The 57,671-nt window shown below is 60.8% G+C and carries 43 protein-coding genes and 2 tRNA genes (2 of these 45 only partly in view); 10 read left to right on the plus strand and 35 right to left on the minus strand.

What is annotated here, in order from left to right:
- From DWY05_RS01460 to DWY05_RS01500, 9 genes are all read right to left on the minus strand, one after another.
- Positions 1-469 carry the start of an ATP-binding cassette domain-containing protein gene (locus tag DWY05_RS01460; RefSeq protein ID WP_158558673.1) on the minus strand. 875 nt of this gene lie to the left of the window's left edge, so 469 of the gene's 1,344 nt are visible here — the first part of the coding sequence; its start codon is at positions 467-469; its stop codon lies off the left edge, out of view.
- Between the two features lie 36 nt (positions 470-505).
- Positions 506-1,564, minus strand: coding sequence for an ABC transporter substrate-binding protein (locus tag DWY05_RS01465; RefSeq protein WP_117820436.1), 1,059 nt, complete (start codon positions 1,562-1,564; stop codon positions 506-508).
- Positions 1,565-1,566: 2 nt separating this feature from the next.
- Positions 1,567-3,321 carry an NADH-dependent [FeFe] hydrogenase, group A6 gene (locus DWY05_RS01470; protein WP_117820522.1) on the minus strand — a complete coding sequence of 585 codons (1,755 nt, stop codon included), beginning with the start codon at positions 3,319-3,321 and terminating at the stop codon, positions 1,567-1,569.
- 50 nt (positions 3,322-3,371) lie between these two features.
- Entirely contained in the window at positions 3,372-5,204 is a 1,833-nt protein-coding gene (locus DWY05_RS01475) for an NAD(P)-binding protein (RefSeq protein ID WP_117820435.1), read from the minus strand.
- A gap of 256 nt (positions 5,205-5,460) precedes the next feature.
- Entirely contained in the window at positions 5,461-6,843 is a 1,383-nt protein-coding gene (locus DWY05_RS01480) for a 6-phospho-alpha-glucosidase (protein WP_055252559.1), read from the minus strand.
- Between the two features lie 3 nt (positions 6,844-6,846).
- Positions 6,847-8,463, minus strand: a complete 1,617-nt coding sequence (locus DWY05_RS01485; protein WP_117820434.1) for a PTS transporter subunit EIIC — start codon at positions 8,461-8,463, stop codon at positions 6,847-6,849.
- A 99-nt stretch (positions 8,464-8,562) separates the two neighbouring features.
- A complete protein-coding gene (locus DWY05_RS01490) occupies positions 8,563-9,417 on the minus strand; it encodes a PRD domain-containing protein (RefSeq protein WP_117820521.1) in 855 nt (284 codons plus the stop codon).
- 18 nt (positions 9,418-9,435) lie between these two features.
- Positions 9,436-9,948 carry a PTS glucose transporter subunit IIA gene (locus DWY05_RS01495; RefSeq protein ID WP_158558672.1) on the minus strand — a complete coding sequence of 171 codons (513 nt, stop codon included), beginning with the start codon at positions 9,946-9,948 and terminating at the stop codon, positions 9,436-9,438.
- A gap of 448 nt (positions 9,949-10,396) precedes the next feature.
- Complete coding sequence (locus DWY05_RS01500; RefSeq protein ID WP_117820432.1) at positions 10,397-12,646, minus strand: DEAD/DEAH box helicase; 2,250 nt, start codon at positions 12,644-12,646, stop codon at positions 10,397-10,399.
- A 507-nt stretch (positions 12,647-13,153) separates the two neighbouring features.
- On the opposite strand from DWY05_RS01500, the gene DWY05_RS01505 reads away from it, so the two are divergent.
- The 7 genes from DWY05_RS01505 to DWY05_RS01545 all read left to right on the plus strand — a co-directional run bounded on the left by DWY05_RS01505 (position 13,154) and on the right by DWY05_RS01545 (position 24,173).
- The gene (locus tag DWY05_RS01505) at positions 13,154-13,930 is read left to right on the plus strand and encodes a hypothetical protein (RefSeq protein ID WP_117820431.1); all 777 of its coding nucleotides are present in this window, start codon (positions 13,154-13,156) and stop codon (positions 13,928-13,930) included.
- A 357-nt stretch (positions 13,931-14,287) separates the two neighbouring features.
- A complete protein-coding gene (locus DWY05_RS01510; protein ID WP_158558671.1) occupies positions 14,288-16,372 on the plus strand; it encodes a DUF6273 domain-containing protein in 2,085 nt (694 codons plus the stop codon).
- A gap of 402 nt (positions 16,373-16,774) precedes the next feature.
- Positions 16,775-20,110 carry a CAP domain-containing protein gene (locus tag DWY05_RS01525; protein ID WP_117820429.1) on the plus strand — a complete coding sequence of 1,112 codons (3,336 nt, stop codon included), beginning with the start codon at positions 16,775-16,777 and terminating at the stop codon, positions 20,108-20,110.
- 417 nt (positions 20,111-20,527) lie between these two features.
- Positions 20,528-22,864: a cation-translocating P-type ATPase gene (locus DWY05_RS01530; RefSeq protein WP_117820428.1), complete on the plus strand. Its 2,337-nt coding sequence runs from the start codon at positions 20,528-20,530 to the stop codon at positions 22,862-22,864.
- 152 nt (positions 22,865-23,016) lie between these two features.
- Positions 23,017-23,238: a heavy-metal-associated domain-containing protein gene (locus tag DWY05_RS01535; protein ID WP_117794748.1), complete on the plus strand. Its 222-nt coding sequence runs from the start codon at positions 23,017-23,019 to the stop codon at positions 23,236-23,238.
- Positions 23,239-23,280: 42 nt separating this feature from the next.
- Positions 23,281-23,553 carry a metal-sensing transcriptional repressor gene (locus DWY05_RS01540; protein ID WP_006235337.1) on the plus strand — a complete coding sequence of 91 codons (273 nt, stop codon included), beginning with the start codon at positions 23,281-23,283 and terminating at the stop codon, positions 23,551-23,553.
- Between the two features lie 146 nt (positions 23,554-23,699).
- Positions 23,700-24,173, plus strand: a complete 474-nt coding sequence (locus tag DWY05_RS01545; RefSeq protein WP_117820427.1) for a hypothetical protein — start codon at positions 23,700-23,702, stop codon at positions 24,171-24,173.
- 133 nt (positions 24,174-24,306) lie between these two features.
- Here the strand turns inward: DWY05_RS01545 and DWY05_RS01550 are convergent, their stop codons facing one another.
- The 5 genes from DWY05_RS01550 to gltB all read right to left on the minus strand — a co-directional run bounded on the left by DWY05_RS01550 (position 24,307) and on the right by gltB (position 34,723).
- Entirely contained in the window at positions 24,307-25,677 is a 1,371-nt protein-coding gene (locus DWY05_RS01550; RefSeq protein WP_233503969.1) for an amidohydrolase family protein, read from the minus strand.
- A 295-nt stretch (positions 25,678-25,972) separates the two neighbouring features.
- A complete protein-coding gene (locus DWY05_RS01555) occupies positions 25,973-27,049 on the minus strand; it encodes a hypothetical protein (RefSeq protein ID WP_158563731.1) in 1,077 nt (358 codons plus the stop codon).
- A 357-nt stretch (positions 27,050-27,406) separates the two neighbouring features.
- Complete coding sequence (locus DWY05_RS01560; RefSeq protein ID WP_117820424.1) at positions 27,407-28,114, minus strand: hypothetical protein; 708 nt, start codon at positions 28,112-28,114, stop codon at positions 27,407-27,409.
- Between the two features lie 424 nt (positions 28,115-28,538).
- Entirely contained in the window at positions 28,539-30,020 is a 1,482-nt protein-coding gene (locus DWY05_RS01565; protein ID WP_117820423.1) for a glutamate synthase subunit beta, read from the minus strand.
- A 5-nt stretch (positions 30,021-30,025) separates the two neighbouring features.
- The gene (gltB, locus tag DWY05_RS01570) at positions 30,026-34,723 is read right to left on the minus strand and encodes a glutamate synthase large subunit (RefSeq protein WP_117820422.1); all 4,698 of its coding nucleotides are present in this window, start codon (positions 34,721-34,723) and stop codon (positions 30,026-30,028) included.
- 441 nt (positions 34,724-35,164) lie between these two features.
- Between gltB and DWY05_RS01575 the strand changes: the two genes are divergently transcribed.
- On the plus strand, positions 35,165-36,421 hold the full coding sequence (locus DWY05_RS01575) for an Nramp family divalent metal transporter (protein WP_117820421.1): 1,257 nt from the start codon (positions 35,165-35,167) through the stop codon (positions 36,419-36,421).
- 228 nt (positions 36,422-36,649) lie between these two features.
- Here the strand turns inward: DWY05_RS01575 and DWY05_RS01580 are convergent, their stop codons facing one another.
- From DWY05_RS01580 to DWY05_RS01605, 6 genes are all read right to left on the minus strand, one after another.
- The gene (locus DWY05_RS01580) at positions 36,650-36,793 is read right to left on the minus strand and encodes a rubredoxin-like domain-containing protein (protein WP_117638060.1); all 144 of its coding nucleotides are present in this window, start codon (positions 36,791-36,793) and stop codon (positions 36,650-36,652) included.
- A gap of 89 nt (positions 36,794-36,882) precedes the next feature.
- Positions 36,883-37,386 (minus strand): flavin reductase family protein, encoded by a 504-nt coding sequence (locus DWY05_RS01585; protein ID WP_117820420.1) that lies wholly within the window; start codon positions 37,384-37,386, stop codon positions 36,883-36,885.
- A 206-nt stretch (positions 37,387-37,592) separates the two neighbouring features.
- Positions 37,593-38,063 (minus strand): SsrA-binding protein SmpB, encoded by a 471-nt coding sequence (smpB, locus tag DWY05_RS01590; RefSeq protein WP_006235325.1) that lies wholly within the window; start codon positions 38,061-38,063, stop codon positions 37,593-37,595.
- Positions 38,053-38,970, minus strand: coding sequence for a hypothetical protein (locus DWY05_RS01595; RefSeq protein WP_117820419.1), 918 nt, complete (start codon positions 38,968-38,970; stop codon positions 38,053-38,055). The genes smpB and DWY05_RS01595 overlap by 11 nt, the downstream gene beginning before the upstream one ends.
- Positions 38,971-39,067: 97 nt before the next feature.
- Positions 39,068-39,144, minus strand: a tRNA-Glu gene (locus tag DWY05_RS01600).
- Between the two features lie 17 nt (positions 39,145-39,161).
- Positions 39,162-39,235: transfer RNA gene (locus DWY05_RS01605), tRNA-Gln, on the minus strand.
- A gap of 265 nt (positions 39,236-39,500) precedes the next feature.
- Here DWY05_RS01605 and DWY05_RS01610 point away from each other — a divergent pair.
- Positions 39,501-39,911 (plus strand): hypothetical protein, encoded by a 411-nt coding sequence (locus tag DWY05_RS01610; RefSeq protein ID WP_117820418.1) that lies wholly within the window; start codon positions 39,501-39,503, stop codon positions 39,909-39,911.
- 72 nt (positions 39,912-39,983) lie between these two features.
- Here the strand turns inward: DWY05_RS01610 and DWY05_RS01615 are convergent, their stop codons facing one another.
- From DWY05_RS01615 to ftsE, 10 genes are all read right to left on the minus strand, one after another.
- A complete protein-coding gene (locus DWY05_RS01615; RefSeq protein ID WP_117820417.1) occupies positions 39,984-40,343 on the minus strand; it encodes an arsenate reductase family protein in 360 nt (119 codons plus the stop codon).
- Positions 40,344-40,435: 92 nt separating this feature from the next.
- Positions 40,436-41,488, minus strand: coding sequence for a MupG family TIM beta-alpha barrel fold protein (locus DWY05_RS01620; protein WP_117820416.1), 1,053 nt, complete (start codon positions 41,486-41,488; stop codon positions 40,436-40,438).
- Positions 41,489-41,605: 117 nt separating this feature from the next.
- Positions 41,606-43,036, minus strand: a complete 1,431-nt coding sequence (locus DWY05_RS01625; protein WP_117634809.1) for a PTS transporter subunit EIIC — start codon at positions 43,034-43,036, stop codon at positions 41,606-41,608.
- Between the two features lie 57 nt (positions 43,037-43,093).
- A complete protein-coding gene (gene murQ / locus DWY05_RS01630; RefSeq protein WP_117820415.1) occupies positions 43,094-44,017 on the minus strand; it encodes an N-acetylmuramic acid 6-phosphate etherase in 924 nt (307 codons plus the stop codon).
- Positions 44,018-44,027: 10 nt separating this feature from the next.
- Positions 44,028-44,879, minus strand: coding sequence for a MurR/RpiR family transcriptional regulator (locus DWY05_RS01635; protein WP_055310345.1), 852 nt, complete (start codon positions 44,877-44,879; stop codon positions 44,028-44,030).
- A gap of 204 nt (positions 44,880-45,083) precedes the next feature.
- A complete protein-coding gene (locus DWY05_RS01640; RefSeq protein WP_117820414.1) occupies positions 45,084-45,665 on the minus strand; it encodes a VanZ family protein in 582 nt (193 codons plus the stop codon).
- Between the two features lie 105 nt (positions 45,666-45,770).
- Positions 45,771-46,376, minus strand: coding sequence for a recombinase family protein (locus DWY05_RS01645; RefSeq protein ID WP_117820413.1), 606 nt, complete (start codon positions 46,374-46,376; stop codon positions 45,771-45,773).
- 177 nt (positions 46,377-46,553) lie between these two features.
- Complete coding sequence (locus DWY05_RS01650) at positions 46,554-48,689, minus strand: ribonuclease R family protein (RefSeq protein ID WP_117837162.1); 2,136 nt, start codon at positions 48,687-48,689, stop codon at positions 46,554-46,556.
- Positions 48,690-48,881: 192 nt separating this feature from the next.
- Positions 48,882-49,802: a permease-like cell division protein FtsX gene (gene ftsX / locus DWY05_RS01655; RefSeq protein WP_035137414.1), complete on the minus strand. Its 921-nt coding sequence runs from the start codon at positions 49,800-49,802 to the stop codon at positions 48,882-48,884.
- Positions 49,789-51,009 carry a cell division ATP-binding protein FtsE gene (gene ftsE / locus DWY05_RS01660; protein ID WP_117820411.1) on the minus strand — a complete coding sequence of 407 codons (1,221 nt, stop codon included), beginning with the start codon at positions 51,007-51,009 and terminating at the stop codon, positions 49,789-49,791. Before ftsE ends, ftsX begins: the two co-directional genes overlap by 14 nt.
- Positions 51,010-51,520: 511 nt before the next feature.
- On the opposite strand from ftsE, the gene DWY05_RS01665 reads away from it, so the two are divergent.
- Complete coding sequence (locus tag DWY05_RS01665; RefSeq protein WP_117820410.1) at positions 51,521-52,252, plus strand: zinc ribbon domain-containing protein; 732 nt, start codon at positions 51,521-51,523, stop codon at positions 52,250-52,252.
- Between the two features lie 121 nt (positions 52,253-52,373).
- On the opposite strand, the gene DWY05_RS01670 is transcribed toward DWY05_RS01665, so the two are convergent.
- The 5 genes from DWY05_RS01670 to secA form a co-directional block, all read right to left on the minus strand.
- The gene (locus DWY05_RS01670; RefSeq protein WP_006235309.1) at positions 52,374-53,315 is read right to left on the minus strand and encodes a transketolase family protein; all 942 of its coding nucleotides are present in this window, start codon (positions 53,313-53,315) and stop codon (positions 52,374-52,376) included.
- 1 nt (position 53,316) lies between these two features.
- Positions 53,317-54,147, minus strand: coding sequence for a transketolase (locus DWY05_RS01675; protein WP_117820409.1), 831 nt, complete (start codon positions 54,145-54,147; stop codon positions 53,317-53,319).
- 208 nt (positions 54,148-54,355) lie between these two features.
- Entirely contained in the window at positions 54,356-55,246 is an 891-nt protein-coding gene (locus tag DWY05_RS01680) for a YitT family protein (RefSeq protein WP_117820408.1), read from the minus strand.
- A 167-nt stretch (positions 55,247-55,413) separates the two neighbouring features.
- The gene (gene prfB / locus DWY05_RS01685) at positions 55,414-56,562 is read right to left on the minus strand and encodes a peptide chain release factor 2 (RefSeq protein WP_117817199.1); all 1,149 of its coding nucleotides are present in this window, start codon (positions 56,560-56,562) and stop codon (positions 55,414-55,416) included.
- Positions 56,562-57,671, minus strand: partial view of a preprotein translocase subunit SecA gene (gene secA / locus DWY05_RS01690; protein WP_117820407.1) — the 3' portion only. 1,698 nt of this gene lie beyond the right edge of the window; 1,110 of the gene's 2,808 nt are visible here — the last part of the coding sequence; its start codon lies off the right edge, out of view; it ends in the stop codon at positions 56,562-56,564. The genes prfB and secA overlap by 1 nt, the downstream gene beginning before the upstream one ends.

Below are 57,671 nucleotides of genomic sequence, written 5' to 3' on the forward strand. Positions count from 1 at the left end.
AGCTCCGCACGCCATGCAGGCGAAACATCTGCTCCAGCGGCTTATCCACTTGTGCCAAGCCCTCGACCAGCGAGAAATATACGCCCGGCAGCGCCATCAATAAGACCGCGGCGATGCTCACGCGCGCCGACCCCAACCAAATGAGCAGCAGGACCACCACGCAGGCAACCGGCGTCGCCTTAACAAACGAAAGCGCCGGAGCCACCAAGCGGGCAAACGCCCGCGAGCGCGACGAAATTCCGGCCAGCAAACCACCGCACACCGCGGCAAGCGCCAGCCCGCCCAGTATCCGCGTGCCCGAGCCCGCCAAAATCGCCCAGGTACCGCCATCGCACACCAGGCGCAGCAACGCCACCACGACAGCGGCCGGCCCCGGCAAAATCAACGGCTGCGCCACCAGCGCCGCCACCAGCACCCACACGGCAAGCCAAAAGGCGGCAACGGCACCTGCTGCCGTCACCGCCTTCATACGCTCTGTCATTTGTCGAGCAAACGCACGCACGGGCTACTCCACGTAGTAGAAATCATCGGCCGGGAGCTTGCCGCCCACGGCGCTCGCGTCCGCATCGGCCAGCACCTGCAGGTACCCACCGAGCGCCGCCTTCATATTCTTCCCCGTCTGGCACACGAGCATGCACCCGGGAATCGCCTTTTCGGCAATCGTGGCGTTATCCACGATGCCCGCATCGACCACGGCCTGAGCCCAGTCCGCCGGCGCCGCGTTGACGGCCTTAACGCTCGCCGCATGGCAGCTCAAGAACTCCGCCACGGCCTCGGGATGTTCCTCGGCAAAGGCACGGCGCACCACGGTCACGCCCGTCAGCAAACGGGAGCCCGTGTCGCCCGCCAGCTCGTCCCACACACCGGTCAGGCTCACCGGTGCCGACAGTTTGCCCTCGCTCTTGGCGATGGCAGCGGTCTTGAACGGCTCCGGCAGCACGCCCACGGCGGACGGGTCGGCAAGCAGCGCCGACAGCACCTCGGTGGGCTCGCTCTTAAACTCAAGCGCCACCTGGCCGGTCAGGCCCGCGCGCTCCAGCAGGTAGTTCATGACGTACTCCGGCGTGGTGCCCTTGCCCGTCATATAGACGGTATGGCCCGCCAAATCGCCAAACGAGGCCACACTCGCGTCGCCCGTCAACACGTTCAGCACGCCCAGCGTGTTGATGTCGATGACCTGCACCGCACCCTCGGTCTTGTTGTAGAGCATGCTCGCCACGTTGGCGGGCACCAGGGCAATGTCGACATCGCCCTGAATCACCTTGGGCACGATCTCGTCGGCGGCAGTGTTGATCGCAAAGTCGAACTCGTTGTCCGTGGCACCGTCGGCAGCCTGGTCCATAAACTGCACCAGGCCAATCGAGGTCGGACCCTTGAGCGACGCGACGTGCACCTCAACCGGCTCGACAGCAGAACCGCCCGCAGCAGACCCGGCAGCCGAACCCGCGGCGGACCCGGCACCGGTAGCTCCGCCACCACAGCCCGCGAGCGCAAGCGACAGGGCGCCCGCGGCGAGCACCGAGGCAAACCCCCGGCGCGACATCTCAACATCAAAAGCGCGCATCGCTAGCACGTCCCCTCGTTAGGCATCGTCCATGCGTGATGATCGGTATGCAGCAGCTCCTCGGCCAGCGGCGAGAGCGGCTCGCCCAGGAACTCGCGGTAGCACGCCTGGACATCGGGATTCTCGTGCGAGAAGCGAATGTCCGCAGCGGCATCCAGGCCCCACAGCACCTGACCGCGCTCGGCTGCCAGCTCGCAGCCGTCGTGGATGGGCTGACCGCCGCCACCGACGCAGCCGCCCGGGCATGCCATGACCTCGACAAAGTCATAGCTCACGCGGCCATCGCGAATCGCGTCGAGCAGACAGGCAGCGTTGCCCAGCCCGTGTGCCACGGCGACGCGCACCTTGGTGCCATCGATATCGGCCACAGCTTCCTTCCAGCCGTCCAGGCCGCGCACATCGGTAAAGAAGTCGGCGTTGGGGTTCTTGCCCGTCACCAGGTAATAGGCCGAGCGCACGGCGGCCTCCATCACGCCGCCCGTGGCGCCAAAGATCACGCCCGCGCCCGTGCCAAAGCCCAGCGGCGTGTCGAGCGGCTCCTCGGTAAGCGTGTCCACGCTCACGTGGCTCGCTCGGATCATGCGCACCATCTCGCGCACCGTCAGCGCAACGTCCACATCGGGCGTGCCGTCCTCGCCCACCATGCTCGGCAGCGCGCACTCGGCCTTCTTGGCCGTGCACGGCATAACGGACACCACAAACAGGCGCTCGGGCTCAATGCCCAGCACCTTGGCGTAGTACGTCTTGGCAATAGCGCCGAACATCTGCTGCGGCGACTTGGACGTGGACAGGCTGTCGACAAACTCCGGATAGCGCGCCTTCGCAAAGCGCACCCAGCCCGGGCAGCAGCTCGTAAACATGGGCCAGCCGCGGCTGCCGCCTTCGCCCTTGGCGGCCTTACCCAGGCGCTCGATCAGCTCGGAGCCCTCCTCCATAATGGTGAGATCGGCCGAGAAATCGGTGTCGAACACGTACTCAAAGCCAACGCGGCGCAGCGCGCAAGCCAGGCGCTCAACGGTGGCATCCTCGCGCGGAATACCGAGCTCCTCACCCCAGGCGGTGCGCACGGCCGGCGCTATCTGCACCAGCACGATCTTATCGGGATCGGCGAGAGCATCGAACACGGTCTCGGTGTCGTCGCGCTCGCGCAGCGCGCCCGTCGGGCAATGCGTGATGCACTGGCCGCACGCGACGCAATCGGTCTTGCCGATCGGTGCACGCCCGCGGGTACCCACGGCGGTATGTGTGGCGCGGTTGGTCAGGTCCCAAATCCCTAGGCCCTGCACGCTCTCGCACACCTTGATGCAGCGCATGCATTTAATGCACTTGTCGTTTTCGCGGATGATGGGGAAATCGAAATCCCAGCCCTCGCCCGCCAAATGCCTTTGATACGGCAGATAGAAAATGCCCAGGTCGTTGGCGATGGTCTGCAGGTTGCAGTTGCCGCTGCGCACGCAGCTCGTGCACTGCGAATCGTGCTGGGACAGCAGCAGCTGCACGTTGGTGCGGCGCGCCTCGCGGGCCTTGGGGCTGTTGGTGCGGACCACCATGCCGTCGAGCACGTAGTTGTTGCAGGCGGCAACCAGCTGGTCGCAGCCCTCAACCTCGACCACGCACACGCGGCAGCCGCCGATCTCGTTCAGATCGCGCAGGTAGCACAGGGTGGGAATCTGGATACCGACGGACTTGGCCGCGTCCAGGATCGTGGTGTGCTCGGGTACCACGACCTCGCAATTATCGATAGTGAGCTTGACCATATTGAGTGCTCCGCTTTCGGTGTTGTCGCTGACAGTGGGGTTGTTGGGCTCTACCATTCCAGGTTCCTCCCGCCGCGGAACGCGCCAAAGCCAAAGTGGTCGCAACGCAGGCAGCGGCTTGCCTCCTGGCGCGCCTCCTGCTCGGTGAGACCCTGCTCGACCAGATTCCAATCGTGAATACGCTCGCCGGCCTCGCGCTCACCCAGCTCGCAGCGGCCGCACTCGTGCTTGCCCTTAAACTGGACGGTCGGCAGCTCGACCTCGAGCTTAATCTTGTGGTCGAAGCCCAGATAGCGGTCGATATTTGCCGAAGCCACGCGGCCGGCGTTGATGGCACGGATGACGGTGGCGGGGCCGGTCTGGCAGTCGCCGCCGCTAAAGAGGCCATCGAAACTGGGCACGGCGCCGTCCGAATCAGTGACGACGCGACCCCACTTGCAGGCGATGCACATGTCCTCAAATGGCTTGGAGTCGATGTCCTGGCCAATGGCGACAAACACGCGCTCACAGGGGATGACGCGCTCGGGCGTGGCGGCGGCACGCGGAGCCGGACGCCCGCGGCGGGGCTCGCCGATAATCTGCGGTTGCACGCGCAGGCCGCTCACGCGACCGTCCTCGCCCGTCTCTATACCGAGTGGGGCCGTCAGCTCCAGAACCTCGCAGCCCTCGGCCTGGGCGCCGGCAATCTCGGCGTCCTGAGCCGTCATATCGCAGATGCGACGGCGGTAGACGATGCTTACCTTTTCGGCACCGCAGCGCACGGCAGAGCGCGCCACGTCCATGGCCACGTTGCCGCCGCCGATGACGCACACGCGCTGGCCGCTCAGGTCTGGCAGCTCGTCGTCTCCAATGGCACGCAGCATCTTGACGGCCGACTCCACGCCGGACGCCTCTTCGCCCGGAAGGCCGAGCTTCTTGTCGCTATGGGCACCGATGGCCAGGTAGACGGCATCGAACTCGTCGCGCAGGCGGACAAGCTCCTCGCCGTTGACGGAGTGGTCGAGCTCAACGTCGATACCGGCGCTCAAGATCCAGTCGATCTCGGCCTGCAGGCGCTCGCGCGGCAGACGGTAGCTGGAAATGCCATAGCGCAGCATGCCGCCCAGGTGGTGGCGCTGCTCAAAGATGGTCACCTTGTGGCCCATCACGGCCAGGTAGTAGGCGCAGGAAAGGCCGGCCGGGCCGCCGCCGATCACGGCGATGCGTTTGCCGGTGTTGTCCACTACATGCGGCTTGTGGTCGTTGAGGTCACTGTGCTCAACGGCAAAACGCTTGAGGGCGAGGATGTTCATGGGGTCGTCGACCATGCCACGGCGACAGTGCATCTCGCAGGGATGCTCGCACACCAGGCCGCAGACGAGCGGCAGCGGGTTGTTCTTGCGGATGACCTTGACGGCATCAGCATAGCGGCCGGCCTCGACGAGCGAAATGTAACCGGGAATGTCGACGTGCGCCGGGCAGCCCGAGACACACGGAACGCGGGCCTCGCGATCAAAGCCGCAGGAATGTTCACGGATGTGGTGCTCAAAGTCATCACGGAAGCCACGAATAGCCGTGAGCGCCATGGCGCTGGCTTCGTAACCGATGGCGCAGTCGCTCGAAAGATAGATGGTGCGGGCCGTGCGCTCAATCAAGTTGAGCGTGGACTCGTCGGCGCGGCCCTCGAGCACATCGGCGAGCAGATCGCTCAGCGCGCTCAGGCCCACGCGGCAGGGCGTGCACTTGCCGCAGCTCTGCGTCGAACACAGGTTGACGAGCGCTGCCGTAAACTCAACGGGACACGGGGCGAGCGAACTCACCGCCAGACGGCGTCCGAGCGCATCGTGCAGGTCGTCCATGACGGCCTGAGCGTGGCTGCGTTCCATTACATGCAGTCGAGCCATAAGATCCCCTCTCACATGGCAGCCCGGAGGCGAGGCCGGGCGAAATTGCTACACGCACAACACTGACCTAAAAAGTTGTTAGGTCTCAACGCAGTTCGGCAGGCGGCATGAAATGTCACCCTCAGCGGTGAAATAGAACATTACCGCAGATAAATGCCATATTTGATAAAACGCGTTACCAAATGACAATGCCCCGTCCACGCAATCACGTGGACGGGGCATTACTCTAGGTATGCGGCCAGCGACCCTGTTGCTTCTACTTAAGCTCGGGCCAGTAACCCTTGTTGGCCTCGATCATGTCGTCGAGAACTTCCTTGGCAACCTTCATCGAAGGCACGGTCTTGTTGAGCGTAAAGGCCTTGAGCGCCTTCTCGTACGAACCCTCGATCGTAGCCTCGACCACGAGCTTCTCGGAGTTCAGCTGCTGCATCATGAGGCCCTGCTGGAACAGAGGAATGTTGTCGCGGCTGATGACCTCAGGGCCGTTCTTGCCAATGTAGGCAGGCAGTTCGACCATAGCGTCGTAGGGCATGTTGGGGATAGCGCCCTTGTTCTCGCAAATGACCAGGAAGCGCTGCTTGGTGTCGTTCTTCAGAGCGATAGCCAGATCGGCAATCCAGTCGCCGTGGCTGCCCGCATAGAACGTGCTCTCGTCAATCTCGCCCGTCTTCTCGTAGTGGTCGATGCCGTCGAAGAGGTTCTTCTCGCGCGTCTCCTCGACCTCATTCGCACGGGTGCGCTCGGGGTTGGAATGCTCGACGAACTCCTTCTGCTGCAGGTAGTAGTTCAGATACGTGTTGGGCAGGTACTCCGGGAAGCACTCCATGATCTCGTACTCGCCCTTCCAGACGTAGTACCAGCTGCCCTTGGTGTGGCGATTCTGCTCGGGGTGCTCGTCAGTGGCCTCCTCGGGCTTCTTTGCCATGAGCGAGCCCATGCCCTTGAGGTAGGAGTCGGGCAGCAGGATCTGGTGCTCCTTGATGTACTCGCGCAGCTGCGGGAGCACCTCCTCGCCCTTGTGGCGGATCGAGGTGAACCAACCAAAGTGGTTGAGGCCAAAGTAATCGTACTCGACATCCTTCTTGTCGATATCGAGCGCGGCGCAAACCACGTCGATGATCGCGATCGGCATGTCGCAGATGTTGATGATGCGAGCGTTGGGACGCAGCACGCGGCAGCCCTCGGAGACGATGGCGGCAGGGTTGGAGTAGTTGAGAATCCAGTAGTCCTTCTTGGCGTACTTCTCAACGTCGTCAATCAGCTCAACCATAGGGAAGATGGTGCGCATGCCGTAGGCAAGGCCGCCGCAACCGCAGGTCTCCTGACCCACGCAGCCGTGACGCAGCGGAATCTTCTCGTCCTGCTCGCGCATGGCATAGCCGCCCACGCGCATCTGGGCAAACACGAAGCTCGCGTCCGTAAAGGCGGTCTCCTTGTCGGTGGTCACCGTGAGCTTGATGTCCAGGCCAAGGTCCTCGTGCAAAATCCAGTCCACGAGCACGCCGATCTTGCGCTGGCGCTCCTCGTTGATGTCGTACAGACGAATCTCGTCAACGTCGAGCTCGTCCTTGCGCAGAGCGATGGACTTGACGATGCCGGGGGTAAAGGTGGATCCGCCACCACACAGAGTAATGATCATTGTTTACTGCTCCTTCTCAATTGCGTTTTCGACCTTGTCACGCATCTCGGCGACCTTCATGCCAAAGATGATCTGGATATTGTTGCCGTTGCGGTTGATGCCGCTGTTGGGCACGTGGTTAATGAGGTTCTCATCGATGAGGTCCGGGTTCTTAACGTTCACGCGGAGACGCGTAAAGCAGTTCTCGAGCTCCTCGATGTTGTCCTTGCCGCCAAGACCTGCGACCAGGTCGGCAATGCCCGCATCGACGCCCTCTGCGGGAGCCGCGGCAACGGCGCCCTGCTTCACCGCGACAGACGCGGCGGCCTCGCCCTCGGCAACGGACTCGGCGAGCTCGGACTCTTCCTCGCGACCAGGGGTGTGAAGGTTGAGCTTCTTAATAAGGAAGGTAAAGAGGAAGAAGTACAGAGCGGCGTTGACGACTCCAAGCACCAGCATAACCGGCCAGTTGGTCTTATCGACACCGAGGACCAGGTTGGAGACCACGATGTTGATGATGCCGCCTGCAGTCGAAGCGGGCACGGAGAGGACCTTGAGCAGGACCAGGAAGATGCCGGAAAGAACCGAGTGAACGACAAAGAGCACGGGAGCGGCAAAGACAAAGAGGAAGTCCATGGGCTCGGTGACACAGGAGAGCACGGCGGTGATGATCAGCGGGATGATAACGGCCTTGGTCTTATCCTTGTTCCCCTTGTAAGCGGTGAAGATAAAGGCGAGACCGATACCGATGTAGGGCCACAGGTTGTTGAAGGTGTAGCTGTTGAAGTAGGTGCTATCGGAGAAGGGCTGGCCCGTCATTGCCATCTCGGCAACACGGATGGGATAAGCGCCGGCGATAACCTGATCACCCAGCGTAAGGGTGCCGCCCACATCGGAGAACTGGAACGGGGTGTAGATGAGGTGGTGCAGACCGGTGGGAACGAGCAGCTTGTTGAGCATGCCGTAGATAAACAGACCGATGTTGCCCGACTCCTTAATGATGCCGGCGACGGAGGAGATGGCACCCTGAACCGGAGGCCAAACGATGCAGAAGCCAGCGCCCATGATCCAGGAAATGATAATCATGATCAGGAACGGGAAGCGAACGCCCGAGAACATCGAAAGGGCAATGGGGAACTGCTTGTTCGAGTACTTGTTGAACACGGCACCGGTGATGCAACCGAGGATGATGCCGCCAAACACGCCGGTATCGAGCACCTGAATGCCCATAACGGTGGCCTGGCCGGTTCCGGTAAGGCCGAGCATGCCGCTCGCATCGGCAAGAGAGCCGGTGGCGTTGAGCACGATGTTGTTAGCCTGCAGGAACAGGAAGAACGACATCAGGGCGATCAGCGAAGCATGGCCCTTGTTCTTCTTTGCCATGGCGCCGGCGATGCCCACGCAGAACAGAATCGAGAGGTTGTTGATGATAAACATCAGCGACTGATAGACAACGGCGCCCACAAGCTGGAACGGACCGGAGCCCAGTACGGGGACCAAAGCGCAGATGGTCTTGTTGGTCAGAATGATGCCCACGATGAGCAGGATGCCGGCAACCGAGAGATACATCATCGGCTGGACGATCGACTTCGCGAACACCTCCAACGGCGCTTTGAAATTGAACTTCTTTTTTGCGGTCATAGCGGTACTCCCCTTCCTTTTCCGCAAATTAAGACAGATGTGCCCTGGGCAAGACCGTGAGCCTTGCCTTATATCGATCGATGTGTGGGCACGTTATGCCTAGAGACCAGGTTCTCCAAGCAGGTTAACAATGTGATATGCGAGATAACTCTTCTCGGCATCGGTAACGACAACGTTATAGGTAGACGACAAGTGAGCGGCTATGGCGTCCGCGCACGAGAATGCGCACGGATACGCCGTTTCATCGATTCGGAACAGCGCGTCGCCATTGATTTGCCCAGCCGCAGGATCGAGCGCTCGCTGTGCGAAAAACTGCAGGTGACGAACAAAGCGTTCGTAAGGCAGCGAGGTGTCATCGAGGGTCGTAGCATAGCGCTCGGAAACAATCGCGAGCACGTCGCGAACAAGCTGGACCGAGATGATGAGGCGGTCGGAGCGTTGCGGCATGGTGGCGTTGACGATATGCAGCGTAATAAAACCCTGCTCTTCTTCGCTCATCTGGATGCCCATATACTCCTTGATAATCTGCAGCGCACGGCCCGCAAGCGCATACTCCTTGCGATAGAACTGCTGGATCTCGAGCAGCAACGGATTCTCACAGGGAACGCCCTTGCGCTCGCGCTCGAGGGCGAGGCTGATATGGTCTGCGAGAGCGATGAGAATCTTGTCGTTGATATCAACATTGAGCTCTCGACGGAGCATCTGAACAATGTCCTCGGCAATCACGAGGTTGACGGTGGGGATGGACTCCAAAAGATGTGCCAAGCGGTCAATCGTGCGCGAATCCTGAGAAGTGCCCTCCTGCAGCGCATAGGTCTTTTCGACCGATGCCTCATCGATAGCGTCGCCGGCATGGCGGCCAAAGCAGAGGCCTCGACCGATGACGATGAGCTCGGAGCCATCGTCCGAAGTGACCATTGCGACGTTATTGTTGAAAACTCGCTTGATAACCACGGTACCCACCACAAGAATTTACTCGGAAAGCCAGACGACAGGCTCTTTAACAGCAACAGGGCCGGAAGCATGCTCACGAAGAGTCGAGTTCTCCGAACGCTCGCACACGATAACGAAGACCGTGGGGTCGAAGCCAGCGGCGCGAACCGCGTCGAAATCGACCTCGACGAGGGGCTGGCCCGCATCGACATGGTCACCCTGAGCAACAAGCGCATGGAAGCCCTTGCCCTCAAGTTTAACAGTGTCGATTCCGATATGCAGCATCACCTGAGCAGAGCTGTCGTCGGACATGATGCCCAGCGCGTGCTCAGTCGGAAACAACGCCGCGACGGTGCCGGAAACAGGAGCGCACACCGTTCCCTCTTGGGGAACCACAGCAATGCCATCGCCCACGGCACGGCTGCTAAAAGCGGGGTCATTGGTATTTTCTAGATGAACAAGCTCGCCGGAAACGGGAGCGAGGATTTCGAACTCGGAGGTTGCAGTCTTCTGCTCATCCGAACCGCCCATCAGGCGAGAAAAGAAACCCATGGTGGCATGTCCCTTCATAAATATAGCCCAACCAAAATCAAGCGAATGCATCCATAGAGACACACCCGTTCAAAGACTTTGGTTAGGCCCACGTCCGAGGGACTCGGTAACCTTCCGCATTTCTTTTTACGGGGGTTATTGTAGGCAACAGCAAAGCCAGAATAGTCATTATGACCGGTGAGCGGTATTTATTCTTCGATAAACGGTATTTAGGCGGCACTTAGGGACGTTCCTTGTTTGGTGCATTGGGGACAGGTTACCTTGCACCAATCATGAGTTGCGGTGAAATAGGGACTGAAAAGCCGCTCAAAAGGCTAAAACAGTCCGTATTCCACCGCAACTTCAAGACGTTGGTGCAGATCAACCTGACCTCTTTGCACTAAAAAGGGCCCCGAGCATAGTCTGCTCGAGGCCCAAACTCATCTCGCCTCACCGCGCGACGTGGGTGTTACTTGCGCTTGCCGCCGCCGTCGCCGGGACGACGGGAGCTGCCGCCGCGATTGCCGCCACGATTGTTACCATAGCTGCCACGGTTATCGCGACCGCCGGCACGGCCGCCACGGGAGCCGGCCTGGTTGCCGCCACGCCCGCCACGATAGCCACCACGACGCTCATCGCGGGTATCGTCGTAGTTGCGCCAGTCATCGCGACGATCGCGGCTGGCACGCGGGTCACGACGATCACGCGACTCGTTAGAACGACCAGCGCCGCCGCGGCCGCCATTGCCGCGAGCACCCTCGCGACGCTCGCCGCCGCGGCTACCGCGCTCTTCAAAGCGCTTGCCGCCACGGGACTCACCGCCACGGGCACCTCGCTCACCGCGACCCTCGCCGCCGCGACGCTCATCACGGCCGCCGCGCTCGTCATCACGACCGGATCGACGGCGGTCGCCCGCGCCGCGCTTGCCACCGCGCGAACCGCGGCCCTCGTCCTCGCGCTCGACACGACGACGGCCGCCACGGTCCTCGTCCTCGCGGCGACGGCGGTGCGCCTCACCCTGGAACTGCTTGGCACGGCGCTCGGCACGGTTACCGCGCGCAGGCTGCTCAGCGGCACCAGCACCAGCACGCTCCTCGGCAGCCACCTCGCGAGCCACGCTCTCAACAGCCTCGTCCACGCGAGCCTGAACGCCCTCGCGCACGCGGGTCTTGCCGCCGCGCTTGGGACGGCTCGGACGCTCGCCGTCGCCGCGGCGCTCGTTGCGACCGCGGTTGGAACGACCGGCAACATCGCCGTAATCGTCGCCGTTGCGCTTGCCGTCGCGACGCGCCTGCTCAAGCTTCTTCTTGCTCTTGGACTTGCCGCGCTTGGTCTTCTTCTTCACCTTAAAGGCGGCAGGATCGCGCTCGGGGTCAACGGCGGGCGGGTTGGGACCCACGTGCAGGTCGCCAGCCTCGTAGATGTCGGCGGTCTTGTCCATGAGCTTCTCGATCTCGTAGAACTCGTCGACGTCCTGCTCGGTCACAAACGTGATGGCCCAGCCCAGCTCGCCGGCGCGGCCCGTACGGCCAATACGGTGGATGTAGTCGGTCGGCTCGGCCGGCACGTCAAAGTTCACGACGTAGCGCACGTCGCTAATGTCGATGCCGCGGGCGAGCACGTCGGTTGCCACCAACACGTCGACGGTACCGTCGCGGAAGGCAGAAAGCGCGCGCTCGCGCTGGGCCTGGCTGCGGTTGCCGTGAATCGCGGCGGCCTTGATGCCCTTACGCTCCAGACGACGGCAGCAGCTGTCGGCGCGATGCTTGGTGCGCATAAAGACGATGGTGCGCTCCGGGCCCTCCTTCTTGAGAAACTCGGGCAACAGGTTGTTCTTGGCCTCGATGGACACCGGGAACACAAACTGGTCGACGGTGTCGGCGGTCGACGTGGCGGGCGCGATCTCCACGCGGGCCGGATCGCTCACCAGGTCGGTGATCTCGCCCACGGCCTCCTCGTCGAGGGTCGCCGAGAACAGCAGCGTCTGGCGCTCGGCCGGCGTCTCGCGCACAATACGGCGAACGGCGGGCAAAAAGCCCATGTCGAGCATGCGATCGGCCTCGTCGAGCACCAGGACCTTAACCTCGTCCAGGTGGCAGGCACCCTGCTCGATCAGATCGACCAGACGGCCCGGCGTGGCGACCAAGATATCGCAGCCGTACTTGAGGGCAGCAGTCTGCGGCTTGTAGCTCACGCCGCCCACGACGGTCACGGCAACATGGCCCGTGACGTCGGCGATCTTGCTCGCGACCTCGTCGATTTGCTGGGCAAGCTCGCGCGTAGGGGTGATGACGAGCATCACGGGGCCGCGGCCGTTGCCCTCGGGCTTCTTGGCGCCGCGACGACGGTTGCGGCCGCCGCGCTCACGCACGGGCTTGGGCGGAGCGATGTGCTCCAGATTGTTCATGGTCGGCAGCAAGAAGGCGGCCGTCTTGCCGGTGCCGGTCTGAGCGGCGGCAAGCAGGTCGCGGCCCTCGAGCACCATGGGGATGGAGCCGGCCTGAACGGGCGTGGGCGCCGTGTAGCCCAGGTTCTCAATAGCACGAAGCATCTCGTCCGAAAGCCCCAGCTCGTCAAAGGCGGGCAGGCTCTCGGTAGCGGACTCGACGGCCTGGGCAGCATTTGCCTCGTCGGCGGCATCGAAGGCGGCCTGGGTCATGGCCTCGCGGGTCTCGTCCAGAATCTCGGCGTCGGTGACGTCGGATACAGAATTACGCATATGTTGTTGTTCCTTATCTGCACGCGCTATGGGCACGGCATGCGGCCGCGCTGGCGTGCTTGGTAGTGCGCTAATACATACAAAAACGGGTGCGCACAGAGAGGACGTTGCTCAGCACGCTGGCGATCGCTTTGGCAGCCCTATCACGCGCCGTCCAGACGCAGCAGCTCTAAGCGATGGAGCAGATTCGCCGCCGGTTAGTATACCCGTGCTTCGCATGCCCCCACGTAAACCACAGATGACAAGGCGGACGAGGTGGGCCTGGCCGATTGTCTCAATCTGTAACAGATGCAGGGCAAAACCGGGTCCTAATTGTTATAGATCAAGACAGAGGGGATTTCCGTCCAGTCCAAACCAAATCTCTCAGTCTTCCTGCAATTTCGAACATGTGGCCTATAATGTTGCTTTGGTTACGCTATATATTGCGCAGCCATTTAATACGTCGCCCACCGGGGGCCATTAATTCCTATCGCCATATTGGCTAGGAAGCAATCAAAGGAGGTATCCGTGGCAGCAGAGACGCCTTGCTCGGTCCTCTATAACGATATTCGCTCGTTCGGCGGTCTTAAACATCTCGAGATCGCCCGAATGCTTATCAATGGAGACTCTTATCTCGGCAGTACCCTGCTCGAGAAATGCTCTTCCAACCGCTCGTATCTCACCCGTTACATCGTCCATCGCAAGCCTGACCAGTGCGCGCCCGCCATCTACAGCGACTTTACCGTCACCACGCTCAACCTTTCCGCGGCAATCTGCAGCAAGCTCGGCGGCGGCGAGTCCGCCTATCAGGCAATCGCCGAGCACTATCGCGGTCCGGCCGCCAACGAAATGATGTCGGCTCTCGCCAGCTACAAGCTGGACAGCCGCCTATATGCAAATGCCCTCAATCGCATCGACAACTTTGACGGCAATGCCGTGCGCGAGAAAAGCACGCTTTACCTTATGCTCTTTGTGGCAACGGGGGCGCTCGCCGATCCCGTTCAGGGCGTGGCCACCGTCGAGCGCTTTTGCGACAGCAAGACGGGCGGGCACTTTGGCACCACCGAAACTACCGTCGGACGTGGCTTTATGAGCAGCCTGGAGCAGCCGCACACCGTCGCTCCCAACCTCGGTCTGCTCAGAACCCATGCCGACAACTGCGCCGACATGCAAATCCATCCCCTCACACGCGATCCGCGCGGCACCGTGATTGGTTCTTTGCCCAAAACCTCGCCCAGCATCACCGATGTAGGCGCCGACGCCTCGCGCGAGCATCTTCGTATTTGGCTCGAGGGTGAGCACTAGTACGCCCAGGGCCTTGGATCGACCAACGGCACAGTGCTCGAATCGGGCGCGGGCGACGGCGATATTGTGATTGAGCCGCCGCGCGACCAACGCGAACCCGGCAAAGTCTATCCCCCCGTGGAAATCGCCAACAGCGACAGGCTCCATCTGGGTCTCTACACGACATTCCTTGTCATTGTGGACTAGCACGGACAGCGATCGGAAGACGGTCGCCGTCCGTCTTTCGTCTTCTACCTTCTGCATCGTAAACGACAATACTCAACGGTATACGTGGGTAGTGCGGCTATCATGGTATTTTACCGATATCCGCACTGCCCACGTATACGCGCGGCAACCCATGCCAGACAAAGGAACGCCATGGATACTACCGATAGCGCCTATGGCGACAAACTCATCCGTCTTGACACGTTCGACACCGCCGTGGCGGTCGACCCCAGCGCCGAGGACGACGCCAAGCGTCGGTTTATGACGCTTATTCTCCAGACGGCCCACCGCGACAACGGCAACATCGGGCACGTGCTGCGCGCGACCAACACGAGCGGCGAGGTCTTTGCCGTCAAGCTACTCAAGGACAACGCCATCCTTTCCGGCCAAGCCCCCGACCGCTCCGCCGAGCAATCGGCAGCGCACCTGGCCAACACCGCTGCGCTGTTCGAGGAGTACCGTCATCTGTGTACTGTCTCGCACCTGCGCGGATTTCCGCGCGTCTATGGCTATGGATCGTGCGAGGACGACCCGCTCATCCTCATGGAGTGGGTCGAGGGCATCTCACTCAAGCAGGCGCTGCCCCTGCTTCCTCACGACGCCTCGGGCGGGCTGACCACCCAGATGGTCGCCGCCGTCGGAAACGCCGTGCTTCGCGCACTCCTGATGACCAAGGGTCTCGTTAATCCGGTCGTCCATCGCGACCTGTCGCCCGCCAATATCATGTTCCGCACCACCAGTCGAACGCTCGAGCAACAGATCGCCGATTGCTCCTTTGACCCCTGTCTCATCGACATGGGCTCCGCGACCATGGCCCTCGGTGACGATACGATCACCCGGCGCGCCGACATCTGGCGCTTCGCCACGCCCGCATACGCCGCGCCCGAGATGCTCACGCAGGATATCGAAGGCATCGCGGCCCTTCGCCGTTCGCCGGCAATCGATGTCTACGCGCTTTCGAGTGTTCTGTACCAGCTCTACAGCGGTCGCAAACCGTTTGACTTTGAGTCGACGGACGCCGCTGCAACCGGCTCGTTCTATCTCGTAAAGACCAAGACCAAGCCGGCACCGCTCGAGCCGCGCTGCGAGGGCGATGAAGCGCTCGTCCAAATCATCATGAAGGGTCTCTCAGTCGAGCAGTGCGATCGTCCCACCGAGCAGCAGATGCTCGAGGTGTTCTCGGCATACCTCACCGATTCCGAATCCGAAGGCCGCGAAGGCGCGGGCAGTGACGCCGCAATCGACATCGACTCCAGTACACACCTTAAGGTCGACGTCGCCGGCGAGCGAGCGCGAGAGATTCTGGAGCGGGCCCGGCACGATGCCATGACCCGCCGCCGCTTTATTATCGGTGGCGTTGTCGCGGCCGTTGCGGGGCTCGGCGTTATCGGGGCGGCAACCCATGGCTTTGGCATCCCCGACTACCTGGACGGCATCCGCGGTTCGCTTGACGACTACACCTGGGATCAGCTGCAGGAGATTTCGCTCAAGATCAAGGCCGCCGAGACCCGTAGCGAGGCACGCGAGATTGCCAAGCGCTACCATCTGCTCGATGACAACGGGCATATCCCCTATCCATGTACCAAGCGTGTCACGCTCACCAACGGGCTGCAGGTCGGCGCGCAGCTCGTGGGCATCCGCCACGACGAGCTTCTGGACGGGACGGGCAAGGCTGGACTGACGTTTATGTTCGATGCCGGCATTGCCGAACGCGACGCCGCGGCCCAACCGTTAAGCGCCGGCTGGGCAGATTGCGAGCTGCGGGAATGGCTCAACGGCGACGGCCTTAAGCTGCTGCCCAGCGAGTTGCGTGCACTCATTAAAGGGGTCAAGAAGGTCTCGAACAATGTGGGCGCCGCCAACAGCGCAGCGTGTCTGAGCGAGTTGCCCGCAACCCTTTGGCTGCCCGCCATGGTCGAGCTGTGCGGTACGCAACCGCCCGAGTCATTTGCCGAGGGCTTTCACTACCTGGCCGACATCTACAACGGCGAGGGCAAGGAGTACCAGCTCTTCCGCGAGCTCAAGGTGAGCCCGTATTCCACGAACGAGACGATGGTCCGCCAGTGGAAGGGCAAGGACACCTGTTGGTGGGAGCGCACGGTGAGCCCCGACACATCGGAGAGCGAAGGCACGCTCTATATGAACCGCGTGGGGCACGACGGCGACGTCTTTACGTACGCAACGCCTGCGGAAAAGCCAAACAAGCGAACCTGTGTGATCCCCGGATTTTGCATCTAAGCAGCGGGCATCTTGCCGTGACGGGACCCCTCCCCGGCAATTGTCTCGATCTGTAACATCTACTCGGCAAAACTGGGGCTAGATGTTACAGAACGAGACAAAACCCCAGCCCCGCGAGACAACATCTCAATCTGTAACAGTAAGGGGTTAAAAACCTCTCTAGATGTTACAGAACGAGACATTTGAGTTGACCGCGGACGGTCCGTCTCGATCTGTAACAGTTAGAGGTCATATTTGGTGCCAGATGTTACAGACCGAGACATTAGCTTGCCGAGAACTCCACCTCATAAATGTGACTCAAGTGCGTCGATGTTTCCTTGCCAATGTTGCGCAACAGGAGCCCTTTCGGCGGTCGTAACGTACGAATTGTCGTAGGTACCCCTTCAACGATTGGGAGAAGAAATGACAAAGTACGCACCTAAACACTCGGAAGTCTCAGGCGACGCCAAGCCTCGCCCCACATTCTCGGGCCACAAGGCAACACGACTCGCCGTCACCGCGGCAACCACCATCGCTATGACCGGCTCGTCGCTGCTCGCGCCGTTCTCGGCATTTGCCAACGATGTGAGTGATACCACGGCACAGGACGCGATCATGTCCCCGCTTGCTGTCCACGCCGGCGAGGCGGCAGGCTCCGCAATAAAGGCAGACGCCCAGAAGATTGCCGACTTGCAGGCTGCGATCGACGCCGCAAAGGCTGCCGAGGCAGACGCCAAATCCGACTACGACACGGTGGCTGCCCCCTATACCGAAAAGCAGGCGGCACGCGACAACGCACAAAGCACCTATGACGTCTCCGTCTCCGATAATTCGCAGGCAGAGGCCGCCGCGCGCGCCGAATATGCTCGCCAGCTCGATGAAAGCGTCAAGGCGGCCGACAGCGCCAGTGCCACGCTGAAGGATGCCCAGGGAAAGCTCGATGCAGCCAAGACCGACGCCGAGGACAAGTCGAAGGTCCTTGATGCCGCAAAGCTGACGGCAGCCGACGCGCAGGCCAAGCTCGAGGCAGCCCAGAAGGCAGCCGCCAACGCAACGCCGGAGGAAATCAAGGTCGCCAAGCAAGCTGCCGCAGATGCGCAGGCCGCTCTGGATCAAGCAAAGGCTGCGAAGGCCACTGCCGATTCCGCGCTCGCCGATGCCCAGCAGGCTCAGAGCGCCGCGCAGAGCGCTTACGACGAAGCGGCAGGCACGCTGGCTTCCGCTCAGCAGGAAAAGAACGCCGCGGATGGTAAGGTAGTCGCGGCACAGACAGCGTGCGACAGCGCACAAGCCGATTTGGCGGCCGCAAAGGCAGGCGCCGAGGGCCCGGAGTATGACGCCGCCCAGGCAAAGGTCGATGCTGCCCAAAGCGCACTCGACCAGGCGAAACGGCAGCAGGCGACTGCCGAAGCAGGCCTTTCTAAGGCAAATAGCGACGTTGCATCCAAGCGGGACGCCCTCACCGGCGCCGAAAGCGAGCTCGAAGCCAAGAAGCAGACAGTCGCAGCAGCCGAACATGATGTAACGGCAGCCCAGACGAAAGCCGATGCGGCGCAATCGGAGTTGACCTCGGCAAAGCAGGCACATGATGCCGAACTGGAAAAGGCAATGGCCGCTCAGAAACAAGTCGACCAGGCAAAAGCCGAGAAGGAGCAGGCAGACAAGGCGCTCGAAACTGCCAAGGCAAACCAGGCGGCCGCCGATCAAGCCGTTGTCGATGCACAGAAAGCATACGATACGTGCAAGGCGGCAACCGATAAGGCAACGACGGCGGAGGCGCAGAGCGTCATCGGCTTCTACCAGTTCATCGGCGCCAACGACGCTGCAAACATCATCTATAGGCAGAGCGATAAAAACCCGACGACCATTGGCGATAAAAAAGACGGCACGTCACTCGACAACGCCAAGCTATCGTTTAACAAGCTGCGCGAAATTAATGAATATCGCAAAAGCGTCGGCCTTAGCGAGCTTAAGGTAACGGCAGAGCAAATGGCAATCGCTCAGTCTGATTCCAATTACTCCGACGCAACGAAGGGGCACTCAGACTATGCCGGATTTGAAAATGCCGCTTGGAACTTCAGCACGAAAGAAAACATCGCGCACCAATGGGTTGATGGCGAAAAGAAAATATTTGACGATGCTGCAGCGAAAGCCGGCCTTGGCAACGTTGCCCCCAAAGATGCTTGGAAGACTTTCTGGAGTCACGGTACCGAATTCGGAGCCCAAGGCGTGGGTTTTGGCACCGTCGGCCATTATTTGAATATCGTACAACCTAACGCCAAAACCATGGGATACGGCATCAACTCGCGCGGAACCCTTTGGCCGTATGTGTTCGTCTTGGAGATCGACAACAATTACGGTTCGTACGAGAAAGAATACTCGATCGATGAACTCGAGAATCTCTTTGATCAGTATCAGCTGAGCCTCTCCAAAGTCAGCGAAAAGCTCGCCGCCGCAAAGACGGACCTTGAACAAAAGCGCAGCACAGCGGCATCGAAAGCCAATGCCGTAAAGGTAGCTGAGACCCTCGTCGCTCAAAAGCAGGAAGACGTTGATACCGCGAACAGCAACCTTGCCGCCAAGAACGACAGCGTAGCAAGTGCCGCCGCCGCTGTTGCCCTAGCAGAGCAGAATCTCGCCAAGGCAAACGGAAAAGTTACCGAAGCCGAAGACCAGGTCAAAGCCGCCCAAAGTAACGTGGCGACCGCAGAGCAGGTCGTCAACCAGAAGCGCGCCGAGCTTAAGGCATCGCAAGAGCAAGCCGCTCAGAGTCAGAAGAAGGTTGATGACGCCAAGGCAGAAACTCTCGTAAAGCAGCAGGCTCTGCAAGATGCAAAGAAGGAACTTGCCAAGTATTCTGCCGATGTTGCTGCGGCTCAGGAAAAGGCTGACAAGGCCCATCAAACGCTTGATGAAGCCACGGCAGCCCAGACGTCTGCCCAGAGTGCTCTCGAAAAGGCGGAGCGCGACGCGGCTGCCAAGAAGCAGGCCCTCGACACCGCGAAGGACAACGCCGAGGCCAAGGCGGCGACCGCGGAGCACGCTGCGAGCGATCTGACCACGGCGAAAAACGACTTTGCTTCAAAGAAGGCCCATGCCGACGCCCTGAGCAACGCGGCCAACAATCTTACCGCGGCCAAGGCGGCCAAGAAGGACGCCGACGCAGCAGTGACTGAGGCCGGAGTCGCCCTTGGTGCGGCAAATGATGCCATCGCGAACGCCGAACAGGCGATCGAGAATTCTCAGGCCGCATCGGATGCCGCTGTCGCTACCCTCGGAAAGCTAAAGTCCATCAACGTCGAAAACGGCATTGCTACTGGCTCTGATGCAAACGCGAATGATACGCTCAATGCCCTCTTTGCCAAGTGCGTCGCCGCCAAGCAGGCAGAACATAACGCAAAGGCCGCACTTGATGCCGCTCAGGCAGACCTTGATGCTGCGACGCCCGCCTACACCGCAGCGCTCAATGCCTACAACGAGGCGAAGGCAAAACGCGTAGCCGCCGAGCAAGCCCTGAAGGACGAGATCGCCCGCCAGGAGCAAGAGGCAGCGAAGGCCGAGCAGGCCAAGATCACGCAGGCTGCCGCTAAGCCGGCTGCTGGAAAGCCGTCTACCGGCAACGCCAAGACGGCCGCCAACTCGGCACTTCCCACCACAGGCGACAATGCTGCGCTCACCGGTGAGACGTTTGTCATCGGAGGTGTCGTGCTCGTAGCCGCTGGCGTTTTCCTGACCGACAAGAAGCGTCGTCAGGAGTAAGGATTTCAGGAGGACGGCTTCTCCTCCCTCCCACCGCTTCGCAAACCCTGCCCAGCATGCGCCGGGGCGCCCATCACGCGGGCGCCCCGGCGTTTTACGTTGTATGCCCGGGGCATCTGCTCCGAGATTGTCTCGATCTGTAACAAATACTCGGTAAAACGGGGTCTAGTTGTTACAGATCGAGACGTTAGTTTTCGGCTGAAATGTTTGTCTAAATCTGTAACAGCTATGGTTGAAAAACCGGTCCAGATGTTACAAATCGAGATGTTTGGCAGAGACGGCCACCGATTGAGCAGCCGCCCTCATCTGTAATGAAAAGTCATACATTCAAACTATTACTGAACACCCCCTGGGGGTATGGGTGTATAGTATCGGCAGGTTAACATTTCCAACACTTCGCCACGGAAAGGAGAAGTCGTGGCTCAAGATAAGTTCGACGTGGGCGGCATGACATGCGCCGCCTGCCAGGCGCACGTGGACCGCGCCGTGAGCAAGCTCGACGGCGTCCAGAGCGTCGCGGTCAATCTGCTCGCCGGCTCCATGTTGGTCGACTACGACCCCGCGCAGGTCACCCCCGACGATATCTGCACCGCTGTCGATCGCGCAGGGTACTCTGCCTCGCCCGTCGATGCGGGCGACGCCGGCCCAAGCGGCAGCGCACAAGCCAGGTCCGGTGCCGCCCATATGGAGCCGCCCACCAAAAAGCTGGAGGCCGCCGCCTCCGCCATGCGCACCCGCCTCATCGCCTCGATCGTCTTCCTCATCCCATTGTTCTATATAGGTATGGGGCATATGCTCGGCTGGCCGCTGCCTGGCGTCTTCACCGACCACACCCACAGCATGACGCTCGCCCTCACCGAGCTCGTCCTGCTCATCCCTATCGTCTACGTCAACGACGCGTACTTTATCAACGGTTTTAAATCACTCGCGCACGGCGCGCCCACCATGGACGCCCTCATCGCCGTCGGCGCCACCGCGTCCATTGCCTGGTCGCTCTACGCCATGTTCATCATGGCCGACCAGCTGGCCGCGGGTCAGGTCCACGAGGCCATGATGACGGGCATGGACAACCTGTATTTTGAGAGTGCGGGCACGATCCTGTCGCTCGTCACCGTGGGTAAATACCTCGAGACGCGCAGCAAGTCCAAAACCGGCGGCGCCATCGAGGCACTCATCGACTTGGCGCCCAAAACCGCGACCGTCGTTGCCGATGACGGCACCGAAACCACCGTCGACGTCGACAGCATCCTTCCCGGCCAGGTCCTGCGCGTGCGCCCCGGCGAGTCCATCCCCGTCGACGGCGTGGTGCTCGAGGGCAGCTCGGCCGTGGACGAGAGCGCGCTCACCGGCGAGTCCATCCCCGTGGAGAAGACCGCCGGCGACACCGTCAACGCCGCCACCGTCAATCGCACGGGCTCGTTTACCTTCCGCGCCACGCGTGTGGGCGCCGACACGTCGCTCGCCAAAATCATCAAGCTCGTTGAGGACGCCAACGCCACCAAGGCGCCCATCGCCCGTATGGCCGATAAGGTCGCCGGCGTGTTCGTACCCGTGGTGTTTGTGATCTCGGCCGCGACCTTTGCGGCGTGGATGGCACTGACCGGCAGTATGAACGAAGCGCTCACCTCCGCCGTGGCCGTGCTGGTGATCAGCTGTCCGTGCGCACTGGGTCTGGCCACGCCCGTCGCCATTATGGTGGGCACCGGCAAGGGCGCTGAAATGGGCATTCTATTTAAGAGCGCCGAGGCACTGGAGAACCTGCGCAGCGTGGGCACCGTCGTGCTCGACAAGACAGGCACCGTCACCCGCGGCAAACCTTGCGTGACGGACATTGTGGTGGCGACGCGCGCCGACGGCTCTCCCACGATGAGCGGGAAGGCGCTACTGAAGCTTGCCGCTGCGCTGGAACGCCAGAGCGAGCATCCGCTGGCAGAGGCGATTATGGCCGAGTGCGAGACACGCGGCATTGTCGCTCGCGCGGTTGAGGACTTTGCCGCCGTACCCGGACGAGGCGTTACGGCGCGCGAGGGGCAGAATATCATCGCAGCCGGCAACGTGCGTCTGATGAACGAGCTGGGCGCGGAGGTGCCCGCCGGTCTTGCCGAGCAGTTCGCTGCCGAGGGCAAGACGCCGCTGTTCTTTGCCAAGAACGGCGAGCTTGTCGGTACCATCGCCGTGGCGGACGAGGTCAAGGAGACAAGCGCCGGGGCCATCTCCGCACTGCGCTCGCTTGGCGTCGACGTGCGCATGCTCACCGGCGACAACCGCGTGACGGCCGAGGCCATCGCCCGCCGCGTGGGGCTGAGCAGCGAACAGGTCATTGCCGACGTCCTTCCCGCCGACAAGGAGCGCCATGTGCGCGAGTTGCAGGACGCAGGCAGCATGGTGGCCATGGTGGGCGACGGCATCAACGACTCCCCCGCCCTGGCGCGCGCCGACGTGGGCCTTGCCATCGGCACCGGTGCCGACATCGCCAAGGAAGGCGCCGACGTGGTGCTCATGCGCAGCGACCTCATGGACGTCGCCCGTGCCATCGAGCTTTCGCGCGCCACGATCCGCAACATCAAGCAGGACTTGTTCTGGGCACTGTTCTACAACGGCATCGGCATTCCGCTGGCGGCGGGCGTGTTCTTCCCGCTCACCGGGTGGCAGCTCTCGCCGATGTTTGGCGCCGCGGCCATGAGCCTGTCGAGCGTGTGCGTCGTAAGCAATGCACTGCGCCTGAAATCCTTTAAGCCCAAGACGGCGCGCTGAAGCACCCGACCTTGCCCCTCAAACCGTCGCTCGCGTACCCAAGTACGCTTCGCTCCTCTTTCGGGGCAATCTCGGGCACCTCAGCAAACCTTTAAGATGACGCTGTTCACGACTAAACTGTCAGATATTCTCAATCGATAAGGAGTACACCCATGCGTTACAAAATTAAGACTTCCGGCCTCATGTGCGGCCACTGCGATGCTACTGTCGAGACGGCACTGCTCAACGTGGCAGGCGTGACCGACGCCGACGCCGACCACGAGACTCAGACCGTACAGGTGGAGTGCGCCGACACCGTGACCGCCGAGCAGCTCGCTGCCGCCGTCGAGGGCGCCGGCGAGAAGTTCCACGCCCTTTCGGTGACCGCCGCGTAACGACCCGCACGTACCCCCCCCGACCAGAAACGAGGACCCGCCATGATGGCAGACCATAAATCGGTGACCCGCATGCTCAAGACGGCACGCGGTCAGATCGACGGCATCCTGCGGATGGTCGAGGAGGACCGCTACTGCGTCGATATTTCCACGCAGCTCATGGCAACGCAGGCGCTCATTGCGCGCATCAACGCCGACGTGCTCAAGGCGCATATCGAGGGCTGCGTGACTTCGGCAATCGAATCGGGCGACGAAGACCTCAAAGCCGCCAAGCTCGCCGAGATCGAACGCGTCGTCGACAAGCTCTCCAAGTAATTGGGGCATTGGGGACAGACTGCTTTGCACCATCTTGGTGTATCGGGGACAGGTACGTTTGCACCACATTGGTGCAGATTGACCTGTCCCCCTTGCTCTAAATCGGGTATAAAGGCGTGCAGCATATCGAACGAAAGGCAATTTGCATGAATGACTTTATGAAGGGTCGCAATGGTGCCGATGAACTCACCATCGTGATGGGTTTTGCCGGCATCGTCATCGCGATGATCGGATCGATAGCCCGCATCCAGTGGCTCAGCTGGATTGCCATCGCCGTAATCGTGATTGGCGTGCTGCGCGGCCTGTCCAAAAATATCGACGCACGTCACAAGGAGAACGAGGCCTTTGTCGCCGCGACTGCAAACGTACCCGGCTTGGGCAAGTTTGTAGCTAGCTTGGGCGGTGGAGCTGCAGCGGCCAACGCCTCGCGTGCAGCCGGTACTAGCAAGGAAGACTTTGAACGTGCCAAGCACACGGCCAAGAAGATGTGGAAGGGCCGCAAAACCACGGCCTATCTCAAGTGCCCCAACTGCGGCCAGATGCTCTCCGTTCCCAAGGGCAAAGGCAAGATCCGCGTCACCTGCCCCAAGTGCCACGCCAAGATGGAAACCCGCTCCTAGCGCCCGCACGCGGGACAAATTAATCAGGTTTGTTTGTCCCAAATCTTAAGTATTTGTTCGATAAAAAAGCCGAGGCCTCGTGTTGAGACCTCGGCTTTTTGTATGCGGCAACGGAGCTGCACCTTTGTCACATCTACGCCACACCGTCGCGGGCCAGCTCCTCGGCCAGCGCTTCGGCAGGCATGGCCATAATCGCGTCGAGCTCGGCGTCCACCTCGGGAATACGCTTCACCTTGAGCTTGCGTACCAGATCACCGCGACACATCACATGTATCGGCTCACGCAGAGCGCACAGGTCATCGAGCGGATTCTTGCGCGTCACCAGGATATCGGCGGCCTTGCCGCACTCGATCGTGCCGGTCTCGCCGCCCAGCCCCAGGAGCTCGGCATTGACCTGCGTGGCCGTATGCAGCGCAAAGGCGTTGCTCACGCCCACGTACTTGGCAAAATAGGCCACCTCGCGCCACATGTCGTACTGCGTCACGAACGGGCAGCTTGAGTCCGTGCCCAAGCCCACCTTAACGCCGGCATCCAGCGCCGCACGAGCACTCTCAATAATGCCCGAGCACACGATGTCGCCGTTCTTCTTTTGCGTGTCAGTCGAATGGGTCTTTTCCGGGTCGAGCAACACAAACGGCAGCGCCGGGCTGATTGTGCAGGTCACACTCGGCGCACGCCCCTCAAGCTGTGTACCCGCGGCGCCACGGTACAGCTCCAGGATCTCGGGAGTCATCGGGGCACCGTGCTCGATCGTATCGACACCGGCCTCAAGCGCGGCCTTCACGCCCTCGGTGCTCTCGACATGAGCCATAACCGGCAGGCCCACCTCATGCGCCGCCTTGCACGCCGCCGCGGCAACCTCTACCGGCATACGCAGCACGCCCGGCTCGCCCACCTCGGTAGCGTCGAACACACCGCCCGTCACGAACAGCTTGATGACATCGGCGCCGCGCGCATACAGGTCTCTCACCTGCTCGGCTGCCTCGACGGGGCTGTTGGCCACCTGGGCGAACAAGCCCGCGCCATGGCCGCCCGGCACCGTGACGCCCGTTCCCGGCGCTACCAGGCGCGGACCCTGATACTTGCCGGCGTCGATAGCGTCGCGCACGGCAATGTCGGCAAACAGCGGGTCGCCCGCGCCGCGCACCGTGGTCACGCCGCTTGCCAGCTGCTGCTGGGCACTGCCCTTAAGAATATGGCGCACGATGGCGCGCCCCACGGGATTATCGAGCTTCTTCATCAGCGCGCCCGCATCGCCCGCCGAAACCGGCTTGCCCGAGCCGCACAGGTGCACGTGCATATTGATGAGACCGGGCATGAGATACGCACCACCCAGGTCGATAACCTCGGCACCTGCAGGCGCCTGCGCCACAGCACTCGGCCCCATCCAGGTGATGACGCCGCGCTCAACAGTCACGGCCATATCGGGTTGCGGCTCCATATGCTCCGAACCATCCAGAATGGTCGCATTGATAAACAACGTGGAACGATCGGCAGATGCCATATCGAGCTCCTCCCTCACGATTAACTTGAACATTTGTCCATTATCACCTAATGCAGCGACCTAAAGTCGAGCATATCGGTTAACGGAAGGAAGAGGGGATGTGGGAGACGGAATACGCTGCAGCCCCACCCCAACGACACCAGGGAAATGTCTCGATCTGTAACAGGTACAGGGTTATTGGCCCCCTTGATGTTACAGATCGAGACATTCGGTCGACGTTTCACCGACTTGTCTCGATCTGTAACAATTACGAGCTCAAACAACCTCTAAACGTTACAGATCGAGACGAAACCTCTCAGCGCCCATACCACTGACGTCTCCACTCCTCAGCCAAATCGGGCCGTCGCGGAATACCCGCCAGCCTCATCTTCTCAACCAGCTTCCCCGGATTCTTGAGCTCATCAAACATAAACCGAAGCACCTTATGCCCGAGCATTGTCAGATGAGATTCCCGCTGACGCTCTGCCACGAATGGGTCGACCGACTCCCGGCTCTCGCCGCTCTGCAGGGTGTACTTCCCCTTTCCGTCCAGTTCGCCAATCACGCACGTTCCGTCCTCGAGCCGCCAAAAATAGTCGACGCGAAACACCTGGCTCGGATCGAGCGGGTCGCGAAACTCCACCTGCAGCTCCGGAACCGGAAAGCCGTACGCAATAAAGAATGCTCGGAACCGAGACTCGCCGCCGTTTTCGGACAGCCCGTCTGCATACGACGCAATCACCTTTGCCCTGCGATACCCTCGCCTGCCCTCGCAATCGGCGCGGAGGCGCTCGCACAGGTCATCGCGCGATACGCCCTTTGCTCGCAACGCAGAATCGGCAATCGCCAGGCCATACGAAAACGGCGCGCGCAGCAGGCAATCCTCTACCGTGCGCCAAAACGGCGTCACCCGCACGCCGTCGACTTGTTCAAGCGCACCCGCCGCCTGCGGACGCGACAGTCGGCATCCTGCACTCAGCGGCACCGAGCAACCTGTCTTAACAAGAAATCGCGGCCCGAGCAGATCATTCGGCACCTCCAGACCCCACAAAAGGGCCGCGTCATAACCCCAAAACGCCCAATCTGGATGAAACTCCGCAAGCCCTTTGACGGTACGCAGCGCTCGCTCCGCCGGCGTCAGTACACCCCAATCATGTTGAAAGCAAAACAAATACGGCTCGGGCTCCGCGATATCGTCGGTTCCAACATGGCGTCGCAGCCACATGAGCTCGGTATTGTCATGCGTTGCGAGCAGCGCACCTTGCTTGGCCGTCTCCGTGAGCCGCGCGAGCATCCTATTCCGCGCCAACGTGTTGCGAGTCGCATGTTTGTGTTTGAGAACGGTGTTAGGCACTTTCATCACCACCACGTCAGACAAATGGACCATCGTCACCTTTGCCTCCGCTGACAAATGTCTTGATCTGTAACAGGAAGACAGTCTTTGAGCCTCTAGTTGTTACAGAACAAGATCTTTCGGCAGCCGCCAACCTTCCGTCTCAATCTGTAACAGGTAGGTCGAATTTTGGCCTGTAGCTGTTACAGATTTAGACATTCCCCCAACCAGGTGCCAAACGTCTCGTTCTGTAACAGTTAGACGTTCTCCAGGCCCCTAAACGTTACAGATTTAGACAAACCAGCGGCGCCCAAGCATTCGTCTCGTTCTGTAACAGGTAGACCGGTTTTTCGCCCCTAAACGTTACAGATCGAGACACAAAGGCAGAAGGCAAGGCAGGCGACAACTGCCCATCCCCTACTCCCATTCCTGCTCGTAAATATTGAGCGACTTCACGTACCGCCCCTGGGCGCCCATGATGTCGCGGACCAGGCGCAAAAAGAAGCTGATGCACGAGGTGTCGAAACCGTCCTCCAGGTCCTCGGGATGCACCGCGCCCGGCCCGTCGACCGCCGTGTCGCTCAGGCGCGCGATGTCATACAGGTAGAGCTGCCCCGCCGTCAGCCAGACATCGTCGACGCACGCGAGTCGCACCGCAATTGCGCCATCGTTCCAGTGCTCCTTTTGCACGATATGTGGGTCGTAAACGTCAAAGCGACGGTCGGTGCGCGCGTCCTTCAGCACGACCATGCCAGTCGCGGGATCCTTGTCCAAAATGCCAAAGCGCGAGAAATACTGCGTGTCACGCATCTGCTTAAGTCGCCTGAGCGAAGCAGGAGAAATTGACGCTGGCGGCTCGTCCACATACAGCTCCAACAGCGTCTTGCCGTGGTAATAGGGGCGCTCAAACAGCAGCCAATCGGTAAACGCCATGTTGTAGGCCATGATTTCGTTTTGAGAAGGTTCCTCGCAATAGCTGAGCCACGGATCGACGATAATCTCGAACTGCTCGCGCGCCGGCTCCAGGAATTGAAACTTCCGCAGCATCCAAAAGTGAGCCATGTCGGCAATATCGCTGCCGACGGCTCCAGCCAGCTCTGCTCGGTCAAAAACTTGGTCAGTCATGGCATCCTCCTCAAACTGATGGACCTCAATTTGAGCTTACGAGGAGGGCGAGCAACCGAGGCAAGCGCGGGCAAAATAGGCCTTCGACTGCAAACCAGATGCTGACCAAACACTTGACGAAAAGCTTGACCGAAAATGCGCACCGCAACAAAATCGCAGGTAGACATAGACAGCCAACCAACCCTTTTGAGCCAGATGCCCGCAGCCACCACAGAAACAACAGGTGACCACAGCTCAAGAAGTCAACAAATGAACACCCGCACGTCGACAAACGAGCAAACTGCTCGCAAATCCGCAAGGAGTGTCCCCGAATGCCGACAGAAAAGGAACGTCCCTAACTGTCGGCACTTAGGGACGTTCCTTTTGTGCCGGCAGTTAGGGACAGCCCTTGCCGATTCGATTGTTGAATATCTCCGTGACTACTTTACAGCTCCAGCGCCTCGGCGACTTCGGCTGCACAGGCCAGGGCATCGGCCATGGCACTCACCACGAGCGAGCTGCCGTTGCGGGCATCACCCGCCACATACACCGGCGCGGCATCCGCGGCGACACCCTCCGTGCGAGCCGCGAGATGCGAGCCCTCAGCAGCCATCACCGGCAGCGGACGACCAGCGGTGGCAACAGGCACGCTCACCGCATCGAACACGCCGTGCTCCGGACCCGTAAAGCCGCAGGCGATGAGCACCAGCTGCGCCGGCACCTCGTGCTCGGAGCCCGCGATGCGCTCGGGCTTTCCCGCCGACCAGTCCAGATCGACCACGCGCAGACCCGCAGCCGCACCCTTCTTGTCCAGCAGCACCTCGAGTGTATCCACGGCCCAGGCACGCATCTCGCCACCCATCGCAGCGATAGCCTCCTGCTGGCCGTAATCGGTCTTCTTAACGTTGGGCCACTGCGGCCAGGGGTTGCCTGCCGCGCGCTTATCGGGCGCAGCCGGCAAGAACTCAAACTGGCGCACGCTGCGCGCGCCCTGACGCACAGCGGTACCCACGCAGTCGTTGCCGGTATCGCCACCGCCAATGACCACGACGTCCAGGCCGCGCGCGTCAATAGCAGGCTCACCGCCATCGAGCACCGAGACGGTCGAAGCCGTCAGGTAGTCCACGGCATACACCACGCCCGGGGCATCAATGTTCGCAGCCGAAAGCCCACGCGGAGCACGGGCGCCGGCAGCCACCACGACGGCGTCAAAGTCGTCGAGCCCGGCGGTAACCTTGGGATCGCTCACGTCGGCGCCCAGCTCGAACACAATACCCAGCTCGCGCATGAGCGCCACGCGACGCTCGACCACAGACTTCTCGAGCTTCATGTTGGGAATGCCGTACATGAGCAGACCGCCGGGGCGGTCGTCGCGCTCAAACACCGTCACGCGGGCGCCGCGACGCGCAAGCTCCCATGCAGCCACCAGACCAGCCGGTCCAGAACCAACCACGGCGACCGTGGGCGCATCCTCCCCTGCCGGCTCAAAGCGGCGCGGGCCGCCGTTTGCCCATTCATGGTCGCTGATCGCACGCTCGTTGTCATGGATCGTCGTGGGCTGGCCGTCGACCGAACCCAGGTTGCACGCGGCCTCGCACAGCGCCGGGCACACGCGGCTCGTAAACTCAGGCATGGGTGAGGTGAGCGACAGGCGCTCGGCAGCCTCATCCCAGCGGCCGCGGTACACTAGCTCGTTCCACTCGGGAATCAAGTTGTGCAGCGGACAGCCGCTCGGGCGCGCCTTGCCAAAGCTCGCGCCCATCTGGCAAAACGCCACGCCGCACATCATGCAGCGGCTCGCCTGAGCACGGCGCGCGTCGTCGTCGAGCTCCACGTACAGCGGATCGAAATCGCGGCTGCGCTCCTCCACGGGGCGAAGCTCGTGGGTCACGCGATCGATATCAAGAAAAGCACCGGGCTTACCCATGGCACTTACGCCTCCTTCTTGGTCGAAGCAACAGAGCTGGCGGCGGCGGGCACAGCACCAGCGACACCACCCGCCACATCGAAGCGAGCGACATCCGCGGCACTCGCGCGACCGGTCACAATGTCAAACGCCAGCTCCTCGGCCTGCGCATGCGTCTTGCCGACGGCCTCGGCGGCGGCGACAATCGCCAGCACACGCTCGTACTCGGTCGGAATGACCTTCACAAAGTGCTTGCTCATCGTCTCAAAGCTGTAGAGCAGCTTGATGCCGCGCGGGCTCTGCGTCGCGTCCACGTGCTCCTGGATGAGCTCGCGAATCTGCGCCAGCTCGCCGGCCGTCGGGGCCTTGAGCTCAACGCTCTCGTGGTTCACGCGGGCATCGAGCGTGCCGTACTGGTCAAAGACATAAGCCACGCCACCCGTCATGCCGGCAGCGAAGTTCTGCCCGACCTCGCCCAGGATGAGCGCCAGGCCACCCGTCATGTACTCGCAACCGTGGTTGCCGCAACCCTCGACCACCACAGTGGCACCGGAGTTGCGTACGCCAAAGCGCTGGCCGGCCAGGCCGTTGATGAAGCCACGGCCGCTCGTGGCGCCAAAGAACGCAACGTTGCCCACGATGATGTTCTCGTCGAACTTGTAGGTCGCATGCGGGTTGGGGCGCACCGACACCTCGCCGCCCGAGAGGCCCTTGCCAAAGTAGTCGTTGGCGTCGCCGCATACGTTGAGCGTAATGCCGCGCGGCAGGAACGCGCCAAAGCTCTGACCGGCCGAACCATCGCAATCGATGGTAATGGAGCCGGCGGGCAGGCCCTCGGGATGTGCCTTGGTCACCGCGTTACCCAGGATGGTGCCCACGCAACGGTTGACGTTGGCGATATCAGCGCGGAAGCGAATCGGACGCAAGTGGGCACGGGCATCGGCCGTATAGGGCACGAACAGCGTGGAGTCGAGCGTCTTGTCGAGCTCGCTGTCCGCGGCCATCTGCGGCAGGAAGTGACGACCGTCGGCACCCGGGATATGGGCACCGAACTCGCAGGTCGCGCTTGCCAGCACAGGCGACAGATCCAGCAGGTTAGCTTTGCGATTGCCCGGGACCTCGATCTGGCGCAAGCACTCGGGATGGCCGACCATCTCGTCGACGGTGCGGAAGCCCAGGCTCGCCATGATCTCGCGCAGTTGCTCGGCAACAAAGAGCATAAAGTGCTCGACGTGCTCGGGCTTGCCGCGGAAGCCGCGACGCAGGCGGCAGTTTTGCGTGGCGATGCCGGCGGGGCAGGTATCCTGCTGGCAGTCGCGCTGCATGAGGCAGCCCATCGAGATGAGCGGCATGGTCGCAAAGCCAAACTCCTCGGCGCCCAGCAGGCAGGCAACGGCGACATCGGTACCGTCCATGAGCTTGCCGTCGGCCTCGAGCACCACGCGCGAGCGCAGGCCGTTTTGCAGCAGCGTCTGCTGGGCCTCGGCAAGGCCAAGCTCCAGCGGCAGACCGGCGTGCCAGATCGAATCGCGAGCAGCGGCACCCGAGCCGCCATTGTGGCCGCTGATCAAGATCTTGTCGGCAGCACCCTTGGCAACGCCGGTGGCGATGGTGCCGACGCCCGCCTCACTGACCAGCTTGACCGACACGCGCGCGCCGGGGTTGGCGTTCTTAAGGTCGAAGATGAGCTCGGCCAGGTCCTCGATAGAGTAGATGTCGTGGTGCGGCGGAGGCGAGATCAGGCCGATGCCGGGCGTGGACTGACGGACCTCGGCAATCCAAGGGTAGACCTTCTTGCCGGGCAGGTGGCCGCCCTCGCCGGGCTTGGCGCCCTGGGCCATCTTAATCTGAATCTCGAAGGCGCTGCACAGGTAGCGGCTCGTCACGCCAAAGCGCGCACTTGCCACCTGCTTGATCGCGGAGTTCTTGGAGTCGCCGTTGGCCAGCGGGGTCTCGCGACGCGGGTCCTCGCCGCCCTCGCCCGAGTTGGAGCGTCCGTGCAGGCGATTCATGGCGATGGCCATGCACTCGTGCGCCTCTTTGCTGATGGAGCCATACGACATGGCGCCGGTGTTAAAGCGGCGGACGATGTTGAGCGCGGGCTCGACCTCGTCGAGTGCCACCGGGGTGCGGCCACTGGCATTAAAGTCGAGCAAGTCGCGCAGGCGCACGGCACGGCCGGTGCGGTGCAGGCGGGCGCTGTACTCCTTAAAGGTGTCGTAGCTGTCCTCACGGCAGGCGGTCTGCAGCAGGTAGACAGTCTGAGGGTCGATCAGGTGATCCTCGCCACCGAGCGGGCGCCACTTGGTCAGACCCAGTGTGGGCAGCTGATCGGGAGCCGGGCTCTTAAGGATGGCGAGCGCGGCGTCGTAGCGCTCGTTTTGCTCGCGCTCAACGTCCTCGACACCCATACCGCCCACACGGCTCACCGTGCCGGCGAAGTACGCGTTGACGAACTCCGGCGTAAAGCCCACGGCCTCGAAGATCTGCGCCGAATGGTAGCTCTGCACCGTGGAGATGCCCATCTTGGACATGATGGAGACGATGCCGGCAGTCGCAGCCTTGTTGTAGTTGGCGATGCCCTGCTCGGCAGAAACGTCCAGATCGCCGCGCGCCGCCAAGTCGCGAATGCACACATGTGCGTTATACGGATAGATGCCGCTTGCGGAGTAGCCCACCAGCGCCGCAAAGTCGTGCGGAGACACGGCATCGCCGCACTCCACCACGATATCGGCAAAGGTGCGCACGCCGGCGCGGATCAGGTGGTTGTGCACGCAGCCCACGGCAAGCAGCGACGGCACGGGCACCTCGCCCGCTCCGGCGCGATCGCTCAGCACCACAATGTTCACGCCGTCGCGGACCGCAGCCTCGACGTCCTCGGCAAGCTGCTTGAGCGCAGCCTGCAGCGCGCCCTCGCCGGCATCGCGGCGGTAGACGGCACGGAAACGGCGGGTCTTAAAGCCCACGCGGTCGATGGCGCAGATGCGATCGAACTCCCCCTCGCTCAGCAACGGGCGCTCCAAGCGCACCAGCTGACAGGCCGTGCGGGAATCCTCGAGCAAGTTGCCGTGGTTGCCCAGGTAGAGCGTGGTCGAAGTCACCATATGCTCGCGCAGGGCGTCGATCGGCGGATTCGTGACCTGGGCGAACAGCTGATAGAAGTAGTCGAAGAACGAGCGCGTCTTCTTGGACAGGCAGGCCAGCGGCGCATCGATACCCATCGAGGCGAGCGGCGCCTTGCCCTGCTGGGCCATGGGACGCACGACCTCGTCGACGTCATCCCAGTGATACCCAAGCTTAGCCATGCGCACGGCGGCGGGCACCTCGGCGTCCTCGGCGGGCGTTGCCGCAACGAGCTCATCGAGCGCGTCAACGGTCAGCGTCTCCTCGGCAATCCAATCACGGTAGGGCTTTTCCTTAGCGTAACGGGCGCGCAGCTCGTCGTTGTAGATGACGCGACCGCGGGCAAAGTCGACCTCGAGCATCTGGCCTGGTCCCAGGCAGCCGCTCGTCAGGATGTTCTCGGGGCTCACCTCGATGGTGCCCACCTCGCTTGCCAGCATAAAGCGACCGTCGCGCGTCACATAGTAGCGGGCAGGACGCAAGCCGTTACGGTCGAGGGCGGCACCCAGCGTGCGACCGTCGGTAAAGGCGATGGCCGCCGGGCCATCCCACGGCTCCATGAGCATGGACTGGTAAGCGTCGTAGGCGCGGCGCTCCTCACTCAGGCTGTCGTTGTGGTCCCACGGCTCGGGCAGCAACATGGACGCGGCACGCGTGAGCGGGCGACCGTTCATGACCAAAAATTCGAGCACGTTATCCAGAATCGCGGAGTCGGAGCCCTCGCGGTTGATGATGGGCATCACGCGCTCAAGATCGTGCTGCAGCACGGGGCTGTACAGGTTGGGCTCGCGGGCACGAATCCAGTTGACGTTGCCCTTGAGGGTGTTGATCTCGCCGTTGTGGATGATAAAGCGGTTGGGGTGCGCGCGCTCCCAGCTGGGCGTGGTGTTGGTGGAGTAGCGCGAATGGACGAGCGCCACGGCCGTCTTGACGGCGGCATCGTTAAGATCGATGAAGAAGCGGCGCATCTGCGTGGCGACCAGCATACCCTTGTACACGATAGTGCGCGAGCTCATGGAGCACACATAGAAGATCTTGTCGCGCAGGGCAAACTCGGCGTCGGCCTTCTTCTCGATGGTGCGGCGGCACACGTACAGGCGGCGCTCAAAGGCGTCACCTGCCGGCGTGTCGTCCGGACGGCCCAGGAAGGCCTGCAGGATAGTAGGCATGCAGGCGCGGGCCGTCTCGCCCAGGTCGTGCGGGTCGACCGGCACCTCGCGCCAAAACAGCAGCGGCACGCCGGCCTCGGCGCAGCCCTCCTCAAACACGCGGCGGGCATCCTCTACGCCCTTGTCGTCCTGCGGGAAGAACAGCATGGCCACGCCATAGTCGCCCTCTGCCGGCAGAATCTGGCCGCACTTTTGAGCCTCTTTACGGAAAAAGTGATGCGGAACCTGGAACAGGATGCCAGCGCCGTCGCCGGTGTTCTTCTCGAGTCCCGTGCCACCACGGTGCTCCAAGTTAACCAGAATGGACAGTGCGTCGTCCAGGATCTGGTGATGGCGCTCGCCGTTGATATCGACAAGCGCGCCGATGCCACATGCATCGTGGTCGAATTCGGGGCGATAAAGGCCCTGCTGCTGAGCGGAATCTGCCTGCATCGCGATCCTCCCCTAGATATTAGACAGTCAGTTGAATAGGCATACTAGGAGCATCGCCGGCCCGTTGTGTTTCCCGCCCGTTTCGAAACAATCGCGTAACGCACGCCCTACGAGTGGACACCGCCGACCTCAAGGACAACGACAAGGGCCCCAAGTTCGACCTGTAAACTCACCGCTTCAAACATCTCAATCTGTAACAGGAAGGTCCGGTTTTGGCGGTCAGCTGTTACAGATCGAGATTTTCCATAGGACCATTTCTTCCTGTCTCGATCTGTAACAGCTAGACCCAATTTCCATCCCTAGTTGTTACAAATCAAGACATTTCGGCACCCCCCCTCACCATCCTATTCAAATACAACAATTCTGTTAGTCATGGTTAACTTTTGAGCCTAAAACGGGTATCCTTTGCGGCGTCAAACAAACGGCACGCAGGAGCGCACCATGCTCAACCATCTCAAACAACACTTTGGCTCGCACCGCACCGGAGGCCACGGAGGTCTGGATATCGCCCGGCACATCGGCCCCGGACTGCTCGTGACCGTCGGCTTTATCGACCCGGGCAACTGGGCCTCCAACATGGCCGCGGGTTCGCAGTTTGGCTACGCGCTGCTGTGGATCGTCACGCTGTCCACGATTATGCTCATTGTGCTGCAGCACAACGCAGCACACCTGGGTATCGCCACGGGCACCTGTCTTGCCGAGGCCACGACCCGCTACCTCCCCCGCATCGTTGGACGCGCGGTGCTCGGCAGCGCCTATCTCGCGACCATCGCCACCGCCATGGCCGAGGTCCTGGGCGGCGCGATTGCCCTTCAAATGCTCTTTGGGCTGCCCGTGCGTGCGGGCTGCGTCATCGTGGCGGCAGTATCGATGTCGATGCTCATGACGAACTCCTACAAGCGTGCCGAACGCTGGATCATAGCCTTCGTAGGCGTGGTAGGACTCTCGTTTTTGGCCGAGCTTGCGCTGGTCAAGGTCGACTTGCCGCAAGCCGCCGCAAGCTGGATCACGCCCAGTATGCCCACTGGCTCGGCAGCGATTATCGTAAGTGTCCTAGGCGCGGTCGTTATGCCCCACAACCTCTTCCTGCACTCCGAGGTCATCCAATCCATGCACTTCGAAGGCCAAGGCGAGCAGGTTATCGAAGATCGTCTGCGCTACGAGCTCTTCGACACGCTCTTTTCGATGGGCGTGGGCTGGGCAATCAACTCGGCCATGGTCATCCTGGCCGCGACGACCTTCTTTGCGCACGGCATGGTCGTAGACGACCTCGCCGTCGCAGCAGCCACGCTCTCCCCCATCTTGGGCCCGGCGAGCTCGACCATCTTTGCGGTAGCGCTGCTGTTCGCGGGACTATCGAGCAGCGTGACAGCGGGCATGGCGGCGGGAACCATCACCGCGGGCATGTTCGACGAGGAATACGACATCCACGACCGACATTCCTCGATCGGAGTGGCGGCCTGTTTCGTCGGCGCAGTGACGGCGTGCCTGGTCGTCCCAAATCCTTTTGAAGGTCTCATCTGGAGTCAGGCACTGCTGTCGCTTCAGCTGCCGATTACGGTCTTTGTGCTCATACGGCTCACCAGTTCACCCCGCGTCATGGGCAAATACGCCAACTCGCGCCCGCTCAACGCGCTGCTTGTAGGGATTGGCGCCATCGTGACGATTCTCGATGTCGTGTTGTTGACAGGGATGTAATGGGACGGGGCACCTACCCAGACAAACGTCTCGATCTGTAACAGGAAGACCCGTTTTGAGCCGTTAGATGTTACAGATTGAGACAAAAGGTCGGCCGGACTCACAACAGACAGGATCGGCCAACAGCGACCGTGATCCCTTGGGGGCGGAGGAAAAGGGTCCCGGCCGAGAATTCGACCGGGACCCTTGGACAGAGCTATGTGTTGCCGTGAGCCGCGTGCCGACGAGCTACTCCTCGACGAGCTCAAACTGATCGGGACCGACGCCGCACACCGGGCACACGTAATCCTCGGGCAGCTCGGGCGTATCGACCTCAACCTCGTAACCGCAAACGATGCACACGAACTTATACGTCTTCTTCTCCTCAGCCATGATGTTCTCCTCTCGAACGCGACTGGTGATGTACTTCGTTTATTAGTATAGGTTCTCAATAATATAATGCAAGTATTTTTAGAACATTTCTAGCCTTGATACGAGGACGCCTTCGGAGGCGTCTTGCCCTTCAGGACCTTATGGTAATAATCGTAGGTGAGCGGCGTCTCGTCGCTCAGGCGCTCGGCATCCTCGACCTCGCCGATAAACAGTAGATGCGTGCCCACATCCACAGTGTCGATCAAACGGCAGCTAAACAGGGCCGTCGCGTGCTCGGGCACATAGGGCATGCCCAGAGCCGTCTCGCGGGTCTCGTATCTGGCAAACTTGTCATAATCGCTGCTGGTGCGGAACCCAAAGTTACCGATGTAGAGCATGTCGGCGGTCTGATCGATCACGGTCAGCGCGAACGCTTTGGCCGATGCGATGGCGCCCGAGGTGACGTTGTCCTTGTTCACGGCAACCGAAATGCGCGGCGGCATGGATGTCACCTGCACCGCCGTGTTGATAACGCAGCCGGCACGCAGCCCGTCTGCCGCGGAGCTCACCACGTACAGGCCGCTCGACATGGTAAAGAACGCAGTTTTGTCCATAACGATCACTCCCCTAGCTCGGGTTGGAACCTCATGGATGTATGTACCCACAAAAAAGGCGGTACCCATAACGGACGCCGCCTTTGAAACATATGTGTCAGAACAGTAAGAAAGATGAGACACCCGCAGTTGCGGTGAAATAGGGACTGAATAGCCCCTCAAACAGGCAAAACAGTCCGTATTCCACCGCAACTTATACAGAGCGCCTAGCGGTTGCGTTCCTTGAGGGCGCGGTCGATCTCGCGTTGGACATCACGCTTGGCCATGTCCTCGCGCTTGTCGTAGAGCTTCTTGCCGCGACCCAGACCCAACAGCAGTTTTACGCGACCGTCGGTATTAAAGTAGAGTTCCAACGGAACCAGCGCATAACCACGGTTGCGAAGTTTGCCGTCAAGAAAGTCGATCTCCTTGCGGTGCAGCAGCAGACGGCGCCGACGGTCGGGATCGCGATTCCACACGCCACCATGGCTATAAGGGTGGATATGCAGGCCGACGAGCCAGCACTCCCCGCCACGAATCAGTGCAAAGGTATCGGTAATCTGGCACGCGCGCTCGCGAATCGACTTGACCTCGGTACCGCTCAGCTCAATACCGCACTCAAACGTCTCATCGATAAAGTACTCGTGATGTGCCGAACGATTCTTGGAAATGAGCTTGCGCTCGCGCTTACTGGGCATCGCCGGCCTCCTTGGCGCCATCGGCGTTTGAGCCCGCAGCCTCGCGCTTTGCTCTGCGCTCGGCATTAAGCTCGGCATCGCTCTCGCGCACCAGCTTGATAATCGCCGCGCATGCCTCCTCGCCCACCAGGTCGCGGGCACGGACCGTCAGACGCGTAGCCTCCTGCTTGTCGCCGTCGCTTGCAGCATCGGTCGCGCACATGATCAGGCAGATGGCGATCTCGGCCGAAGGCGAGGTCGGCACGCCCTGCAGGGCGAGCTCACCCATCACATGGTCGTCACTCTCGTCCGCGGCATCCGGATAGGTGGTATGGATCTTGTTGAGCAGGCGCGTCGTATGCGCATCATTGGGCGCCAGGCGCAGCGCCAGACGCGCGCAGCCCACGGCTGCCGAAATGTTCTCGGTCTCGGGCTCCAAGAAGTACTGACCCAAGTTGGTGTAGGCGCGTGCGGCGCACTTACCGTCGCTCGCGCGCTCCAGCACCGAGAACGAGAGTGATGCCCACTCCTGCTTGTCCTCGAGCGCGCGGAACAGCTCGGCCAAGTCCAAGCGATAGTTGCAGTTCATAGGATCCCAACGCACAGCCTGCATCAGGGCATTCCGAGCACTCACATAATCCTGCTGGCGAATGTAGGCAAACGCCATGTCGGAGTACAGGCGGTCAAACGGCACCTCGACCTGCACGAGCTCGCGCGGATCCTTTTCCACGCGACGGTAGGCCAGGCGCTCAAACTTGCTATCAAAGCTAAAGTACTGACGGTTCTCCTCCGTCTTGCACTCAGCGTCGATATACTCCTCGGCGAGCTCCACCAGACGCTCAAGCAGCGGCGTCGCCGTAGCCAGGTCGCCCTGCGCCAGATAGTTCTCGGCATACGTGATGTCTTCCAAGCTGATAGGCAGGTCCATGACAACTCCTCGGTCCGGGCGGCAGACTCAACGCGCGCCTTAAATATCGGTCAATACACAAAACCCGGGTCTCTTACGAGGCCCGGGCGTTCAATTTTGGTAGCCCGTACCAGATTCGAACTGGTGATCTCCGCCTTGAGAGGGCGGCGTCCTAAACCGCTAGACGAACGGGCCATATGTAGCAAATGCAATGGCTGGGATGGAGGGAGTCGAACCCCCATTGACGGAACCAGAATCCGCTGTCCTGCCATTAGACGACATCCCAATGACTGCATCGCTGCGCTCGGCTGTGCCTTTGCGCAAGAAAGAAATATACGGGAAGTCTCGCCGTGACGCAAGCCCCAATTTTGACTTTTTTGAAATTCAGTCAAATACGGCCAACACGTGAAGGACCTGTGAAGCACCAGCGACACGTACGACGCCAAAGCCCGTAAAACATCCCACATCTACCGCTGGTAGATTACAACATTGCAGCACTCACGGCTGATGGCACAATCGAACCGTCATCATTGCACGGATATCGAGGCGCCATGGACGAAGAGCTTGATTACCTATGGGAGACCCTGGGGCTCGAGATCACTGCTGATCTTTGGCCCGAACGGGACAAAATCCATCCCACTCTGCGCCCCGCCATCACGGTGATGCTGGCAAAATACCGCCGTGCATCCTTTTTGATCATGCGGATGTCATGGCACGCGGGACTCCCCGACCTTAAGCGAATCCAGGCAAGCCTCGTCGAGCTGTCCGGCATGCCGACCGTCATATCCGAGGCGCACCTGGAGCAGCGCCAGCGCGAGCGACTGCAACAGCAGCGGATTCCCTTTATCTGCCCCGGCGTTCAGGCATATCTGCCCTTTATGGACGAGGAGTACTGGAGCGGCAAGCCCAACAAGCACGTAAAGGTCTACGATCCGCACGAATGGGCACAGCTCAAGGATTGAGCCGAGCGAGCCCGCCAGTGGAAAACACGTCCCACCCTGAGCACTCAAAACGGATCGCGCTTTCCGCAGCCGCTACAGCAATGCCTCGGCCCAAGCCGATTCCTTAAAGCCGGGAATCGCAAAGTCGTCGCCCACCAACAGCGGACGCTTGACCAGCATGCCGTCGGTCGCCAGCAGCTCGTAGCACTCCCGATCCGTCATGCCCGCATCCAGACGCGCCTTCAGGCCCAGCTCTCGATATTTCATGCCCGACGAATTAAAGAAGCGCCGCACCGGCAGCCCCGAACGAGCAATCCAGGTCGCAAGCTCATCAGCCGTGGGATTGTCCAAAACGATATCGCGGTCGATATACTCTACTCCGTGTTCGTCCAGCCATGCCTTGGCCTTCTTACAGGTCGAGCACTTGGGATATTCAACAAACAGTACGGTCATGGGAATCCTCCGAATATAGATCGGCCAACGCAGGCACACGCCACATGAGGCGCCTTCGCATGATGGGCCAATTGTAGACCACGGGTCACACATTAAACGAACCGTACCCCGAATCCGCGTTTGATGAACGGCAGCAGCTCCATTGCCTCGGGCGTGATATGACCCGCAACGTTCATGCGCTCGTCACCGGGAAGATCGACCCGCGCAATCTCAAGCTCGCCTTCGTAGCGCCCATAGCCGCTATTGCTCACAGCGATCGACCCCGTCTTTCGCGACAGGCCGGCACCGGCATCCATCGGCACGGAATCCGGTTTAAGCGTCGTGCGCGACTCCTGAGACCTAAAGATGAGGGTGCTCGAATCGGGCCGGTCGTGATGAATCTGCCCACGTACATAGGCATAACCAGACTCAAGCTCGCATTGCAGGTCCACGTATCCGGCGGAAACTTGAGCAAACTGCGCCCAGCCCGCATCGGAAAGATCGGGGTCGCCGACCAACACAATGTCGCAATCGGCGCCATGTGCGAGCTCAAGCATGTTGAGGGCAACCTTTGACGCGCGACCGCGCTGTGCCTCGACCGTCGGCAGCCCCTCGAATACCGGCCCGCGAACGTTGGCATCACCCGGCACAAAAGCCATGATTTCGAATCCAAGCGCCGCAAGACGAAGATTCACCCGAGCAATGTCCTCCAGAGCTAAACCGGTATAAGGCTTGGGGTAAAAATTGTGGCAGGCAGCAAAACGAGTCACATCGGCACCGGCCTCACGCCACGATGCGATTTCATCAGAACTCACCGTCGATGCATTGACCACAATGCGAAATACACCGGACAGCTCCGCGACCCGCTGGGCGCTAAAGCCATAGTCCAAACGAAGGTATTCCAACCCCAGATCGCGCAGGTCCTCGATGCGTTCAAGCCCGAGCAAATCGCACGTGCGCGGCCCCACATCGGCGATGAGCGCAATGCCGCGGGCGGAAAGCAGCGACAGCACATGACGGACCTTATCGGCATACGCCGCTCCCCCATCCTCGGGAATATGCAGTGAGGTAAACGCATAGCGCGCACCCGCCGCGGCACCGTGCTCAATCGTCCGCTCAATATCCTGCAGAGGGCTGGAAAGATAAATCGAAATACCCGTTTTCACGTTTCAACGCTCCTTTAAAAAAGGCCGGCGGAGCAGTTAGCCCCGCCGGCACAACCATAGCATCAAGAAATCTGCCGCGCGCCGCGAGCCCTGAGCAACACGGCTCGCGATATCAAACTATTCGCCAAAGAACTCGTTGATCTTCTGCTCGTCGACGCCAAAGAACCACGTCAGGACAAAGCCGGCGGCATAGGCAAGCAGCATAGCGGCAACGTAGCCGAGCTGCTGGCCAGGAACGACGATCAGCAGGCCAAACAGACCGGAAACGCCCTGAGAAACCGTGCCGATGTGAAGCAGCGCCGCGAGCGCGCCGCCAAATCCGGCACCCAGGCAGGCCGTCACAAACGGACGAACGAGCGGCAGCGTAACGGCATACATCAGAGGCTCGCCCACACCGAGGATTCCAACGGGAATGGACTCTGCGACGTACTTCTTGAGCTTGGCGTTCTTGGTCTTAAAGTACAGCGCCAGACCGGCACCGACCTGACCGCCGCCAGCCATCATAAGGATGGGGAGCAGGTAATTGATGCCCTTGGTAGCGCCGTCGGGATCGTTGAGCATAGCGTGGATCGGCGTGAGCGCCTGATGCAGGCCGACGGAAACCAGCGGCAAGAAGCCTGCCGACAGGATATAGCCGCCCAGGACGCCCAGCTTCTCGAAGATAAAGGTCAAAACGCTAAAGATGGCAGTCGTCAGCCATGCGCCAACCGGCTGGATGACGAGCATCAGAGCAAAGGCGCCGATGATGAGCACCAGCAGCGGGGACAAGAACGTGTCGAGTGCGTTGGGCATAACCTTGCGAATCTGACGCTCCATCCAGGCAAAAAATGCACCAGCGATGAGAGCCGCGATCATGCCGCCCGCCGCGGGATTGTACTGCGCATTGGTGAGCGGCAGCAGAATGGCAGTGGCAGGATCAGCCGCGCCAGGCGCAAGCAGGGGCATGGCACTGTTGGCGATACACATCATGCCGGCGATGCCGCCCAGCGCAGCGGAGCCACCAAACTCACGTGCCGCGTTATAGCCCACCAAGATGGGCAGATAGGCAAACAGGGCCCAGCCCATGGAACGAATGCCCTGGTACCACCACTCGCCTGCAAGCGCTCCTGCCGTCGAGACGTTAATGACGTTGCAGATACCGTTGATGAGGCCAGCCGCAATGATGCCGGGAAGCAGGGCGACGAAGACATTGGAAATCTTCTTGAGGAAGGCCTGAACCGGCTTGGACTCGTACTTGGCCTTCTGCGCGGCCTTGTTTGTGGCCGCAGCGTCAACCACGCTCTCGTCAGCAACGCCTTTCGCAAGGCCGGTGAGCTTGGAGAACTCCTCGAGCACCTTATTCACCTTGCCCGGACCCAACACGATCTGCATCGTGTCGTCCTCGACCAGGCCCATCACGCCGTCGAGTGCCTTAATGCCCTCCGTGTCGACGCTGCCCGTGTCTTTGACGGTCACGCGCAGGCGCGTCATGCACGCCGCGTTTGCCAGCACGTTGTCTTTACCGCCCAGAAGGTCCAGCAGCTTTTGAGCCAGCTCTTTGTTCGTCATTACTCCTCCTTGTATTGGGTATCTCGTTTGGATGTCATATCAGCTCACGCCGCGCACCTATTGGGCATCGGCATTGCTCTTCTCATGGCCACTCACCGCAACACGGACATGGCCGCGCGCCCGCTCAAGAGCTACCGCAGCCTGCTCGGCATCGCAGTCCAGCAGTACCGAGACAATAGCGGTTTTTACGTGGCCGCCGGCATCTGCAAGCGCCTGAACAGCGCGCTCGCGCGTGCAGCCGGTCGCCTCCATCACGATGTTCTGGCCGCGCACCACCAACTTCTCGTTCGTCTGCTGCACATCGACCATCAGGTTTTGGTATACCTTGCCGATCTTGACCATGGCACCGGTCGAAATCATGTTGAGAATGAGCTTTTGAACCGTTCCTGCCTTGAGCCTCGTTGAGCCGGCCAGCACCTCGGGACCGGGCACGGGCTCAATGGCAAGATCTGCGCTCTCCCCGATCTTCGACCCTTGGTTGCAGGCAATTGCAATGGTCTTGCACCCAGTTGCCTTGGCGTACGCAAGGCCGCCCACCACATAAGGAGTACGACCGCTTGCCGCCAGGCCAACGACAAGATCCTTGTCCGAGAGTCCACGCTCCCGCAGGTCGCTCGCGCCAAGCTCCTCGCTGTCTTCGGCACCTTCGACAGCCTTGATAAACGCCGTCTCGCCTCCGGCAATGAGCCCGACAATCAGATTGGGTGACACGCCAAACGTGGGCGGACACTCCGAAGCGTCGAGTACGCCCAGACGACCGCTGGTGCCTGCGCCCATGTAAAAGACGCGTCCGCCGCGCCCGAGTGTCTCAGCAGCCCAGTCGATTGCTGTGGCAACCTGGGGCAACACTTTCGTGACCGACTGGACGGCACGAAGATCCTCATCGTTCATCGTCGTGACGATTTGCAGCGATGTCATCGTATCGAGGTCCATTGACCTTTGATTACGCTGTTCAGTCGTGAATTTTGTTAAATCGAGCATTTCATTCACCTCATCTTTCCTGTTTCTCGATGTAGTTTTGCTTAATGACATGCGTCGCCCGTTCGTAGTCACTGGCAACGTAAGCAGCGTACAGGGCATCGACAACCATAAGCTGGGCCATACGCGAAGCCATGGCACCGCTGCGGACCAAAGGTTCACTCGCAGCGACGCCGAGCACGGCATCGGCCATGGTGGCAAGCTTGGATGATCCATCTACTTTGGTAACGGCCACAACGGGACAGTTGTGACGTTGAGCCTCGGCGGTGCAGTCCAGCACCTCTTGCGTCAAGCCCGAGTAGCTAAAGGCGATTGCCATATCGCCCTCATGCATGTTCTTGGCACATAAGAGCTGATCATGCCAGTCGTCGTACAGATGGCACTCTTTGTCGACACGCATGAGCTTTTGCGCCAGGTCGTGCGCGACCAAACGAGAGGCACCAATACCGAACAGATTGACCGCGCGTGCCCGCTTAAGACGGGCCGCGCATCGCTCCAAGACGGTGTAATCGAGCGTTCGCGCCGTCGCCTCGATCGTGCGCACGTTGCTTTTCATCACCTTCCCCACGATACGTTCGACGCTGTCATCCATGGAGATGTCCTCGAGGGCTACGTCTTTCTTGTCACCTAAGAGCGCCAGCTCGGCAATCAGTTCGCGCTGGAACTCCTTGTAGCCCGCAAAACCCAAACGCTTGCAAAAGCGCAAAATGCTCGAGGGCGAGGAGAACGTGACATCGGCAAGACCGCGGACGGACAGCCCGACCACCTCGTGCGGATGAGCGCTTACATATGCGATGACATTGCGTTCCGCCGGGCTCGCGCTGAGCTCACGCTCGCGAAGCCGCAAAAGCAATCCATTTGCCATCTCAAACACCTCCGTTGAGAAGAATTAAAGACCAACGAACGATTCGTACCGGATATAAACAGCTTTTGCGGTACATTGTGCCGCATCGTGGCGCACAAAGGGCGAGCGTTCTACCGCTCGCCCCTCAAATCCGACCGCTCGGAAATACGCGCGACACAAAATAATTCAACAAGGTCGCATTATCAGAAACGGGTTTGTTACCGACTAGCGCCTCGCATGGGCGCCGATCGGCCGAGTCGCATGGCGCACCAACGCCGCTGCCAGCAATACCAACAGCATGGCGGTGATATAGCCCGCAGCATCGAATCCTAAATCGATAACGTCGAAATGCCTGCCGGGAACAAAGATCTTATGTACCTGATCGCCAACGGAGCAGGCGGCGCAAAAGAGCAATACGGGCACGCAACGGGAGCATACGCTCCACGGACGCCTGGAAAGGCAAACCACGACCACTGAGGCGAACAATCCGACAAAGAAAAACTCTACGGTATGGGCAACGCGACGGACGTTCGCGCCCACCCACTTGCGAATGGAAGCAAGTCGGCCAGACCGGACATTCGAGGCAGCCGAATCGGTGCCCCCGGTCATTCCGTTCTCCGTCTGGGCTTCACCCGTGGCATCGACAGCCTGAACGCCCGTAGCCTGACCCTCTACCACACGCGCGGTGGACTCGCTCAGCAACGACGTCTCCACCGCATTTTGCTCCGTCAGCACCCAGATACCCGCCAACGTTGCAGCGAACAGAACGATCGCGGTCCATCCGATTATTTGTTTTACGCGCGACAAGGGCCAACCTCCTTTTTTTGAATATCAGCGAGTGTAGCCCCAAATGACATCGTCACCGTATCAAAATTTGAATCGCAACAGGAAGCGACAAAGCGACGCAAACCCCTACCCCGCCTCGCGCATCCAGCGATCGAACGTCCCCACGCACACGCCCAAGCACTTTGCTGCCTGGCTGCGGGTAATATCGCCCGCCTCATAGCTATCGCGCACCAGCTCAAACTGAGGAGGGCACGGCTTGCGAGGTCGACCGAAACGGACCCCTCGCGCCCGCGCCGCTGCAATTCCCTCCGCCTGGCGCCGATGGATATTCTCGCGCTCCACCTGCGCCACGTAGCTCAGCAGTTGCAGCACAATATCGGCAATCAGGGTGTTGGTCACATCCAGCGCGCCGCTGGCCCTGACGCGCGTGTCAAGCAATGGCATATCCAACACCACAATGGCAACCCCGAGCTCCTTGGTAATGCGTCGCCATTCCTCAAGAATCTCGGAGTAATTACGACCAAGTCGGTCGATAGAAAGCACCACCAGCACGTCCCCGTCTCCCAGGACGTGTAGCAGCTCGCGATAACGCGGTCGATCGAAGTCCTTGCCGCTCGCATGGTCGGCATAAATATTCGCCGAGCCCACGCCATAGGCGCCCAGCGCATCCAGCTGCCGATTAAGGTTCTGATCGCGCGAACTCACCCGCGCATAACCGTACACCGTCGCCATCTCATCCCCGCTTTCTTGTAAACCTGCCAAAAAGGGACAGGTTTATTTTGGTAGGTTTTACCTCTCAAATAGCAGGTAAGCGGGCGGCCGAGCAGACGGCAAGGTAGCCACGATTCAAATGCGGAGGGCGGTCCCGAAAGGCCGCCCTCCGCTCCCCCACCATGAGTCGGGATTTGGCTAATGGATAAGCTTAAAGTCCAAGTGCCCACGCGTGGTATTGACGCGCGAGACCTCGATGATCACGCGCTGCCCCAGCTCGTAACGAGTCCCCGTGTCGGCGCCCGTCAGCGTAAGCGCATCCTCGTCGAACTCGAACCACTCGTTGCCCAGGCTCTTGATCGAAACCAAGCCTTCGACCTGCGTTAGGTCCAAGCGCACAAAGAGGCCCATGTTGCTAACCCACGAGACGGTTCCGGCATAACGCTCGCCCAGACGGTCCTCATAGTACTGGGCAATCTTGATCTTTTGTGTCGCATGGCTGGCGGCATCTGCCGCGCGCTCGGCATCGCTGCATGCGCGGCAGATCTGCGGCAGAATGCGCGGCAGCGACTCGCGCCCCTTGCCGATCAGCCGCGGCGTACGGGCCAAGGCGTCCTTGCCGCCGAGCTGCTCATAGGCCAACTGCAGTTTGAGCACGCGGTGCACCACCAGATCGGGGTAGCGACGGATGGGACTCGTAAAGTGACAGTAGCACGGCGCGGCGAGCGCAAAGTGGCCCTCGTTGCGCGGCTTGTACAGCGCGCGCTGCATGCTGCGCAGAAGCAGCGTGTTGACGAGCGGTGCGTTGGCCGTACCGGCGGCAGCATCAACTGCAGCCTGCAGTTCATCGGGACTCCCCAGGGCAATACCGGCAGCACGGCGATCGTCGATGATGCCTAGCTGTGCCAGCGCAACGGCGGCACCGTGCAGGCTATCGGGGCTCGGATCCTCATGCACGCGATAGCAGGCCTCGATATCACGGTCTGCCAGCCACTCTGCAACGCACTCGTTGGCGAGCAGCATGGCTTCCTCGATAAGCGACGTGGCACACGAACGCTCACGCGCCACAATCTGCACGGGTACTCCGTCCTCATCCAACAGGGCACGAATCTCGGCCGTGTCAAAATCGACTGAGCCGCGGGCGCGACGGATACGACGGCGGAGTTCGGCGAGTTCGTTGGCGGCGACAAGGAAATCGCCGAGGTCGACGTTGTAGCCGCGGGCGGCCTCCTCGCACGCAAGACCGCGCTCAAGCGCTTCCTCGCGCGAGGTCTCGGCAGCCGCAACATCCTCGGCCGCACCCTCCAGCACCGAATACTCAACCGCGCCGGCACGCACCAGCAGCGCCTCGGCGCCGTCATAGTCCATACTCACACGCGAGCGAATCACGCTGGGGTACGGATCGTAATGCCGCACGTGACCCTGCGCATCGAGCTCAATGTCAACGGTAAACGCAAGACGGTCCTTGTCAGGGCGAAGCGAGCACAGGTCACAGGACAGGCGTTCGGGCAGCATGGGAAGCACGCGATCGGCCAGATACACCGATGTCGTACGATGGCGAGCCTCAAGATCGATATGCCCGTCCCAAGCCACATAGTGTGAAACGTCGGCGATATGCACACCCAGCTTGTAGCCACCCTCGGGCGTGCGCTCCAACGAAATGGCATCGTCAAAGTCGCGCGCGTCGACAGGGTCGATCGTGATGACAAAGCGGTCGCGCAGATCGCGGCGGAGCGGGTCCTTAAGCGCCGCGGACACATCGAGCGAAAGCCCCTCGGCCTCGTCTAGCGCGGCCTCGGGATAGCTATCGGTATAGCCGTAACGCGCCATCACATATTGAACGCCCAAATCGGGCGCGTCATCTCCGCCAATGCGGCGTTCGATCGTCACAGTGCCCGATTCCAGGCGCGTCGGGTAGGTCAAAATGCGCGCGACAACAGCATCACCCGGGTGGACACCCAGACGATCCGCCGAGGTATCCTCGGGCAAAATGAAGAAGTCGGCCTTCAGGCGCGAATCGAGCGGCTCAATCACACCGAGCGGACCGGCGGTCTGGTACGTGCCCACCACGCTTATAGCTGCGCGCTCAACCACGCCCTCGATCACGGCGCGACGCTCGCCATGCGGGCTGTTCTTAATGCTCACGGCAACGGTATCGCCGTCCATGATCTCGCGCTTGCCGCGGCCCATGACCTTGTAGTCGCCATTCTCGGTTATGACATAGGCACTGTGCTCATGGAGCTGCACGCGCCCGGTCAGGCTCGGACGGCGCTCGCTGCGCACCGGCCCGCGCTTATTGCGAGCTCCACGCTTATGCTTGTTATTGCGCCCCATGGCGCCTCCTAACTATCGATGGTCGTTTACACCCCAAGAGTCTACCCAAATGGTCCTTAGAGGACAGAGGAAAACGGATCACATAGATAGACCAGCGCCGCGATGATCCGCAATCCTGCCGTCCCCTAGGGATCAAAAAACGGGCCGCCCCATAAGAGACGACCCGTTGGAAGGGATGAATTCCAGGCGTGCCTACACGCGTAGGTAGCGGCGCATGGCGATGGCAGAACCAAAGAGACCGATAATCACGCCGACCAGAATCAGCGCAGCATAGGTCACCAGGTAGTACTGCATCGGCAGGGCAAACGACATCCAGCCGATGCTCTCCTGCAGACGCGGAATCATCAGATTGCGCAGCAGCTCCAGAACGCCGATGGAAAGCAGCGAGCCCAAAATGGCCTGCAGTACGCCCTCGGTGATAAACGGACCACGAATGAAGCCGTTGCTGGCGCCGACCAGACGCATAATCGCAATCTCACGACGACGCGCCGTGATGGACAGGCGAATCGTGTTGTTGATGAAGATGAATGCGATAAAGGTCAGAAGGCCAACGAGCACCACGGCGGCGATGCGGATGTAGTTGGTCACCTGGAACAGGCGGCTCACTTCCTCCTGGCCATACAGTACGCTCGCGTTGACGTCGCCGTCGTCCGCGATCTTTTGGAAGTCGGCATTCTTCTTGAGCTTCTTGGCCGTGCTCTCGACCTGAGACGGATCGTCCATCTCAATCGCAAACGAAGCCGGCAGCGGGTTCTGGCCATCGAGCGCGCTCATGGTGGCGTCGGCGTTGCCCGACATCTTGCTCGTATATTCGGCCAGCGCGTCGTCCTTGTCCTTATAGGTCACGGACTTGACGTTATTCCACGTCTTAAGCTCGGCCTCAAAAGCCTGAACATCGGCCTGATCGGCGTCATCACTAATGAACGCGTTGATGACAACCTGATCCTCGACGGTGCCGATCACGGAGTTCAGCATCGCGGAGCCCATGATAAACAGGCCGATGATAAACAGCGAAAGGAAGATCGTGATGACGGCGCCGAGCGAGGTAGTCCAGTTACGGAAGAAGTGGCTGATTGCCTCTTTGAAGGAGTAGCCCACGTTAGTTGGTGCCATAGTTGCCGTAACCTCCCCTCTCCTGGTCGCGGATAACGTGGCCGCCCTCGAGGGCGATCACGCGACGGTGCATGCTATCGACCATCTCGCGGTCGTGCGTGGCGACGATCACGGTGGTGCCGGTGCGGTTAATACGCTCGAGCAGCTTCATGATGCCCAGCGAAATCGCCGGGTCGAGGTTACCCGTGGGCTCGTCGCAGATCAGCAGCGGCGGACGGTTGACCATAGCGCGGGCGACGGCAACGCGCTGCTGCTCGCCACCGGAAAGCTGGTCGGGCAGCGAGTCCATCTGATCGGCAAGACCGACCAGACGCAGCACCTCGGGCACCTGGCTGCGAATGACGCCCTTGGGCTTGCCGATGCACTGCAGGGCAAACGCCACGTTTTCGTAGGCGGTCTTTTGCGGCAGAAGCTTAAAGTCCTGGAACACGGCGCCAATCTGGCGGCGCAGGAACGGAACCTTGCGGTTCTTGATCTTCATGAGGTCCTGACCGGCAACCAGGATGCGGCCGCTCGTCGGCTTGACGTCGCGGTTGAGCGTCGACAGCAGCGTGGTCTTACCCGAACCGGAGTGACCGACCAGGAAGACGAACTCGCCCGGATAGATCTCGATGTTGATGTCGTCGAGTGCAGGCTTGTTGGGCTGTGCCGGATAGATCTTGGTGACATGCTCCATAAGGATGACGGGCTCGACACCGGCCTGCTTGGCCATCTTCTTGCGGCTGGCCTGCGGATCGATGGGCGCAAACACCGACGTAAAATCGGGGTTGTTGAGCGCGTTATCGAGGCTTGCGACCTCGGCGGCCTGATCGCTCTCGACCACCGGGGCAGCAGGCTGCGTGGGGTCGGGAATAGCGGCAAAGAGACCGGACTGCGCAGGCTGAGGAGCCGGCGTCGCAGGGGCCATGGGGTCGGGAATGCCAGCCATGGTAGGCTGCGGCGTGGCAGCGCCAGCCTGAAGCTGCTCCACGCGAGCGGTCACGGCCTGAACGGGCTCAAAACCCGCCGTGCCGGAAAGCGCGACATCGCTGGTTGGATTGTAGGCAAAGGGATCGGATGCCGGCTGTGCCTGATCTGCCGGCTGAGCGGGGGCCTGAGCAACAGGCTGGCCCTCTGAATCCGGAGTGGCGAAACGACTGCCCTGGACGCCTGCCTGCGTCTTGGGGGCATCATCGCCCGCACCGGAGGTACGGAAGTGGTTACCCACTGGTGCTCCTTATCGTCGTGCGTTTAAACTACATGAGCGCTTAGTATTTTAGCAGCATTAGCTTTGCTGCACATAAGAAGCATGGCCGTGTTTGGGTCCCTCCGGCCGGACACAGGGGTACTCTCCAAATCGTCCTCGGACATGTCGGAGCCCCCGCTGCGCACTACGTGCGGCGGGGCTCCTCCGTCCTGCGGAAAGATTTGGAGAGTAACCCTGTGCCCGGCCTGCGGCAACTAAGGGGTCGCCGCGTTTCTATTAGGTGCAGCAAATGCATGCTTGGGAGGGTCTGAATTGCACTTTGCTGGGATGGGCCCTTATCCCAATAGAAATCCTGCTTGATACGGCCTCTTTAGAAGTTGCGGTGAAATAGGGACTGTTTTAGCAGTTAAAAGCCCTAATCAGTCCTTATTTCACCGCAACTTATATTGGGGCTCATTGTTGCGCAACTTGGATTTGAATTATCGCTTTACAGTTGCCTCGATAGGAACGCCTATGGTTGTGGGAGGCTAGTATGAATTGTCCTTATTGTGGGGCCGAGTTGCGCGATGGCGTGAGGTACTGCACGGCGTGCGGGGCTGCCGTCAATGGCATCTCTGCTGATTCTGGGCTTCGAGTAAAGCCTCGGAACCACGTTGCGGTCATCCTTGCCTGCATGCTGGTAATTGGCATTATCGGCGGTAGCTGTTTGGGTCTTTATCTGCGGCAGATTTTTTCCCACTTTATATCGGCTCATTCGGAGCACGCTATCGTGCTCAACATCTCTGCCACAGGTTGGGATACCGATAGCGGGGCCTCACGTGTCCCAATACACATTACGGGCAAGACTGTCGACGGGATAACGGTCGACAAGGTTGAGTTCGTCGCCTCCGACGGTTCCGGTATCAGCCTCATTCAAGGTGTGTACACGCTCGAGGCGGCAGGTTCCCCCATCACCACCGATGGCAAGATTTATCAAATTCCCTGTACGAGCGCGACGATCGTCCTCGACGATGTCTTTGCCGCAGGCGAAACGATCAATCTCGCCGAGCTCGCTGAGCAGGATTCGATACTCACCTTCTGTCCCATCGTTGCCGGCGATATGACCAACGACGAAATCTATGATGCCGCCCTGCTCGCCATGACATATAAAGGCGACGACGCCCCCGATGTTGCCGCACTGTGCCAAGCGGCAATCGATCGACGTGCCGCCGCCAGCACAAGCGGGAACGCCTTCGAAAGTTGCGGTGAAATACGGATTAATTGAGCCTTTAGGCTGGCAAAACAGTCCTTATTTCACCGCAACTGAAACGGGGGCGTCCTCTTTGAGGACGCCCCCGTTCTGGCTTGTTTGCGGTTGTCGAAGCGATGTTTTGCCTCGTCTTGCCTTATGCCAAGAACTCCTTGGTGGTCGCCACGATGTTGGCGGCGTCCAGGCCATACTTGTGCAGGAGCTCGGCACCCGGACCGGACTCGCCAAAGGTGTCGTTGACGCCGATCTTCTTGAGCGGCGTCGGGCACTGCTCGCACAGGACGTCGGCAACGGCGCTGCCCAGGCCACCGATCACGGAGTGCTCCTCGACGGTCACGACGTGGCCGGTCTTGGTGGCGCTCTTGACGATCAGGTCGGCGTCGATGGGCTTGATGGTGTGCATGTTGATGACCTCGGCGTCGATGCCCTCGGCAGCGAGCTGCTCGGCGGCCTCGAGAGCCTCGCCGACCATCAGGCCGCAGGCGATGATGGTCACATCGGCGCCCTCGCGCATGACAATGCCCTTACCCAACTCGAACTTGTAAGTCTCGGGGTCGTTGATAACCGGCGAGGCCAAACGGGCGAAGCGCATGTACACCGGACCGTCGCACTCGTAGGCGGCGCGCGTCACGGCGCGGGCCTCGACGTCGTCGGCAGGAACGATCACGGTCATGCCAGGGATGACGCGCATGAGGGCGATATCCTCGCAGCACTGGTGCGTGGCACCATCCTCGCCCACCGAGATACCGGCGTGCGTGGCACCGATCTTAACGTTGAGGTGCGGGTAGCCGATGGAGTTACGGACCTGCTCAAAAGCGCGGCCGGCTGCGAACATGGCAAAGGTGCTCGCAAAGGCAACGCGGCCGGTGGTCGCGATACCGGCGGCGACACCCATCAGGTTGCTCTCGGCAATGCCCACATCGAAGAAGCGGTCGGGGCAGGCGGCCTTAAACTTGCCGGTCTGCGTGGCGGCGGCCAGGTCGGCGTCGAGAACCACAAAGTCATCGTGCTCGTTGGCGAGCTCGACGAGGGCCTCGCCGTAGCTTACACGCGTGGCGATTTTCTTGACGTCTGCCATCCTAGAGCTCCTCTCCGGCGGCCGTGAGCTCTGCCATGGCCTGCTCAAACTGTTCATCGTTGGGGGCCTTGCCGTGCCAACCAACCTGGTTCTCCATAAAGGACACGCCCTTGCCCTTCAGGGTCTCGGCGATAATGGCGGTCGGCTGGCCCTTGGTAGCGCGAGCCTCGGCAAAGGCGGCGCGAATCTGATCGAAATCGTTGCCGTCGGCAAGCTCCACCACGTGGAACTTAAAGGCGCGGAACTTGTCGGCGAGCGGCATGGGGTCGTTGACCTCCTCGACGGGGCCATCGATCTGCAGGCCGTTGTGGTCGACGATCACGCAGAGGTTATCGAGCTGCTGGTTGCCGGCAAACATGGCGGCCTCCCAGACCTGGCCCTCCTCGCTCTCGCCATCACCCAGCAGGGCGTAGGTGCGATAGTCATCGCCCCAGTGCTTGGCGGCAACGGCCATGCCCACGGCGGCGGAGATGCCCTGGCCGAGCGAACCGGTGGACATGTCGACGCCCGGGGTGTCGTTCATGTTGGGATGACCCTGCAGGTGGCTACCGATGTGGCGCAGCGTCTCGAGATCCTCTTTGGGGAAGAACCCACGCTCGGCGAGCACGGCGTACAGACCCGGAGCACAGTGGCCCTTGGAGAGCACAAAGCGATCGCGGTCGGCCTTGCGGGGATCGGCCGGGTCGACGTTCATTTCCTCAAAGTACAGATAGGTCATGATGTCGGCAGCGCCGAGCGAACCGCCCGGATGGCCGGACTTGGCAGCGTGCACGCCGGTGACGATGCCCTTCCTTACCTCGTTGGCAACCTTTTTGAGCTCTTCGTCGCTCATTGTGCCTTCCTTTCATCCTCATTAGACAAAATGCGCACGGCACGGAAAGGTAGTCCCAACACAGCCGCAATGCACGTACGTCATTCATTATGCTGGAAACTGATGGCTTTACCAGAGTTTTTATCATTATTTGAACAATTTAGCAGGCAGAACCGCTGATGAAACGGTTTATCAATGTGAACGTCTTTTGGATGGAACGCGGTCGCACCTACGCGCTAATGTCCTTGAATCCCTCGCCGAAGGCTTCCGTAACGTCAGCGACCGTCACAATGGCGCGAGGATCGCGCTCGCGCACGATCGTCTTGAGGGTATTGAGCTCTCGACGGCTCACGATGACCATAATCACCGGCTTCTCGGCACCCGAATACATGCCAGTCGCCTTAAACTTGGTACAACCACGACCCAGGCCATACATGATATCGGCAGCGATATCAGGGAACTTGTCCGAGATGATGAGGACCATACGGCGTTTGTTGCCACCATCGACCACGGCATCGATCACGTAGCCGCTAATGACCATCGAAAGTCCTGCATATAGCGCGTTTTCGATTGAAAAGACCGGAGCCGACAGCGCGCACACGGCAACATCGATTGCCATGACGGTCGAACCCACCGGCAGCGAGGTCTTACGCGAGATGATTTGGCCAATAGTGTCCGAGCCGCCGGTGTTGGCGCCGGCGCGCAACACCATGCCGTAACCGATGCCCGTGATAATGCCGCCCCACATAGCGGGAAGCATCAGGTCTGCATGTGCCAGAGGCGCTACAAACGGGGCGAACAGATCGGTAAAGAAGCCCAGCAGCACAAAGCCCGTCGCGGTCTGCACCACGTAGAACATGCCGCCCTCGCGCATAACGACCAGCAGCAGCAAGGCATTCATCACGATGGTCTGGATACCGACGGGAAGCGACACGCCTCGCGCCGCGCCGACTGCCTGGATAATAGTCGCAAGGCCCGTAACGCCACCGGCGGCAAGACCATTGGGAATCAAAAACAGGTCGGTCGCGATGGCGGCCAAGGCACACCCCAACATGATCTGGGGCAGATCGTGAAAGAAGTTCATCGAAAGAATGCGCTTGATGTCCAGACGATATGCCATGCTGCCTCCCTCAAAAAAGCGCACCCAAACGGATGCGCTTTGAACTTCTTCTTGTATTCGATTCTACCGATTCGCCGGACAAAAACCACCCCTGCGCAGGGTTTGCTCTGGATACAAAACCACCCTGCTGGGAGGGTTTTAATCCATTTCCACATAAACCGGGCGGTTTATGCAGATGGGGTCTCCGCGTCAGCGTTACCGGTGGCCCAGCGATGGTAGCCAATAACAAACGGGTCCAGGTCGCCATCGTCAAGAACGGCCTCGACATTGCTGGTCTCCACGCCCGTGCGTAGGTCCTTGACCATCTGGTACGGGTAGAGCACGTAGCTGCGAATCTGGTTGCCAAAACCAATCGTGGTCTTGGGTCCGCGGATCTCATCGAGCGCCTCGGCGCGCTTCTCGAGCTCAATCTCGTACAGGCGAGCCTTGAGGATCTGCATGCACGCGGCCTTGTTCTGGATCTGGCTGCGCTCGTTTTGGCAGGTGACCACAATGCCGCTGGGGAAATGCGTCACGCGCACGGCGGAGTCGGTGGTGTTAACGCCCTGGCCGCCCGGGCCGCTCGCGTGGTACACGTCCACGCGGATGTCATCGGGACTGATCTCGATGTCGATATCATCGGGTAGCACGGGGATGACCTCGACGCCGGCAAACGTGGTCTGGCGGCGCTTCTTGTCGTCGGTGGGGCTAATGCGAACCAAGCGGTGGACGCCGGCCTCGGCGCGCAGCATGCCAAATGCGTCCTTGCCCTCGACAGTAAAGGTCGCGCGGTCGATGCCGATGACCTCGGCTGCGGGACAGTCGTTGATGGTGACCTTCCAGCCGCGACGCTGACAGTACTTCATGTACATCTTAAAGAGCATGAAGGTCCAGTCCTGGGCCTCCAGACCACCCTGTCCGGGCTTGATGGTCACAATGGCATCGCCGTGATCGAACTCACCGGTAAACCAGCTCGAAAGCTCGAGCTCATCGATGGCACGGGCCAGGCGCTCAGCCGTGGCTGTAGCCTCCTCGCGAAGGGCGACGGCGTCGGGGTCATCCCCCATCTCCTCGGCAAGCTCCAGCGCGGCGCGGGCATCGGAAAGCTCGCCGCGCGCGGTGTCCACGGCAGCGATATCTTCCTTGGTACGCGCGATCTCCTCCATGGTGGCACGGGCGGCGTCGGCGTCATCCCAAAAGCCAGGGGCAACACTTTTGGCCTCAAGCTCGGTCACGCGCGTGCGCTTTTCGTCCAAATGGAGATACGACTCGACCTCGCCGAGCCGGTCCGCGAACGCGTCCAGCTCGGCGGGCGTTACCTCTAAAGCCTCAGCCATTAACGATTCCTGCCGTGGCAGTACTTAAACTTCTTGCCGCTACCGCAGGGGCACGGGTCGTTGCGGCCCACGTTGACGTACGGATCGTCGCTCTCGGACTTGCGATAGGTGGTCACCTTGCCACCGTTGTTGACGGCAGCCGGTCCGCCTTGGACAGCCGTGCGGGCCTGCACCTGCGCCTGCTTGCGCAGCACCGAGTCGCCGTTATCACCATCGACCTCGGCAGGACCGGAGAAGCGCGCGCCCTCGAGCGCGGGCTCTTCCTTGTGCTCCACGGCACGCGGGGCAGCCTTGATCTCGATGCGCAGAACCGTGCGCAGGTAATCCTCATACATGGTATCGACGAGTATCTGGAACGCGCCGTAGGCCTCGGTCTTGTACTCAACCAGCGGGTCGCGCTGGCCAAAGCCGCGCAGCCCGATGCCGGTCTTAAGGTAGTCCATCTCCTGCAGGTAGTTCATCCAGCGGGTATCGATGACGCGCAGCATGACCTGAGTGTTGAGCTCGCGCATCAGGTCCTCGCCCAAGCGCTCGGCCTTCATGTTGTAGCACTTCTCTACGTAAGCCAGGACATCGGCAGCCAGGGCCTCATAATCCTCGTCGGGGAACTTCGGCGTATCGATGTGGCCGGTGAGCTCCACAACCCACTTGCGCAGGCCCTCCAGGTCGCGCTCGCCATCGTGACTGTCCTTGGTGCAGAACTCCTGCACGCAGCGGTACACGGTGTCGTGCATGACCTCGGTGATGTGGTCGGTCAGGTCCTTGCCGTCCAGAATCTTATTGCGCTCGGCGTAGATGACCTGGCGCTGCTTGTTCATGACGTCGTCGTACTCAAGGACGCTCTTACGCATGGAGAAGTTGATGCTCTCGACCTTGTGCTGGGCGCTCTCGACGGCCTTGGAGATGATCTTGTGCTGGATGGGCATGTCGTCGCCCATGTCGGCCGTGACCATCATCTTGGAGACGCGGTCCATCTTGTCGCCGCCGAACAGGCGCATGAGGTCGTCCTCGAGCGACAGGTAGAACTGGGTCTCGCCCGGATCGCCCTGACGGCCGGAGCGGCCGCGCAGCTGGTTGTCGATACGACGGGACTCGTGGCGCTCGGTGCC

It is taken from the genome of Collinsella sp. AF23-4AC, from assembly GCF_003462685.1.
Taxonomy (GTDB): domain Bacteria; phylum Actinomycetota; class Coriobacteriia; order Coriobacteriales; family Coriobacteriaceae; genus Collinsella.

Coding starts and splice junctions, on each gene's coding strand:
- DWY05_RS01465 (WP_117820436.1), bottom strand. CDS start 1,564: ATGCGCGCTTTTGATGTTGAGATGTCGCGCCGGGGGTTTGCCTCGGTG.
- DWY05_RS01470 (WP_117820522.1), bottom strand. CDS start 3,321: ATGGTCAAGCTCACTATCGATAATTGCGAGGTCGTGGTACCCGAGCAC.
- DWY05_RS01475 (WP_117820435.1), bottom strand. CDS start 5,204: ATGGCTCGACTGCATGTAATGGAACGCAGCCACGCTCAGGCCGTCATG.
- DWY05_RS01480 (WP_055252559.1), bottom strand. CDS start 6,843: ATGATCATTACTCTGTGTGGTGGCGGATCCACCTTTACCCCCGGCATC.
- DWY05_RS01485 (WP_117820434.1), bottom strand. CDS start 8,463: ATGACCGCAAAAAAGAAGTTCAATTTCAAAGCGCCGTTGGAGGTGTTC.
- DWY05_RS01495 (WP_158558672.1), bottom strand. CDS start 9,948: ATGGGTTTCTTTTCTCGCCTGATGGGCGGTTCGGATGAGCAGAAGACT.
- DWY05_RS01500 (WP_117820432.1), bottom strand. CDS start 12,646: ATGCGTAATTCTGTATCCGACGTCACCGACGCCGAGATTCTGGACGAG.
- DWY05_RS01510 (WP_158558671.1), top strand. CDS start 14,288: ATGGATACTACCGATAGCGCCTATGGCGACAAACTCATCCGTCTTGAC.
- DWY05_RS01525 (WP_117820429.1), top strand. CDS start 16,775: ATGACAAAGTACGCACCTAAACACTCGGAAGTCTCAGGCGACGCCAAG.
- DWY05_RS01535 (WP_117794748.1), top strand. CDS start 23,017: ATGCGTTACAAAATTAAGACTTCCGGCCTCATGTGCGGCCACTGCGAT.
- DWY05_RS01540 (WP_006235337.1), top strand. CDS start 23,281: ATGATGGCAGACCATAAATCGGTGACCCGCATGCTCAAGACGGCACGC.
- DWY05_RS01545 (WP_117820427.1), top strand. CDS start 23,700: ATGAATGACTTTATGAAGGGTCGCAATGGTGCCGATGAACTCACCATC.
- DWY05_RS01550 (WP_233503969.1), bottom strand. CDS start 25,677: ATGGCATCTGCCGATCGTTCCACGTTGTTTATCAATGCGACCATTCTG.
- DWY05_RS01560 (WP_117820424.1), bottom strand. CDS start 28,114: ATGACTGACCAAGTTTTTGACCGAGCAGAGCTGGCTGGAGCCGTCGGC.
- DWY05_RS01565 (WP_117820423.1), bottom strand. CDS start 30,020: ATGGGTAAGCCCGGTGCTTTTCTTGATATCGATCGCGTGACCCACGAG.
- gltB (WP_117820422.1), bottom strand. CDS start 34,723: ATGCAGGCAGATTCCGCTCAGCAGCAGGGCCTTTATCGCCCCGAATTC.
- DWY05_RS01575 (WP_117820421.1), top strand. CDS start 35,165: ATGCTCAACCATCTCAAACAACACTTTGGCTCGCACCGCACCGGAGGC.
- DWY05_RS01580 (WP_117638060.1), bottom strand. CDS start 36,793: ATGGCTGAGGAGAAGAAGACGTATAAGTTCGTGTGCATCGTTTGCGGT.
- DWY05_RS01585 (WP_117820420.1), bottom strand. CDS start 37,386: ATGGACAAAACTGCGTTCTTTACCATGTCGAGCGGCCTGTACGTGGTG.
- smpB (WP_006235325.1), bottom strand. CDS start 38,063: ATGCCCAGTAAGCGCGAGCGCAAGCTCATTTCCAAGAATCGTTCGGCA.
- DWY05_RS01595 (WP_117820419.1), bottom strand. CDS start 38,970: ATGGACCTGCCTATCAGCTTGGAAGACATCACGTATGCCGAGAACTAT.
- DWY05_RS01610 (WP_117820418.1), top strand. CDS start 39,501: ATGGACGAAGAGCTTGATTACCTATGGGAGACCCTGGGGCTCGAGATC.
- DWY05_RS01615 (WP_117820417.1), bottom strand. CDS start 40,343: ATGACCGTACTGTTTGTTGAATATCCCAAGTGCTCGACCTGTAAGAAG.
- DWY05_RS01625 (WP_117634809.1), bottom strand. CDS start 43,036: ATGACGAACAAAGAGCTGGCTCAAAAGCTGCTGGACCTTCTGGGCGGT.
- murQ (WP_117820415.1), bottom strand. CDS start 44,017: ATGCTCGATTTAACAAAATTCACGACTGAACAGCGTAATCAAAGGTCA.
- DWY05_RS01635 (WP_055310345.1), bottom strand. CDS start 44,879: ATGGCAAATGGATTGCTTTTGCGGCTTCGCGAGCGTGAGCTCAGCGCG.
- DWY05_RS01645 (WP_117820413.1), bottom strand. CDS start 46,376: ATGGCGACGGTGTACGGTTATGCGCGGGTGAGTTCGCGCGATCAGAAC.
- DWY05_RS01650 (WP_117837162.1), bottom strand. CDS start 48,689: ATGGGGCGCAATAACAAGCATAAGCGTGGAGCTCGCAATAAGCGCGGG.
- ftsX (WP_035137414.1), bottom strand. CDS start 49,802: ATGGCACCAACTAACGTGGGCTACTCCTTCAAAGAGGCAATCAGCCAC.
- DWY05_RS01665 (WP_117820410.1), top strand. CDS start 51,521: ATGAATTGTCCTTATTGTGGGGCCGAGTTGCGCGATGGCGTGAGGTAC.
- DWY05_RS01670 (WP_006235309.1), bottom strand. CDS start 53,315: ATGGCAGACGTCAAGAAAATCGCCACGCGTGTAAGCTACGGCGAGGCC.
- DWY05_RS01675 (WP_117820409.1), bottom strand. CDS start 54,147: ATGAGCGACGAAGAGCTCAAAAAGGTTGCCAACGAGGTAAGGAAGGGC.
- DWY05_RS01680 (WP_117820408.1), bottom strand. CDS start 55,246: ATGGCATATCGTCTGGACATCAAGCGCATTCTTTCGATGAACTTCTTT.
- prfB (WP_117817199.1), bottom strand. CDS start 56,562: ATGGCTGAGGCTTTAGAGGTAACGCCCGCCGAGCTGGACGCGTTCGCG.